We start from the raw sequence: 57,671 nt of genomic DNA, 5'->3' as shown, positions 1-57,671 counted from the left end.
CGATGCCACGGTGGCAGGCGAACTCGAACTGGCGGCCGCCACCGCGAAGATCCATGCCAGCGAGACGTTTTTCCACTGCGCCGCCGAGTCGATTCAATTGCACGGCGGCGTCGGCTTCACCTGGGAATACGATCCACACCTGTACTTCAAACGTGCCCGCGCCGGCGAGCAACTGCTGGGCAGCCCGGCGTTGCACCGTGAGCGCCTGGCCGCGCAACTATTGGGAGAGCAAGCATGAAAATCGGTTTCAGTCGTGCCGACGAAGCATTCCGCGATGAAGTCGCCCAGTGGATGGCCGAGCACCTGAGCGGCGAATTTGCCCCCCTGCGCTTTCGCGGCGGGCCGGGGGATGAACACAGTTTTCCAGAGGAACGCAAGGCCTGGGAGCGCGAACTGGCCGCCGGTGGCTGGATCGGCGTCGGCTGGGCCAGGGAACAGGGCGGCCGGGGACTGTCCATCAGCCAGCAGGTGATCTTCCACGAAGAATATGCCCGTGCAGGTGGGCCAGGACGCATGGGGCATATTGGCGAAGGCCTGGTCGGCCCCACCCTCGCCGCTTTCGGCACGCGCGAGCAACAGCAGCGCCTGTTGCCCGGCATCCTCGACGGCAGCCAGTTCTGGTGCCAGGGCTACTCGGAACCGGGCGCGGGTTCGGACCTGGCCAACGTACAGACGCGGGCGAAACTCGATGCCTCGGGCGAAAACTGGCTGATCAGCGGGCAGAAAGTCTGGACCTCCCTGGCCCATGAAGCGGACTGGTGTTTCGTGCTGGCACGCACCGAACCCGGCAGCCAGGGGCATCAGGGCCTATCGTTTTTGCTGGTGCCGATGGACCAGGCCAGCATTGGCGTGCAACCGATCCAGCAACTGACCGGCACCAGCGAATTCAACGAGGTGTTCTTCGACGAGGCCGTCACTGGCGTCGACAACCTGATCGGCCAACCGGGCGACGGCTGGAAGATCGCCATGGCCCTGCTGGGCTTTGAACGCGGCGTGTCCACCCTGGGCCAGCAGATGCAGTTCCACAACGAACTCGACGAAATCATCCGCATCGCCCGCGCCAACGGCGCCGCGCGCGACCCGCTGCTGCGCCAGCGCATCGCCCAGGCCTGGGCCGGGCTCAAAGTGCTGCGCTACAACTCCCTGCGCATGCTCTCGGGCCCGCAGGACGGCAACCTCGGTCGTGAAGCGATGATCTACAAGCTTGCATGGTCGAACTGGCACCGCGACCTGGGAAAACTGGCCATGGACGTGCTGGGCGATGCCGCGGAAATCCTCGATGCCGAGCCCTACCAGCTCAACCGCCTGCAGTCGTTGTTCCTGTTCACCCGCTCCGACACCATTTATGGCGGCAGCAACGAGATCCAGCGCAACGTGATTGCCGAACGAGCGCTGGGCATGCCACGCGAACCTCGGATCACCAATTAGAACGACACCCCGCCCTGTAGGAGCCAGGCTTGCCGGCGAAGAACGATGACGCGGTGTGACAGATACATTGTGGTGTCTGGTTCGCGGGCAAGCCTCGCTCCTACGGGCGAACAACGATAACGCGGTATGACAGATACATTGTGGCGTCTGGTTCGCGGGCGAGCCTCGCTCCTACGGGCGAAGAACGATGGCGCGGTGCAACAGATACACCGCAGCGCCCGGTTCGCCCGTAGGAGCCAGGCTCGCCGGCGAAGAACGATTACGCGGTGCGGCAGATACACCGCAGCGCCTGGTTCGCGGGCAAGCCTCGCTCCTACGGGCGAACAACGATAACGCGGTGCAACAGATACACCGCGGCGCCTGGTTCGCCTGTAGGAGCCAGGCTCGCCGGCGAAGAACGATGACGCGGTATGACAGATACATTGTGGCGTCTGGTTCGCGGGCAAGCCTCGCTCCTACGGGCGAACAACGATAACGCGGTGCAACAGATACACCTCGGTGCCTGGTTCGCCTGTAGGAGCCAGGCTCGCCGGCGAAGAACGATGGCGCGGTGCGGCAGATACACCGCAGCGCCTGGTTCGCGGGCAAGCCTCGCTCCTACAGAAAATCCCCCGGTGTTATCGAAACCTCAACGCACCCGAATCTTCGGATCGCCCGCCCCGCGACGCAGGTGGGTGAGAAAGCCTTCCAGCGGTGCGGGTTCGGCGATGTGCGGCAAGGCGTCCTTGTCCGGGCGTTGGGCCCAGAACGCATCCCAGGACGGAAACAGCTCGTGGAAAGTGCCGGCATAAGGCTCGCGCCCCGGCCAACGCATTTTCAAGCCGCCAATCGGTGGCTTGTTCAGGTCGGTCGCGTACCAGTAGCACGGCAGGCGGCGGCGGAAACACCAACGCCCATCGATCCGCTCGTAGTCGTCCCAGTAGAGCATCTGCATGATCACCCACTCCGGGCCCGTTTCATGCTCGTTCTTCGAATAGACCACGCCGGTGGCGTGGTCGGCATCGCTGAACTCGATGATGTGCTGCCCCAGGTGATGAGAGGTGCCGTGGAACTGTTTGCGCATGGTTTCGTCCAGCCAGGCCTTGAGATGCGCACGCCCCGTCTTGTCGCGACCGACACGCACGTCCGGGGCGAAGCAGTTGGCCATGGCATCCATGTCGCGCATGTCCAGCGCCAGGGCGTATTTGCCGGCCAGTTGGCGGATCGCATCCAGCGACTCCAGGCGGTCGATGCGCGCCAGCAATGCATTTGTGTCCTGGTTCATCAGTCGAGCACCGTGTACAGGTCCGAACCGCGCCCGCCATCCACCGCCAGGCTGGCACCGGTAACGTACGAGGCCTCATCGCTGGCCAGGAACACGATGGCGTTGGCCAGCTCCACCGGCAGGCCGACCCGTTTCATCGGGATCACTTTTTCGGTGTTGCTGCGGGTCTTGGCGTCAGCCAGCATGCCCGCCGTGGCCGGGGTGTCGACCACGCCCGGAATGATCACGTTGCAGCGGATGTTATGCGGTGCGCCCTCGCTGGCCGCCGCCCGGCTGAAGTTGATCACCGCCGCCTTCGCCGCCGAGTAGCCGGCCATCCATGCGGTGCCGAACAGACCGCAGATGGACGCGATGTTGACGATCGATCCGCCACCCTGCGCTTTCATCAATTGCATCGCGGTGCGGGTGCCCCAGAAGGTGCCGTCCACGGTGGTGGCGAAGTTGGCGTGCCAGTCAGCCGTGGTCATCGTGTCGATGCCACCCCAGGTGTAGGCCATGGCGTTGTTGACCAGGATGTCCAGGCGCCCGTGCCGCTGCGCGGTGGCTTGCAGCGCATCGACATAAGCCTGCTCGTCGCTGACATCGGCCACGGCGATGTCGGCCTGTCCGCCCTGGGCACGGATTTTTTCCTGTACGCCTTGCAGAGGTTCGATGCGGCGGCCGCACAGCACCACCGTGGCGCCCTCTTCGGCGAATCGCAGTGCGGTGGCTTCGCCAATGCCGGACCCGGCGCCGGTAACGAAGGCGATTTTTCCTTGTAGACGTTTGCTCATGGGTGACTCCCTGATCAGATAAAGGCCATGCCGCCGTTGACGGCGATGTTCTGCCCGGTCATGAAGCTGGCGTCTTCACTGGCCAGGAACACGGCGACTCGGGCGATCTCGTCGGTCTCGCACATGCGGCCCAGGGGCACGTTTTTCAGCAGCGTTTGCATGTAGTCGTCGGGAATGCCGGCCATCATCGGCGTGTTGGTCGGCCCCGGCACCAGGGTGTTGACGCGTATGCCGCTGGCCGCCAGTTCGCGGGCGATCGAACGGGTCAGACCCATCACCGCGGCTTTCGAGGCGCAGTAGTGGCTCGGGCCGTCGCCCGTCAGCGCAGCGGTGCTGGAAAGGTTGATGATCGCGCCCTTGCGACCGCCCTTGACCATCAGTTTGGCGCCCTCGCGACAACACAGGAACGTGCCGCCCAGGTTCACGCCGATCACCCGCGCCCAGCTCTCGTCAGGGGTTTCGAGGAAGCTGTCCAGCGCACCGACGCCCGCGTTGTTGACCAGGATGTCGAGACCGCCGAAATGCTGTTCGGCCTGGCCCATGGCATCGGCCACGGAGGCTCCGTCAGCGACGTTGCAGGCCAGGGCCAGCACCTTGTCGCCCAAGTCGGACAGGCTCTGCGCCAATGCCGCCTGATTCAGGTCGACAGCGACCACGTTGGCGCCTTCGGCGACAAAACCACGCACGATAGCCTGGCCCATGCCCTGCCCGGCGCCGGTCACAAAGGCCACCTTATTGAGTAACTTCATAGCGATCTCCGAGTGTGCAAATACGCTGCGACCCCGCTGCCCGTGCAACGGGACCGTCCCCGAATGATTAGCGGCAAGTGCCATGGCGGACATCGTCCGAGGGGACTAGGGGGCGTTCTCAATTGGTTTCCCCGCCGCGTTGTCGCCTTGAAGCGCGCCAGGCATGGCGCAGGTCGCTGGGAATGGTTGCTCCCTTTCCAAGGCCTGCAACGCAGCCAGGCCCGCTTGAAGGCACAACCCGAAGGGCCGCGTGGTCTGAACGGACGATGTGAACAGCCCCGCCAGAGCCCCAGCATGCGCAGGGTGCGTATCCCGCCAGGTGCAGCGTTCCCCTTCGACTTGCAGCAGCGCCTGGCGCGGGTGCGCTTGATGATTTCGCAGACAATGGAGAACCCCATGAACCAATCCGTAGACCTGCCTCTGCCCGTCGGCCATTACGCGACCCTGCCCAACGGCCTGCGCCTGCACTACCTGGATGAGGGCACGGGCCCCGTGGTGCTGTGGCTGCACGGCAGCGGCCCGGGCGCCAGCGGCTTCAGTAACTTCAAGGGCAACTACCCGCAGTTTGTCGCCGCCGGCTATCGCAACATCCTGCTCGACTTGCCGGGTTTCGGCCGCTCGGACAAACCCGAAGACGTGCAGTACCACCTGGATTTCTTCGTCGATTGTGTGGCGGCATTTCTGGAAGCCATCGGTGTGCAGCGTTGCACGCTGCTGGGTAACTCGCTGGGGGGCGCGATTGCCCTGGGCCTGGCCCTGCGCCTGCCGCAGCTGCCCCAGAGCCTGATCCTGCTGGCACCCGGCGGTGTCGAAGAGCGCGAGACCTACTTCAAGATGCAAGGCATCGTGCGCATGGTCACCCTGTTCAACGCAGGCCCCATCGGCATGGAGGAAATGCGCGCCATGATGCGCCTGCAGCTGTTCGATGATTCGATCCTGCCGGAAAGCCTGTTGCAAGAGCGCGTGGCGGTGGCCGTGACCCAGCCGAAAAACCTGTTCAGCACAATGATGGTGCCGAACATGGAAGCGCGCCTGGGCGAAATCCAGTGCCCGATCTTCGGCTTCTGGGGCAGCGACGATCACTTCAATCCGGTCAGCGGCGCCCAGCGCATCATCGACGGCGCGCCGAACGCCCGCTTCATTGTGCTCAACCGTTGCGGGCACTGGGTCCAGGTGGAACACCGCGAACTGTTCAACCGCAGCTGCATCGACTTCCTGCAACACGGCTGATCTGTAGGCGGTGCAACGGATACACCGCGGTGTCTGCTTCGCCTGTAGGAGCCAGGCTTGCCGGCGAAGAACGATAACGCGGTGCAGCAGATACACCGCAGCGTCTGGTTCGCCTGTAGGAGCCAGGCTTGCCGGCGAAGAACGATAACGCGGTGCGACAGATACACCGCGGCGTCCGGTTCGCGGGCTAGCCTCGCTCCTACAGGCGAACAACGATGACGCGGTGCAGCAGATACACCGTAGCGTCTGGTTCGCCTGTAGGAGCCAGGCTTGCCGGCGAAGAACGATGACGCGGTAGGACAGATACATCGCGGTGTCTGGTTCGCGGGCTAGCCTCGCTCCTACAGGCGAAGAACGATAACGCGGTGCAACAGGTACATCGCGGCGTCCGGTTCGCGGGCAAGCCTCGCTCCTACAGGCGAAAAACGATAACGCGGTGCGACAGATACACCGCAGCGCCTGATTCGCGGGCGAGCCTCGCTCCTACAGGCAGCGAACGATAACGCGGTGCAGCAGGTACACCGCGGTGTGAGTTGATTTAGCGCCCCGCCGCCGGCTGGCGGTTCAACTCGGCGTCGCCCGGTTGACCCAATACACAGGAGGTGCCGCCAGGGGTGTACATCATGGCCACGCAGCGGTTGCAGGCAGTGCAGATCGAATCGCGGCTGGCACCGCTGGCGAGTTTGTTGACGTAGTCCTGTTCCGCCAGCAACACCCGTCCCATGGCCACCAGGTCGAAGCCCTCGGCCATGACTTGCTCGATGCTCGCCAGACTCTTTGCCCCGCCAAGGTACGCCAGCGGCATCTTCACCGCAGCGCGCACCTTGCGTGCATGCTCCAGCAGATACAGTTCGCGAAACTCCACCGCCGGCTGGGTGCGGCGCTGGATCGCCATGGCCAGTGCGATCACCGGGTTCTTCTGCTGCACGCGGTTTTCCTTGGGGAAGGACGAGCCGAACATGGTGGTGATCGACTCGGCGTTCATCCCGGCGCTGAGCACCAGCAGGTGCGCGCCCTCCTCCTCCAGCATGCGGGCGATCTTCGCCCCGTCCTCGGCGCTGTTACCGGCGCGCACGCCTTCGGTGATGCTGTACTTGCAGATCACCGCCATCTCCTGGCCCACCGCATCCAGCACCGCGCGCAGCACCCGGCGCGGGAAGCGCAGGCGATTCTCCAGGCTGCCGCCGTACTGATCGCGGCGCTTGTTGTACATCGGCGAAATGAACTGGCTGAGCAAGTAGCCATGGCCCATGTGGATTTCCACGGCATCGAAACCCGCCTGGCGCGCCAGGCGCGCACCCTGCGCGAAATCGCGCACCACTTGCTGCATGTCGGCTTCGTTCATCGCCTGCTTGAAGAACATGCCGCTCATCATGCCGATCTTGTTGAAACCGCCGCTGGCCGACAGAGGACGTTTGGTCGAGCGCTCGCGGATGAAGGTAAAGCAACCGCCATAGGTAATCTGCGCGCTGGCCAGGCCACCGCTCTGGTGCACGGCATCCGTCAGGGCCTTGAAGTGCGGCAGGCTGGAGGGGGCGAGGATCAACTGGTTGGGCAAGGTGCGGCCATCGCTGCTGACTGCGCAATAAGCCACCGTAGTCAGGGCCGTGCCGCCTGCGGTAATGGCCGAATGCAGCTTGACCAATTGCCTGGAGGGCACGCCCTGGGCACTCATGCCTTCGTTGGTGGCCGCCTTGATAAAACGGTTTTTCAGGGTCAGCGGGCCAATCGAGACAGGGCTGAACGGTGATGGTGTGGGACGTTGGTTCATGACAGGTCTCTCTTTATTGTTATCAGGCTAAAAATGAAGGCTGCGTCGCCGGATCGCGAGGCAGCCATGATCATCAGAAGGTGTACTTGGCGTTGAACGACAGGTAATCGCGGTCAGCCAGCAGACGGCCCTGGGCGACATCCGGCGAACTCAGGTAGGCCACATAGGTCATGCCGACCTGCAGGTTGCCCAGGTACTTGAAGTCGCCCCCCACCGTCAGGCGCTTCTCGTCTCGACCCAGGCCCTGGTAGGCGCTGCCATCGACGTTCTGCGTCCATACCACGCGGGTGCTCAGGTCCAGGCCGTTGGCCACGGACGGGTAATCCATATAGGCGCCGACGCCCAGCAGGGTCGAACCACGGGTCTGGGTCGCCGACTCGAACTTGTCGAACGTGCCGTCCACCCCCGGTCCGCCACCGGTGATCGTCAGGCTGTCGACCCCGTCGATGTGCTGGTGCACGACCTCGCCCATGAAGGTGGTCTGCTGCGCCAAAAAGCTCGGTCCGAGGATGTAGGAGGCGTTGAGGTTGCCTTGCCAGATCTGCCCGGTGGTTGGCGCGCCGTTGTTCAGGTACACCGAGGCGCCATCGCGGTAACTCAGGTCGCCGGCGTATTGCACCGAATCTCCGACCTTGGAACTGAAACTGATCCCCGTCAGCTTGACGTCTTCGAAGTAACCCATGCGATACGTCGGCCCGTCGCCGCTATGGCCGATGCTCCTGAGCGAGGAGTATTGGGTGGTGCCGGTGAAGTCGAAGAACAAGGAACCGACGCGCTCGTTGTAGCGGTAATGGAACAACCCGATCTCAGTGTTTTCGGTGATCCGGTAGCGCACGCCCAGCCCCCATTGACCGCCGTCGCTGGCGTCCCTTTCGCCGGCGTAACCGACCGCCACACCATTGGGCAGGCGACCCACCACACCGCTGCCCAGACGAAAGAACTGGGCACCGGGGCCGAAGGTATCGCTGCCGAAGTAATCGCCCACCGGGTTGAGCTGGGTCTTTTCCCACTCGTACTGGTAGAAACCCACCAGCGCCAGGTTTTCATTGAGCGACCAGGAGCCGGACACCTGCCCGACCGGCAGGTAGGAGTCCTTGGCCTCGGTGCCCGGTACGTTGAATTTGGTGGCATCCACCGGGGCCTGGCCCTGGCTGATGTTGGGCCAGAACAGACTCTCGCCCCAGGCCACCAGGTGCCGGCCGGCCTTGAGCGACAGGTACTGCGTTTCACCGACGTCGAAGTTGCCGTACACATAGGCATCGAGCAGGCGTACCGTGCTGCCGCTGAGCTGGCGGGTCTTGTCGCTGAAACTGTCATTGGCCCCGAGTTTGTTGACGGTCTGCGGTGAGTCGTTGGCGTTGTCCCGCTTGTAGACATCGTCATAGAAGTCGCTGCCACGCAGCACCGCCCCGAGGTTGTCGTGCTTGAGTTGCAGTTCGCCGAACAGGCTCAGGCGATTGTTGATCAACGAACCGCGCTTGAAGTTGCGCGTTCCGTCGTCATTGTTCGGATCATTGAGGTACTGATGCGCCTGTTTGGCGGTACGCATGGAGGCGGTGTAGTTGACCGTCAGCGACGAATCCAGGGTGGTGTTTTCCCCCAGTTCGAGGGTTGGTGCCGCGCTGATCGTGGTGCTTGCAACCGTGAGGGCGGTCGCCAGCAGGCCCCGCCCCCCGATCAGGTGTCCCGGACGGCGCGCAGTGGTGTATCGCGTAAACATGCTCCTCTCCTTTTTTGTTGTTTTTCCTGCCTCGCCCCAGCATGAAAAAAGCCTGCACTGCGCACATCGTCCGTTTGGTGAAATGAGTGCCCGTCATGCCCGGGCGCTGTTGGCCACCGTCTCGCGCAGCTCGTTTTTGGCGACCTTGCTCGAAGGGTTCAATGGCAAGGCACTGAAGAAGCGCACCTGGCGCGGCACCTTGTAATTGGCCATGTGTTCGCGGCTCCAGGTGATCAGTTGAGCCTCGTCGAGCGCCTGGCCTTCGCGCAACACCACGCAGGCACAGCCGACCTCACCCATGCGCTCGTCGGCGATGCCGATCACGGCCACCTGGGCAATCGCCGGGTGCTTGATCAGTGCCGCCTCGATCTCCGCCGGGTAGCAGTTGAAACCGCCGACGATGAACATGTCCTTCAGGCGGTCGGTGATGATCAGGTTGCCCGCCTCATCCAGCCGCCCCACATCGCCGGTATGCAGCCAGCCTTCGGCGTCGATGGCTTCGCGGGTCGCTTCGGGGTTCTGGAAATAGCCCTGCATGATGTGAAAACCCCGCAGGCAGATTTCGCCGGTTTGCCCTGCGACAAGCGCCTGGTTGTGCGGGTCGCGGATGCTCACCTCGGTGCCGGCAATCGGTCGTCCGCTGGTGGTGGCGATCACCTGCGCCGAATCCTGCGGATCGCAAATGGTGGCCAGGCCGCCACACTCGGTCAGGCCGTAGGCGGTGGTGACCACGGCAAAACCGAGTTCGTTGCGCATGCGTTCGATCAGGCTTGGCGGGATGCTCGCCGAGCCTGTGACTGCGATGCGCAGGCTCGACAGATCCGTCTGTTTGAGCCGCGGGTGGGCCAGCAGCGACAGGTACAGGGTCGGCGCGCCGGGCAACACGCTGATGCGCTCGCGGGCGATGCGCTGGAACACCTCCTCTGCGTCGAACACCGCATGGGGCAGGATGGTCGCCCCGCCGATCAGGCACGTCAGCCAGCCGGCCTTGTAGCCAAAGGCATGGAAGAACGGGTTGACGATCAAGTAGCGGTCGCCCGGCACCAGGCCGATGACCTTGACGTATTCGCTGAAGGCCCGCAGGTTCTGGCCATGGCCGCTCATCACGCCCTTGGGTTTGCCGGTAGTACCGGAGGTGAACAACAGGTCGCACATCGCCTCGGGTTCGACCGTCAACGCACGGAGAACGGCGCTGTCGGCCTCGATGGTCGCCGCGCCGCGCAGGAATTGTTCAAGCGTCAGGTCCGATGCCAATCCGGGCGTTTCGCCATCAAGTATCACCAGATGTTCAAGAGTGGCCGGACGATGGGGAGCGAGCAGCGCCGGGTAGTCGACACCGAGAAAACGTTGCGGGACAAACAACAACCGGCAGCCGCTGCGCTCCAGCACGTCGGCGGCTTCCGCCCCTTTCATGCGCGTGTTGATCGGCACCAGCACTGCACCGGCGCACTGAATGCCCAGCGCCGCGAGAATCCAGTCGGCGCTGTTCGGCGCCCAGATACCGACCCGGTCGCCGGCCTGGATGCCCAGCGCCATCAGGCCGCGAGTAAAGCCCATGACGCGCTCGGGCAAGCTTGCGTAATCGATACAGTGGCCGTTTTCTTCGATGGCCGTGCGCCCGGCAAAGCGTTCGGCGCTGCTGAAGACCAATTGGGCCAGGGTGGTGGGGACCGCACTCGGGAGCTCGGCAAGGTTAAGGCTCTGATTCATCGTAGGCTCGGACTGGGCTTCGTTCGGAGGCATCATTCGGGAAAACGGATGCGCAATTGCGCGCTGGTGGGCACCGCCTGACAGGCCAGAATCCAGCCTTCGGCCAGGTCGCTCGCATCCAGTGCATCGTTGTGCAGCAACTCGATATCGCCACTTTCCAGCGTGCACATGCACGAGGCGCAACCGCCGACTCGACAGGCGCTGGGCGGTTTGAGGCCGGCACGCTCCATGGCCGCCAGCACAGTTTCGCCGCTGTCACAGGCCAGGTGGTGATCCTCGCCATCCAGGCGCACCGCCAACTGCGCGGCCACGGCGGCCTCGCTGCTGGCCACCGGGGCAAGTTCGCCTTCACCGGGCAGCGAGACGAAGCGCTCGACATGCACTCGCTTGTCCGGCATGCCCAGGCCCTTGAGTGCGCTGACCGCTGCATCCATGAAGGGCGTCGGACCGCAGATGAACGCCTGGGCATCGATAAACGGCCGCGCCAGCTCGGCCAGTTGCCCGACGCTTGGGATACCCTGCACCGAGTCGAGCCAATGAACGACTTGCAGACGCTGCGGATGAGCGCTGGCCAGGGCCTTGAGTTCATCCTTGAAAATCACCGAGGCCTCGTCGCGATTGGCGTAGATCAGCAACACACGGCCAGTCCCGGCGAGCAACGCCGAGCGCAGGATCGACAGCACCGGCGTGACACCACTGCCGCCCCCGAACAACAGCAAGTCGCCGTCCAGGCTGCGAGGCACGAACACCCCGGCCGGTGGCAGCACCTCCAGGGTCTGGCCGGCCTGCAACTCACCGCACAGCCAGTTCGAGGCGCGCCCTTGCTGCACGCGCTTGACCGTGACCCGCAACGGCTCATCCAGCAACGGTGTGCTGGACAACGAATAGCAACGGGGCAGCCAACCGTCCTCGAAGGGCACGCGCAAGGTCAGGAACTGGCCGGGTTGATAGCGAAAACGTTCGCCCAGATGCTCCGGCACGTCAAAAACCAGGGAACGCGCATCGGCGGTTTCCTCGATGACGTGCGCCACGCGCAGGGCAAGATAGTTGTTCATAGCTCAGGTACTCATGACCACCTGCCCCCGTATCGCGGGCAGGTGTAACCCCAGGGATGCCGGAACCGGCGTGACGACCTCAGACGTACGGGTCAGGGTTGGGCAGGCCCATCAGTACCGCACCGTAGCTGCGTCCATACGCCATGTAGTTGTTGGCGATATGCCCGCGAGCCTGGTGCAGGTCACGGAACAGGCGCGCCACCGGGTTGGTGTTGTACAGGCCCGAGGCGGCCATGCTGCGCAACAGGTCATTGACCCGCTCGGCGCAGATATTGGTCACGTAGGCGGACTGGTAGCGATACAGCAGGCGGGTTTCGGTGTCCGGGTACTGGCCGGCGCGGGCCAGGCTCATCAGGTGCTCGTAGTTGCGGTCCAGCACCAGGCGCAGGCTGTCGACGGTGATCATCGCTTCGGCAACGGCCGTTTGCGCCACCGGATCCTGAGCGGTATGAGCGCCGTGCTTGCCGATGTGGCTGGCGGCATTGGCGCTGAACTCGTTGATCGCGCCTTGCAAGGCACCGATGGCCGAGGTGGAAACGGCGCGGGAGAACACCTGGGCAAACGGGATGGCATAGATCGGGTTGGTGTTGACCAGGCGTCCCGGTGTCGCTTCCAGCGTCCAGTTGTTGGTGCGCTGTACGCGATGGGCCGGAACGAACACATCCTCGACCACAATGTCATGACTGCCGGTGCCACGCAGGCCCAGCACCTCCCAATTGTGTTCGATCCGATAGTCACTGCGCGGCAGCAGGAAGGTGCCGTGCTCGGCGGCCAGCTCCGCCTCGGCAGGCAGGATGCCGCCCAGGAACACCCATTGGCAGTGCTCGCTGCCACTGGAGAACCCCCAGCGCCCGCTGATCCGGTAACCGCCCTCGACCACCGTGACTTTGGCGGCCGGCATGTAAGTCGAGCAGATCAATGCATTGTGATCATCAGCCCAGACCTCGCGCTGCGCTTCGACCGGGTAGCGCGCCAGTTGCCAGGGGTGAACGCCCATCACACCGTAGATCCAGGCCGTCGACATGCAACCCTCGGCGAGGATGGTCTGGATTTCGAAGAAGGTGCGCGGGTCCACTTCATAACCGCCGAACGCCCGTGGCTGCAGGGCCCGCAACAAACCGGCGGCCTGCAGCTCGGCGACGCTTTCCTCTGGAACCCTCATGTCCTTGTCGGCCTGCGCCGTGCGTGCCTTGAGTGCCGGCACCAGGCTCCGCGCACGTTCCAGCAAGTCACGTTCGTCCTGGGTCTTTTCTCGCATGCTGTGCATCACTCAATTCTCCCGATCTTATGCGCCACTGCGCCAGTTGAGAGGGATCATCGGATTGAGCGGGCAAACGTTCATCGTCAAAGCGGACTAGAGCGAGGCGGCATCACAACGCCGGGTACTCTGTAGGAGCCAGGCTTGCCGGCGAACGACGATCACGCGATTTCGACTGATGCACCGAGGTGTCCTGATTCGCCTGTAGGAGCCAGGCTTGCCGGCGAACGACGATCACGCGATTCCGACAGATGCACCGAGGTGTCCTGGTTCGCCTGTAGGAGCCAGGCTTGCCGGCGAACGGCGATCACGCGATTCCGACAGATGCGCCGAGGTGTCCTGGTTCGCCTGTAGGAGCCAGGCTTGCCGGCGAACGACGATCACGCGATTCCGACAGATGCACCGAGGTGTCCTGATTCGCCTGTAGGAGCCAGGCTTGCCGGCGAAGAACGATAACGCGGTGCAACCGAAACACCGCGGCGGACCGTTCGCCGGCAAGCCTGGCTCCTACAGTGGACCGAGTCCGTCCGCAAAAATACTGATCGGTTATCTGGCCGCCATCGCTGGCAAGCCAGCTCCCACATTGGACATCTGTCGTTCACAAGATCTGCTTCGCCGGAGTTCAAATGGTGAGAGCGAGCCTGCTCGCGATTAACGATAACGCGGTTCAGCAGTTACCCCTGCGGATCAAGATTATCCAGCGCCCGGTTCACCGCCAGTTCACCCAGCATGATGATCTGCGCGATACCCAAAAGCGCATTGCGCTGGGGCCCCTCCACGAACCCGGCCAGATCGCTGGCCATCACACTGGCCGACGCCAATGATTCGCAGGCGTGCGCCAGCAGCGTTTCGGTGTTGATGTCGGGGACGATGGTGAACATCGTGCTGGGTTGGTGGACGGGTTCTTTTGCAGGGTTGAGATGGTAGTCCAGCGCCCGGTCGGCGGCTTCGTGGAGTGTTTTTGAATGGGGTGAATCGTAGGGGGAAACGTCGTCGGATTGCGGGGGATTGGGAGTGGGTTTGAACATGGGGAAGCTCCTATGAAAACTTGAACCACCATGACCTATCGCTAAACAAGTAAAGGTGGCAGCTGTACGCAGGTTAGCGATCCGGGCCACAGGAAGCCCGGGTAGACCCGAAGGTCTCCCACGCACAGCCGCCATAACGCAGATTGCAGACAAAGATGACTGCACTGAATTCGGGAGGCTGAGGCACCTATAGTTCGGTTCGGATCGCTAAACCCGGTCGCTGAATTGGCAGCGACCCGGAAACGATAAGGACCAGGGACAAGGCGCACAAGCCGGCGGATTCTGGCGTAGTTGTAGGCAGCTACGCAAGGCGATGTAGCTTGAAGGAAGAAACGTTAAACGCCTTTAAACAACAACCCCAAGCCACCACAGATGCCCTTGTGGGAGCGAGCCTGCTCGCGATGACAGTTGTGCATTCAACATTGAGGTTGGCTGACACTACGCCATCGCGAGCAGGCTCGCTCCCACATTTGGATGAGGTACATCCGCGAGATCAGGTTGGTTGCCAGGCCGCCATCGCAGGCAAGCCAGCTCCCACAGTGGACCGAGTTCATCCGCAAAATCAGGTCGGCTGTCCGGCCGCCATCGCTGGCAAGCCAGCTCCCACAGAAAAGCAGGGCGGCGTGCCAACTTCGCTAGTCCGTTGAGACGATGCCCGCCCAGCTCACGACGGCGATAGTGGCCCCATCGACAGCCGCCCCACGGAGCCAGGGCCCATGAGTATTTTGCAGCGATTCCAGATGCACGACAGCGTCGCCATCGTCACCGGCAGCGGCCGCGGCATTGGCCGGGCGATTGCCCTGGCGTATGCCGAAGCCGGCGCTGACGTGGTGTGTTCGGCGCGTTCGCTGGACGAGGTGGAGGCCGTGGCCGAAGAGGTCCGTGGCCTGGGCCGGCGCGCCCTGGCCGTCGCCTGTGACGTCAACGATGACGAGCAACGCCAGGCGCTGGTGCGCCGCAGTGTCGAACACATGGGCCGTCTCACTCATCTGGTGAACAACGTCGGCGGTGGCGGGCCCAACGATCCGCTGGCGATGACAGCCGAACAGTTCGCCCAGGTGCTGAACTTCAACGTCGCCACCAGCTACGCCTTTTGCCAATTGTGCGTGCCGCTGATGCGCGAGGCCGGTGGCGGCAACATCATCAATATCAGCTCGGTGGCGGCGCGCTATGCCCAGCGCCACTTCAGCGCCTATGGCACGGCCAAGGCCGCCCTCAGTCACCTGACCCGCCTGCTGGCCCAGGATTTCGCACCGCAGATCCGGGTCAACGCCGTCGCCCCCGGCCCCACGCTGACCGAGGCGCTGAACGGTGTGATGCCCACCGCCATGCGCCAAGTCATGGAGAACAACACCCCGCTCAAATGCCTGGGCACCCCGCAGGACATCGCCGCCGCCGCGCTGTACCTGGCCAGCCCGGCGTCGGCCTGGGTAACCGGCAAGATCATCGACGTCGACGGCGGTGCCGACTCCTCGGTCTGGCCCGGCTGACCGACTCCTTTGGGCCCGCCCCTGACGATGTTGGGGCGGGCTTTTTTCTTCCCACCCATCCGGAGCCCTCGCCATGGACGCTCATTTGATCAACGCGCTCGGCGACGAGCTGTTCAATGCCCTGCGCAGTCGCCAGACCCTGGCCCCCCTGACCCGCCGCTACCCGCACATCACGCTGGAGCAGGCCTACCGGGTTTCCCTGCATTTCCTGCAACGCCGCGAAGCCCTCGGCGAGCGGGTGATCGGCAAGAAAATCGGGGTCACCAGCCGCGCCGTGCAGGAAATGCTCGATGTCCACCAACCGGACTTCGGCTTCCTCACCAACGCCATGCAGGTCGAGGATGGCAGCGACGTCAGCCTGGCCCGCTACAACCTGATCCAGCCACGGGCCGAAGGCGAAATCGCCTTTATCCTCGGTGAAGATCTGCAAGGCCCCGGTATCACGGCCCAGGACGTGCTGGCCGCGACCCAATGGGTGGCACCGTGCTTCGAAATCGTCGACTCACGGATCGACGACTGGCAAATCCGCATCCAGGACACCGTGGCCGACAACGCCTCCTGCGGGGTTTTCGCCCTCGGCACCGAACGTCACGATCCACGCTCGCTGGACCTGGCCGCCGTGCAGATGCACCTGCTGAAAAATGGCCAGCCGGCAGGCTCGGGCCTGGGCTCGGCGGTACAAGGCCATCCCTGCGCGGCGGTGGCCTGGCTGGCCAATACCCTGGGTGAACTGGGCATTCCTTTCCGCCGTGGCGAAATCATTCTGTCCGGCGCCCTGGCGCCGCTGGTGCCCGTGGTCGCCGGCGACCGCATCAGCCTGTCCATGAGCGGCCTGGGCAAAGCCAGCCTGCGGTTTGTTCCCTGATGCCCTTTTACACCCCTCCTCTCTCCCTTCCCAGGAGCCAAAGACCATGAGCAAAAAGATCAAATGCGCGCTGATCGGGCCGGGCAACATCGGCACCGATCTGCTGTACAAACTCAAGCGCAGCGAGGTGCTGGAACCGGTGTGGATGGTCGGCATCGACGCCACCTCCGAGGGCCTGGCGCGGGCCCGCGAGCTGGGCCTGAAAACCACCGCCGACGGCGTCGACGGGTTGCTGCCCCATGTCCTCGAAGATGAAATCCAGATCGCCTTCGACGCCACCTCGGCCTACGTGCACGCGCAGAACTCGCAAAAACTCAATGCCCTGGGCGTGTTGATGATCGACCTGACGCCGGCGGCCATCGGCCCCTACTGCGTGCCGCCGGTGAACCTCAAGGCGCAATTGGGCCAGGGCGTGATGAACGTCAACATGGTCACTTGCGGCGGCCAGGCCACCATCCCGCTGGTGGCTGCGGTGTCCAGTGTGCAACCCGTGGAGTACGCGGAAATCATCGCCACCGCCGCCTCGAAATCGGTCGGCCCCGGCACGCGCAAGAACATTGACGAGTTCACTCGCACCACGGCCAGCGCGATAGAAAAAGTCGGCGGCGCGAAAAAAGGCAAGGCGATCATCGTCATTAACCCTGCGGAACCGCCGCTGATCATGCGCGACACCGTGCACTGCCTGACCGCCGGCGAGCCCGACCAGCCGGCCATCACTGCCGCCATCGAGGCCATGATCCGCCAGGTGCAGCGCTATGTGCCCGGCTACAAGCTGGTCAACGGCCCGGTGTTCGAAGACAACCGGGTTTCAGTGTTCATGGAGGTCGAAGGCCTGGGAGATTACCTGCCCAAGTACGCCGGCAACCTCGACATCATGACCGCCGCCGCTGCACGCACTGCCGAGATGTTCGCCGAGGAGATCCTCAAGGGTGAGCTGACGCTGACCGCTACCGCGCAAACCGCACACGCATAAGGAGCCGACCATGGACCTGCAGGGTAAAAGCATCACCGTTCACGACATGTGCCTGCGCGACGGCATGCACCCCAAGCGTCACCAGATCAGCCTGCAACAGATGAAAGACATCGCCTGCGGCCTCGACGCGGCCGGCGTGCCGCTGATCGAAGTCACCCACGGTGATGGCCTGGGCGGCAGTTCGGTGAACTACGGTTTCCCGGCCCACACCGACGAAGAATATTTGTCGGCGGTGATCCCGCTGATGAAAAAGGCCAAGGTATCGGCCTTGCTGCTGCCGGGCATCGGCACCGTCGATCACCTGAAAATGGCCCATGAACTGGGGGTCAATACCATTCGTGTGGCCACCCACTGCACCGAGGCCGATGTCAGCGAGCAGCACATCTCCCACGCTCGCAACCTGGGCATGGACACCGTCGGTTTCCTGATGATGGCCCACATGAACAGCCCAGAAGGCCTGGTCAAGCAAGGCTTGCTGATGGAGAGCTATGGCGCCAACTGCATTTACCTGACCGATTCGGCGGGCTACCTGCTCCCCCACGACGTCAGCGCCCGCGTGGCGGCCATGCGCGCAGCGCTCAAGCCGCAGACCGAAATCGGCTTCCACGGCCACCACAACCTGTCGATGGGCGTGTCCAACTCCATTGCCGCGATTGCCGCCGGCGCCAACCGGATCGACGCCGCCTGCGCAGGCCTCGGCGCCGGCGCCGGCAACACGCCGATGGAAGTGCTGGTGGCGGTCTGTGATCGCATGGGCATCGACACCGGTGTCAGCGTGTTCGGCATCCAGGACGTGGCCGAAGACCTGGTGGTGCCGATCATGGACTTCCCGATCCGCAGCGACCGCGATGCCCTGACCATGGGCTATGCCGGGGTCTATGGCTCGTTTCTGCTGTTCGCCAAGCGTGCCGAGAAGAAATACGGTGTGTCGGCGCGGGAAATCCTGGTCGAGATGGGCCGGCGTGGCATGGTCGGCGGCCAGGAAGACATGATCGAAGACACCGCCATGACCCTCGCCCGCCAGCGCCGGCAGGGTTAAAGGCAAAAGATCGCTCCTGAGGTCCGGGAGCGATCATTTGCGTCATCGTCCCCCCCCGTAGGAGCGAGGCTTGCCCGCGAACCTAGACACCGCGGTGTACCTGTCGGAACCGCGTCATCGTTCTTCGCCGGCAAGCCTGGCTCCTACAGGTGATCGGGTTAACGGGAATGAATCAGCGCCAGTCGGCGACTATCCCGTGCTCCAGCGCAAACGGCTGGGCGGCGATGGTGCGACGCTGGAACTGTGGTGCCTGTTCGGCGGTGGCCAGCCATAACATCACGGCTGCCGGTACCTGGGGCGGCGCACTGCCGGCACGCAGGGCGATCAGGCCTTTGTCGCCGATGGTGGCCCTGAGGGCTTCGGTGGTGACGACGCCCGGATTCAAGGTGTAGGCACGTACGCCCACCTCGCCCAGTTCCGTGGTCAATACCCCGGACAGTCGCGACACCGCCGCCTTGCCCGCGCCATAGGCATACCCCCAGCCACCCTTGCCTGCCGCCACCGGCGGATCGCTTTCGCCGGCGCCGGAGGTGACGTTGATCACCACCCCGCCACCGCGCGCCACCATGTGCTCGGCCACCGCCCGTGTCAGCAGGAACGGCGTGAGGATATACCCCAGAAACATCCGCTCCAGGGTCCTAGCCTGCAGATCCATGAACCCGGCGTTGAGGTCGCTGCCCTGGTAGATCGCATTGTTGATCAGCACGTCGATGCGCCCGTACTCGGCCAGTACCGCCTCACAGGCAGCCAGGGCCGAGTCGCTGTCGAGCAGGTCCATCGGCACGACCAACACCCGACAGCCGAGATCGCGCAATGCTTGGGCAGTGCCGTTGAGGCTGCCGGCCAACGGCGCCCCATCGGCATCGCGCAGGGCATGCTCATGCTGTTCGCCCTCATTGAGGGTGCGGGCGCTGATGGCCAGGTCGAAACCGGCGCGGGCGAATGCCAGCGCCGCCTCACGGCCGATACCCCGGCTGGCGCCCGTGATGAATGCCACTTTGTTCATAGCGGTTCCTGTCAGAAGCGTGGGGCGCGGACCATGGCGTCCATGCCGCCATCGACGAAGATCACGCTGCCATGGATGAACGAGGCTTGTGGCGATTGCAGAAAAGCCACCACCGAGGCAATTTCCGCAGGCTCCCCGGCGCGCCCCAGTGGTGCGACGAATTCGCGGGTCGACTTGCCAAAGCGCGCATCGTCCAGCGAAGCCTGGTGCAGCGGAGTCTGTACCGCGCCCGGCGCCACCACGTTCAAGCGCAGGCCGCGCTGGCCCCAGCTCACGGCCAGGCTTCGGGCATGGCGGCTGATGGCGTACTTGGAGGCGGCATAGGCGACATGGGGCTGGCCCAGGGCATTGGCCGCTTCCAGCGCACGGGCCTCATCACCGGCAATCATCAGTTCGATCATCGGCTGGCCGTCGGGCCCGGAATGCGTGGCCGCCACCGAGCCGATCACCAGCGCCGCCGGGTGTTGGCCCTTGGCGAGCGCCCCGTGCAGGCCGTCCAGCAACTGGCTGACGCCAAAGTAGTTGACCGCCAGGATCAGGCCGCAGCTGGGCGCGGTGACGCCGACGCCGGCGCAGCAGATCAGGCCGTCGAGAACGCCGCCGCTGAGTTCGAGCACTTGGGTGATCGCCGCGTCACGGCCCTGGGGCGTGGACAGGTCGGCGATCACTTCGGCGTTGCTGCGATCGATACCGATAACCTGGTGCCCGGCGGCACGCATGGCGGTGGAGACAGCGGCCCCGATTCCCGAGGCACTTCCGGTGATGGCTGTAACAGGCATGATGGTTCTCCGTGATAGGTCCGCCCAGTATCGGCAGGGCGATCGCGGGACGGCATCGTCTGTGCGGACTAAAAAACGCTTTGCAGGAGCGAGTGGTGTGGCGGTCCTGCGAACCAGGCGCCGCGGTGCAACTGTGGCACCGCGTTTTCGTTCTTCGCCCTGTAGGAGCGAGGCTCGCCCGCGAACCAGACGCCGCGGTTTGCCTGTCGGAACCGCGTTATCGTTCTTCGCCTGTAGGAGCGAGGCTTACCCGCGAACCAGGCACCGAGGTGTGTCTGTCGCACTGCGTCATCGTTCTTCGCCGGCAAGCCTGGCTCCTACAGGCGAACCGGACGCCGCGGTGCATCTGTCACACCGCGTTATCGTTCTTCGCCTGTAGGAGCGAGGCTTGCCCGCGAACCAGGCACCGAGGTGTGTCTGTCGCACTGCGTCATCGTTCTTCGCCGGCAAGCCTGGCTCCTACAGGCGAACCAGGCGTCGCGGTGCATCTGTCGCACCGCGTTATCGTTCTTCGCCGGCAAGCCTGGCTCCTACAGGCGAACCGGACGCCGCGGTGTGTCTGTCGCACCGCGTTATCGTTTTTCGCCCGTAGGAGCGAGGCTTGCCCGCGAACGGAACGCTGCGGTGTATCTGCTGCACCGCGTTATCGTTCTTCGCCGGCAAGCCTGGCTCCTACAGGCGAAGCGGAGCGCTGCGGTGTATCTGCTGCACCGCGTTACCGTTCTTCGCCGGCGAGCCTGGCTCCTACAGGCGAACCGGGCACCGCGGTGTAACTGTCGAACCGGACTCAGGCCTGGCGATACATCGGCTCGGCCAGTTGCGGCGGTGGTACCTTGATTTTTTCGGCCATTTTCAAGGACAGCCTGGGTTTGCCCAGGGCCACCACGCTGTTGAGCAGGATGCGCACCAGCTCGGTCTGGCGCCGTACACCGGTCTTGGAGAAGATCGAACGCAAGTGCGCCCGCGCGGTGTTGCGCCGGATGTTCAAGACCTCGGCAGCTTCCTCCAGTGACAAACCGTTGGCCAGCTCCATGGCCAGGGCGGTTTCGGCCTTGGTCAGGTTGAACAATTGCTTGGTCACCACTTCGCTGGCCAGGGATTTGCTCGCCGCATCGCGGATGTACACCAGCGCCGCCGGCTGGTTTTTCTCCTCGGCCCAGTCCAGCGATGGAATCGATTCCACCACCACGCCCAGATTGACCAATCCCGAGGGGCGGGTCACCGACATGGCTTCGGCACTTTTCGGGGCATCGGGGGAGAATGCGCCGCGAATCAGCCGTTGCAGCTCGCGGTTGTCGCTGGGGTAGGTCGCTTCCAGCCGTCCGCCCACAAGCTTCAGGCCATCGGAACGGGCGAGGATCTCCTGGGCCACCGGGTTGACGCGCAATACGCTGCCACTCTCGTCGAGCACCAGGGTGGCCACCGACAGGCGGCTGATGGCCTGGGAATACAACTCGCTGAGCGATTCGCTGCGATCGAGCAGGTTGTGCATCTGCAACGCCCGGCGCAGGTGCGGTATGAACATGGCACACAGCGCCCGCTCGTTGGCGCAGAAATTAGGCAGGCGTTTGGGCCGGGTGATGCGAAAACGCAACTTGCCGCCGTCCGGGGTGGAAATGTCGGTGCCCATCACGTGGTAGACGTCGTTGGGTCCGCAGAATGCCTTGAAGTAGGCGCTGTGTTCCCACTCAGTGGACGTCATCACGTCGTCGACGGTGAACACTGTATCCAGCGGCTGGTTGGTGAACGGCGTGTTGGTCTGCGGGTAGGTCATGTAGGCGACATCACCGGCGCCTTCGATATCGCCGGCGATGATCATCACGCCCATGTCGGGCTGGTCCGGCACCCGCAGGATCAGGGTGACGTAATTGGCATCGTAGAGTTTGAGGAAGCTCTTGAGGGCGTTGGCCATCAATTTCGGATCCAGGGCGCCTTCGTAGACTTCGCCCACCAACTGGCTGAAGCGCGTAAGGTCCAGGCCAAGACTCGCCAGCGCTTCAGTGGTCAAGACAACATCTTGCATAGTCTTCTCCTCGCTCGGGTAAGGACGGTGCCCTTCCCTTGTTATTTTTATAATTTCGGCTGGGGGGAATCGGGATTCCCCCTCTGGATTGCAATTTGCCTGCATGCCCTGCGATGGGGCCGCGCCTCAGTGTCCCTATCGCTTGCCGACTCCACAATAGGCACGGCAGGTTTATTTTCCGCTATTGGCGATCACGGGCCGCCGGGCTGCTTTTGAGCCGGAACTGGCCTTGTGGTGCCGCCGGCTGGCGCAGCCGTTCGGTGACCAGCGGTCGCCCGCGATTGAACCAGGCCGCCAGGGCCGGCAGGAGGAAAATCGCCCCCAGCACGTTGACCAGGAACATGAACGACAACAGCACGCCCATGTCGGCCTGGAACTTCAGCGGCGCGAAGGCCCAGGTGCACACGCCAATGGACATGGTCACGGCCGTGAACACCGCCGCCGTGCCGCGTTGGCACATGGCCTGGTAGAACGCCTCGCGCAGGTTGGCGCCACGCAGCATTTCGTGCTGGATGCGCTCGTACAGGTAGATGCCGTAGTCCACGCCCACACCCACCCCGAGCGCCATCACCGGCAAGGTGGCGACCTTCAGGCCGATCCCGAGCAGCGTCATCAGTGCATTGCACAGGATCGCCACAATCGCCAGTGGCACCAGAATGCACAGTACCGCGCGGATCGACAGGAAGGTCAGCCAGCAAAACAGCGCCACCGAACCGAACAGCGCTCCCAGCATGATGATTTCGGCACGCTTGACGGCCTCGTTGGAGGCCGCCATCACGCCACCGTTGCCACCGGCCAGGAGGAATTCGACTTGCGGCGAGCCGACCTCGGCAATGATCCGCTTGGCTTCACCGATGACATGGCTGAGGGTGCTGCCCTCGTGATCGGCCAGGAACACCAGGATCTGCATCTGCTGGCAGCCGTCGGTCACCAGTCCGTCATCGGGCATGTAGGCGCGCGCGCCCTGGCTCAGCCCACGGGACGAACCTGGAATCGCCGCCCAGCGCGGGTTGCCTTCGTTATTGCCGGCGATCACCCGCTTGCCCATGTCCGCCACGCTCTGGATCGATTGCACGCCCGATACCGTGCGCATGCGGAAATCGAACGCTTCCACGGCTCGCATCACGGCAGGCGACAGGCAGCCTTCTTCCACCCCCTTGACCTGCACGAACACCGACAGCACATCGAGCCCGATGGAATAGCTGCCGATGATCTTGCCGTTGTCCAGGTTGTAGCGCGAATCGGCCCGTAACTCCGGCGCGCCGGCGCCGATATCGCCCACCGCCAGGTCGCGCGCCTTGTACGCCCCGGCCAGCAGCAACAACAGGCTGAAGGCAAACACCGCCAGCGCCGGTCCCGGCTCGGCCAGCGCCGACAGGCGCCACCACAGGCGATGCTTGCCCGCCGGCCGCGATTGCGCCCGGCGCAACAACGCAGGTTCCAGGCGCAGGTAGGAAATGATGATCGGCAGCATCAGTTTGTTGGTGATGATCATCAGCATCACGCCGATGCAGGCCGTCACCCCCAGTTCGTGGACGATGGGAATGTCGATCAGCATGATCACCGCGAACCCCAGGGCGTTCATCAGCAAGGCCAGGGAGCCGGGAATGAAGATCTTGCAGAACGCCGAGCGTGCCGCTTGCCTGGAGGTGCTGCCGGCCAGCACGTCCTGCTTCCAGGCGTTGGTCATCTGCACCGCATGGGACACGCCGATGGAGAAAATCAGGAACGGCACCAGGATCGACATCGGATCGATGCCCAGCCCCAGCAGCGGCAACAGCCCCAGCAGCCACACCACCGGCAGCAACGCCACCAGCAACGCCACGACCGTCAGGCGCAGCGAACGGGAGTACAGCCACAGCAACAACCCGGTGATCACGAAAGCCACGACGAAGAAACCGATCACCGTGTTCAGGCCTTCGACCACATCGCCCACCAGTTTGGCGAAGCCGACGATGTTGATCTCGATGTCGGGGCTGTTGTACTTGGCGCGGATTTCTTCCAGATGCTTGGCGATGTCGACGTAAGACACCGGCTGGCCGGTCTTGGGGTCCGTGTCTTGCAGGTCGGCGCGGACCATGGCCGACTTCAGGTCGTTGGCCACCAGGCGACCGACCTGCCCGGAGGCGGCCGTGTTGCTGCGCACCTGCGCCAGGTCCTCGGGCGTACCGCTGAAGCGTGGTGGCACCACCACGTCGCCAAAGAATCCTTCTTCGGTGATTTCGATGTAGCGCACGTTGGCGGTGAACAGCGATGTCACGCTGGGGCGGCTGACCCCGGAGATGAAAAACACGTCATCAGTGACCTTGCGCAGGGTATCGAGGTACTCGGCGTTATAGATGTCACCCTCGCCTTTCCAGCGCACGCTCACCAGGAAGCGGTTGGCACCGGTGAAGTAACGACTGAACTTGAGAAAATTCACCATGTATTCATGGCGCACCGGGATCTGTTTGTTGAACCCCGGGTCCAGTTGCGTGTGGGTGGCGCTGTAGCCCAGGCCCAGCGTCACCAGGACAAACAGCGCCAGCAGTCCCTTGCGCCAGGCCATCAGCTGGTCCGCACATGTATCGACGCAGCGCGTCACCCAGTGTTTACCTTGATTCATTGCCCGCCTCTCATTTACCGGGTGGCCGGGTTGGCCACTAGGGCAGCGACGCTGCCACCTGATCCCTGCAATACCCCGCGCTCGCCACCGACCAACAGGCGTGAGCCGACCATCACTGCCGAGGTCAAGGTTCCGAGCCCGGTCAGGCGCCCGACACCGACCAGCGCACCCTGTGCATCCAGGCGCACCACCGAGCTGCCGGCACCGACGATCAGCAGTCCGGTGTGATCGGACAACAACACGTGGCCATACAGGGGCAATTGGTTACCCACGTTGACCTGGGTCCAGCTGTCACCGAAATCGTGGCTGACGAACACATGCCCGCGCATGCCGTAGGTCACCCAGTTGTCCGCGCTCAGGCGCACGATGCCGAACAGCGAGCCGCTGTAGAACGCCGGCAGTGTCTGCCAGTGCTGGCCGCCATCGCGGGTGCGCAGCACCAGGCCCTGCTCGCCCACCAACATGCGCCGGCCATCGTTGCCGCCGGCCATGCTGTTGAGATGCGCGTTGTCGATGTCCAGGGCCTGCGGGGTCCAGGTCTGCCCGGCATCCTGCGATTGGTAGAACTTGCCAAAGCTGCCGAACGCCATGACGCTGTCGCCGCCAGCGCTCCAGACGCCCAGCAGCGGTTCGCCCAGGTCGGCGTCGTAGCGCATTTCCTGCCAGTGGCTGCCGGCGTCCAGGGAGCGCAGGATCCAGCCGTCGTGCCCGACGGCCAGCAAACGCTTGTCGTCCAGTGCGACCACGGCCGTCAGGGTGGCATTGCGTTGCGTAGCGAGTTGGGCGGGCTGCCAGCTCACACCCTGATCGTCACTGAGCAGGATGCTGCCGCGCTCGCCCACCGCGACCACGCGTGAGCCCGGACTGACCAGGCCATTGATCTGCACCCGGTCCGGGCGCGTGGCCAACAATTCTTCCTGCGCAGGTTTTTTGGGGGAAAAGGTGTAGCCAATGGTCAGGGCGACCACCAGACAGACCAGGTAACCGATCACAGAGCGCATGGAAAACGCTCCTGTGCGGGGCACGCGTGCATGGGGCGAGTCATAGGGCCAATCCTCTTGTTCTTGTCAGGCGCCGAGGCAGGCGAGGCCATCGAAACCGGCGTTGCCTCTGGGGGGATAGTCGGCGCAAGGCCTGAGCGACACATCGTCCAAATGGCTTATGCGTGGGTGCGGATGAGGTGGGATGTGTAGGAGCGAGGCTTGCCCGCGAACCGGGCAGCGCGGTGTAACTGTCAGAACCGTGTGATCGTTCTTCGCCGGCAAGCCTGGCTCCTACAGGCGAACCAGACGACGCGGTGCAGCTGTCGGACCGCGTTATCGTTCTTCGCCGGCAAGCCTGGCTCCTACAGGCGAATCGGACACCGTGGTGTATCGGTCGCACCGCGTTATCGGCGTTCGCCGGCAAGCCTGGCTCCTACGGGCGAATCGGTCGTCGCGGTGTATCAGTCAGAACCGCGTCATCGGTGTTCGCCCACAGGATTTGCAGCAATCAGGCGATGTACAGGATCACCAGGTCGTTGATCACCGACGGACGGTCCTGGCCGACGACGTGAATGGTGAGTTCCAGGGTCAACTGGGTGCCGCGCGCCGAAAGCTCGACGTTTTTCACCCGCGCCCGCGAATGGATGCGCGAGCCGGCCGGTACCGGTGCCGGGAAGCGCAGGCGGTCGGAGCCGTAGTTGATCTGGGTGGTGAAACCACTGATCTCGAACCCCAGCGCCAGTTTCATGCGCGACTGCAGCACCTGGACCAGTGCACCGTGGGCGATGGTGCCGCCGAACGGACTTTGCAAACGCGCCCGTTCCGGATCGGTATGAATCCAGTAGTCGTCACCCGACAACCGGGCGAAGTCGTCGATCAGCGCCTGATCGACCACCACCACGTTGCTCCAGTCGCTGAACTCCTCGCTGACCAGAGCCTGCAAGGCCGGTCCATCGTTGAGATCGATCTGCCGCACAGGCACAGTCTGCGAGGCCACCGCCACGGGTTCGTTGTCCTGCGCAGGCAACCGCCCAAGGCTCACCGCATCCTTGTCCATACCGGTAAAGCGCAGCAGGTGGTTACCCTTGGCGTCGACTTCGGCGAACACCGGTTGCAAGGGCATGCCGATGCGAATCTCGTCTTCATCGAGGCCGACCAGGTTGGTGTTGATACGCACCCCCTGGGCCAACTCGACCACCGCCAGCTTCTGCGGCATTTCGTCGATAAAGTCGGGCAAGGTGGCGATGCGCGTCACGGTGTAGCTGTAGAGCGTCGCGGTGCCATCGACTTCGCGCCAGGCCAGGTCATGCTCCAGGCACACCGGGCAGTGCCGGCGCGGGTAGAAGTTCCAGTGCTCGCAGGCGTTGCATTGCTGGATCAACAGGCGCCGGGCCTTGAGGCCTTCCCAGAACGGAGCGGAAATCTGCGTCGCGACCGGCATCGGTTTGTTATTGGACATGTGCTTATGCTCCCTGAAGTATCAATGCGCCCTGCTCACTCATCACGCCGCCGGTACCGGAGACGTAGACGCTGTCGCAACGCTCGAGCTGGCGTTCGCCGGCCGTGCCGGCGATCTGCGTCACCGCCTCGATCACCTGGCTCATGCCACCGGCCGAAGCCGATTGCCCGAAACTGAGTTGCCCGCCATGGGTGTTCATCGGGAAATCGCCGCGCCAGGTCAGGTCGTGTTCGCGCACGAACGCCATGCCCTCGCCCTTGCCGCAGAAACCGGCATCCTCCAGGGTCAGCAACGTGGTGATGGTGTAGCAGTCGTAAATCTGCGCGGCATCGACGTCCTTGGGTTTGAGCCCGGCCATGGCGAAGGCGCGACTGGACGCAGGGCCGATCGGCGTGTGCAGCATGTCCTGGGCATAGGACGGTGATTTGAACGCCAGATGCTCGCCGAAACCGGTGATGAACGCCGGACGTTTGCGGGTGCGCGCCGCCACTTCCTTGTTGGTGATGATCAGCGCGGCGCCACCGGCCACCGGCATGACGATTTCCAGGACGTGCAAGGGATCGGCGACCTTTTTGCTGGCCAGCACCTGCTCGATGGTCAACGGCTGGCCGTAAAACATCGCTTGCGGGTTGGCCAGGGCATTGGTGCGCTGGTCGACGGCGATCTTGGCCATGGCCCGCGGGTCATAGTCGTACTGCGCGGCATAGCGCTGGGCGATCATCGCGTAGCCGGTGTTCTGCCCCATGTGCCCGTACGGCAAGTCGAACTCGGCTTCCGGCGCACCAAACGCCGTGCTGTGGCCACCGAAGCGCATGGCGCGGGCCATCCAGCTCGGGTCTTCGTCAGGTCCCAGCGGTGCCATCCGTGCGGGGATCACGCACAACACGGCCTGGCACAGGCCCAGTTCGATGGCAGCGGCTGCACGCCAGACCATGCCCACCGAGGTGCAGCCACCGAGGTCCACCACCTCGGCGAAATTCAGGCGCAGGCCCAGATATTCGGCGGCCATCGCCGGGACGAACACCGAGGCTTCATGAAATTGCGGACCGTTGATCACCAACCCGTCGAGGTCGCTGGCTTTGAGCCCGGCATCACGCAGAGCCTGGGCCGCCAGGTCGGCGACTTGCTCAAGGTGAAACATCTTGGGCGCGGTCGAATATTTTTCCGGTTTGTATTGTGCGCTGCCAACAATGGCCGCATGCCCTTTGAGTCCCATGGTGCCTCCCTGCCGAGGCGTTACGCCGCGGTCATTTTCAGTAGAAAAGTCCGGGCACGACGACGCGGCCCGGATCCCGAGTGGTCGATCAGAAGGTGTATTTCATCGAGAACGTGGCGTAGTCACGATCGGCGAACGGGCGCTTGATCGGGTCCGCTTCACCCAGGTAGCCGATGTACGTCAGGCCCATCTCCAGGTTGCCCAGGTACTTGAAGGTGGTACCCACGCTCAGGCGTCGGTCGCCCTGGATCCCGGAGATGCTGCCGGCCATGGGTGTCGAGCCGCTGAACACGTTGGAGAATCGCACCGGCACTTCCAGATCCCAGCCCTGGAAAACTCCCGGATAACTGAACGATGCCCCCAGGGTGTAGGCGCTGGAAGATTTGGTGCGGATGCCGCCGCTGTTGTTGTAGGTGTAGTCATCGGAAGGCGCCACTAAAGCCGCCACGGAGGGCAGCAGGTTCAGACCCTGCAGGTTCGGCGCCGCCGACGTGGACTCGACGCTGTCGACCTGCACACGGATGATTTCGGCAGTCAGGCTGGTCTGGCTGGCCCAGGGGCGGTCGCCCAGGATCCGGATCGCCGACAACTGCATTTGCTGGCCCTTGCCCCTGGCCGGCACCGCGCCAAGACCGGTATTGACCATCACCGGCGCACCGTCGCGGTACGACCATTCGGCCCCGATCTGCGTATCGCCAATCTTGGTCGAGGCGCTGACGCCGGTCAGCTTGATGTCTTCGAAGTACTTGATCCGGTAGCCGTTGATGGCCAGGGCGTTCAGGCCACCGCCCACCGGCAGCGGGTCGTAGCCGACCAGGGCGGTGGCCGGGTTCTTGTCGTGGTAGTTGACGTGGAACAGTGACAACTCGACGGCCTGCACCGGGCGATAACGCACCTGCACGCCCCACTGGCCGCCATCGCGCGGTTCGTCGGTGCCCAGGTAGTTTACCTTGCGGCCGTTGGCGTAGAGGAACTCGCGACCCGGTCCCACCACGTCGGTGCTGGACAGGTAGCTGCCCACCGGCGGCAGCTCGGTGCCCTTCCATTCGTACTGAACGTACGCGCCGAAGGTCACTTGGGGGTTCAGGCGAAACGAGCCGGAGAACTGGCCGACCGGCAGCAAAATTTCCTTGACCTCGACACCCGGCTGGGACGCCTTTACCGCGTCGGAGGGGTTCTGCACGCCGTTCACACCGGGGTAGTACAGGCTCTCGCCCCAGGATTCGATATGGCGCCCGGCCTTGACGTCGAGCATGGTGTCGTTGTCAAAGCGCCAGCCGCTGAACACATAGGCATCGAGCAGACGGGTGCGACCGCCGCTGTAGTAGCGGGTATCGCTGGTGAACTCGTCATTGCGCCCGCTCTTGTTCACCGTTGCAGGCGAATCGTTGTCGTTTTCCCGATGGTAAACGTCATCGTAGAAGGTACTGGCGCGCGCCACGGCGCCGTAGTTGTCCTTGCGCAGGATCATTTCACCAAGCGCACCCACACGGTTGGTGGTCAGGCTGCCGCTATCGAAGTTGCGGTTGGCATCGTCGGCGTTGATCGTCAGCAACCGATCGCTCTGCTTGCCGGTGCGAACGCCGATGCCGTAGCTGGTGGTCACCGACCAGTCCATGGTCGCGCCGTTGTCGAATTCGATGGTATCGCCGGCCCATACCGGTGTGGACACCAGTGCAATGGCCGCCGCCAGGCTGGTGACCTGAAAGACGCCCGAAGCCATGACCGTCGCATTATTGTTGTTTTTGTTGATCACACTGACTCTCCTCTAGGGCAACCGGTTGGCTGCCTGGAATGTTCAACACTGCTGCCGCGCCATCCGCTCAAAACACGCAGAGCGGTATCGCTGTGCACGCTCCCCTTACAGCACGCCGGTAGCGATAACGCCCCCGGTCTTGCTCCCGCTCCAGCAATCCCTCGGCGACCAGGTAGTTGGCATGGGCCAACGTTTCGCCGAGCGCCATCAGTTCGTCGAAACGACCCGACAGCCTGGGAAACAACACAGCCATCAGTTCGAGCACGGTGCGTGGCTCGTCACAGTCGGCCAGCATCTGCGCCAGGTGCCCGCGGTGATGGGCCTCCAGCTGATCCAGGCGCTGATGCAAATTGAAAAACGGCCGTTCGTGCGCCGGCAGCACCAGCACACTGTCGGGCAGGCTGCGCAAACGCTCGATGGAGTCGAGCCAGTCGCGCAGGGGATTGGCCAACGGCTCGGTGGCGTGCACGCCGACGGTCGAGGTGATGCGCGGCAGCACCTGGTCGCCGGAAATCAGCAAGCCGCCCTCGGCGTCATACAGACAGGCATGCTCCGGCGAGTGGCCGCGGCCGATCAGCACCTGCCAGGTGCGACCGCCGATATGCAGGCGACTGCCCTCGCGCAAACGGCGGAAATGGTTCAGCGGCGCCGGCAGGAAATGGGCGTTGCTCATCACCGCGAACAGCTCGGCACTCTGCTCGTCGCCGACGCCGGCCTTGCGATAGAAATCGAGGAAATCCCAACCCGGTGGCTGATCGGCGGGAAACCTGACGTGCAACGACTGGAACTCGCTGACGGTCATGTACACCGGGCAGTGGAATCGCTCCGACAGCCACGCGGCCACCCCGGCATGATCGGAATGGAAGTGGGTACAAACCACCGCCAGAAGCGGCAGGCCGCCACAGACTTCGCTCAGCACCCGATCCCAGACCTCGCGGGTCTGGTCGGTGTTCATGCCGGTGTCCACCACCACCCAGCCATCGGTGTGACGCAGCAGGTAGAGGTTGATGTGGTCCAGGCGAAACGGCAGCGGCATGCGCAGCCACCACACGCCCGGCGCCACTTCGCGCACCTGGCCGGAATCGGGCGCCTGCAGCCAGGGGTAACGCAGGCCGTCGCGCAGCTCATGTCCGTTGTCGTCGAGCTCAGCCATGACGGGCCACCGCGAAGGGGGTCAGGCCGGCCCGCGCCAGGGCCTCCAGTGACCAGGGCACGTAGGTGCGGGCCTGTTCGTCGCGGATGAACAGCGGATCTGCGCACAGGTCCGGGCAATAGCCCTGGCGCTGCAGGTCGACCTTGCGCAACTTGAAACTGGCCGTCAGGTCTGCCGATGGGGTGACCCGCACGAATACGGGTGCGGCATAGCGCGGCAGGCGTGCCTCGGTCAGGGCGTACAGGGCGTGCGGATCGAAAGTCCGGTCGGCTTGCATCAGCACCGCCGCCATGCCGGCGCGTCCTTCATGGCCCGGCACCTGGACGCCGTAGATATTGATCAGTTCCAGACCCGACAAATCGCCCAGGGCGTCGGCCACTTCCTGGGTCGAGACGTTTTCGCTTTTCCAGCGATAGGTATCGCCGATGCGGTCGACGAAGTAGCAGTAGCCATCGGCGTCCTCGCGCAGCAAGTCGCCGGAACTCCAATAGGCATCGCCCTCGCGCAGCACGTTGCGACGAATCTTGCTCTCGGTGGCTTCGTGGCTGGTGTAGCCCTCGAAGCGTCCGCCACCGATCTGCGGGTGGTCGACGATAAAGCCCATGGCCTCGCCGATTTCACCCACTTTGCACACTTGATAGAAACCGTTTTCGTCCCGTGGGTGGCAGTCGTTTTCAATGTCGTAGCGCACCAGCCGCAGGTTGGTCTTGTTCCAGTCCGGCACGCGCCCGCAGGAGCCGAAATAGTTGTCGACGTTGATCAGCGCGGCGTTGGCCTCCGTGGCGCCCCAGCCCTCGAACACCTGGATCGGACCGAAGCGCTCCAGCCAGCGCTGCCAGGAGTCCGGCGACAGGCCGGCGCCGAGCATGCAGCGCAAGCTGTGCTCGCGCTCATTGGCTTGCACCGGTTGATTGAGCAGGTAGCGGCAGATCTCGCCGATGTACTGAAAGATGCTGATCCGGTGCCGCGCCACATCGCTCCAGAACTCGCGCACGCTGAACTTGCGGCGCACGACAATGGCCGCGCCGGCACGCAGCGCCGTGGACGTCACCGACGTGGCGGCGGCACCGTGGTACAGCGGCAGGCAGCAATAGAACACATCCCCGGACGTGGCCTGGAGCGTGGTCTCCATTACATCGCCGGAGGACATCCAGCGCATGTGGCTATAGCGCGCCGCCTTGGGCAGGCCAGTGGTGCCCGAGGTAAAGATCAGCAAGGTCGGGGTCTGCGCCTCGATGTGCGCGCGAATGTCACGAGGGAATGCGCTGCGCGGGGCCTTTTCCAGCCGTGCATCGAAATGCCCGTCGATGCCTTTGGGCAGCGCTGCGTTCCAGGGGTTTTCCGGATCACGGATCAACCAGCACGGCAGGTCCGGGAAGCCTTCGGTGGCCTGCACATTGGCCAGGCATTCTTCGCCGATCACCAGTGCCTTCGCCTCGGTGGTCTGCAACGCATGCAGCAGCGGGCGACCACTGACCTGGGTGTTGATGAAGGCCACCACGACCCCAAGCTTGACCAGGCCGAACCAGGTGCAGAAGAACGCCGGACGGTTTTCCATGGCCAGGGCGCAGACATCGCCGGCGCGCAGGCCATTGGCGTAAAAGGTGTGGGCCATCTGGTTGGCTCGCGCATCGACCTCGGCGTAGCTCAGGGTCTGTTCGCCGTAGATCAGGAACGTGCGCTCACCCTGTTCGCGCGCCTGTTGTTCCAGGCGGTCGGCCAGGGTGTAGAGGTCGCCCGGCTTGATCTGTCCGGCAGCGGCTGAACGCTGGTCGAGAAGCGCCTGGGTCTGCTCCCGAGGCACCGGACGGGTCGGCAGTACGCCGTTCAGGTCATTCAGGTTCATTGCGCCAACTCCTGGGCATCTGCTTGATAGGCGGGGTAATCCGAGTAGCCGGCCTTGCCCGGCGTATAGAGCGTCTTGCGGTCGAAGCCACTGAGCGGCAGGCCGCGCCGCAAGCGCTCGACCAGATCCGGGTTGGCAATAAAATGACGGCCAAACGACACGGCGGCCCCCTCGCCCGACGCGAGAGCGGCACTGGCCGAAGGGCCGTCGAAACCATCGTTGAGAATCAACGCATGAGGGCTATGCGAGCGCGCCAGGGCAAAGGCATCGAGGTTGGCCAGGGGTGAACGCATGATGTGCAGGTAAGCCAGGTCCAGCGGCGCCACGGCTTCACACAGGGCGGCCGCGGTGGCAGCCGGATCGAGGTCGTCGATGTCGTTGTAGGGGTTGCCGGGGCACAGCCGAAAACCGACACGCCCGGCACCGATCGCACTGGCCATGGCCTCGATCACTTCTTTGGCGAAACGCACCCTTGCTGTCGCATCACCGCCATAGGCATCGCTGCGCTGGTTGCTGCCCGAGGCCATGAATTGCATGGGCAGGTAACCGCTGGTGCAGTGCAGCTCGACACCGTCGAAGCCCGCCTGACGCGCATTCAGGGCGGCCTGGCGATAGTCTTCGATGACTTCGCCGATGCCTTGCAGGGTCAGCGCCTGAGGCTCGTCGGTGTCGACAAGACCGGCGGCGTCACTGAACACCTGGGTGCGCGCACGCAGTGCCGACGGTGCCACCGTGACGGCGCCCGCCGGCTTGTTGTGCTGGCTGGCGGCGCGACCGACATGCATCAGTTGCAGAACGATACGCCCACCCTCGGCATGCACCGCATCGGTGACTTTCTGCCAGCCGGCGATCTGCTCGCGACTGTAGATGGCCGGGGTGCGGCAATAGCCCAGTCCGCTGGCGGAAGGCGCGGTGCCCTCGGCCACGATCAACCCGGCACCGGCGCGCTGACGGTAGTACTCGACCATATCGCTACCGGGCACCGCGTCGACAAGGGCGCGGCTGCGAGTCATGGGCGCCATGACAATGCGGTTGGCCAATTGCAGCTCGCCCAGGGCGACCGGCTCGAACAAGACGCTCATTTCAACTCCTCAGCTTCTTATTGTTTCCAGGCTGTCGCAGGGCTTGCCAAGGCTGGACAAGCGCTGACACAGCAGCGGATATGGGCTGAATGATTGACGCTGAGCGCGAGCGAAACATCGTCCGACAAGACTAGGTTCGGGGCGTAGGGTCGAGGGCAGGAAAAATGGTCTGAACGGACGATGAAAAATATCGGGGACCGACCCAGCATCCCATCAACTAGAACAAAACCGGGAGTACCCGCAGTGAACCCATCCACCCCCGTGACATGGCGAACGCACTACGCTCTGTTCGTGCTCGCCAGCATCTACGTGTTCAACTACATCGACCGCCAGTTGATGGCGATTCTGATCGAGCCGGTTAAGCTCGAATTCGGCATTTCCGACACGGACATCGGCCTGCTGTCCGGGGTGACCTTCGCAGTGTTCTACACAGTATTCGGGTTCCCGCTGGGACGTCTGTCGGACCGCATCGGGCGCAAGCCGGTGATCGCCTTCAGCTGCATGGCCTGGAGCCTGATGACCATGCTCTGCGGCATGGCCGGCAACTTCTTGACCCTGGTCCTGGCGCGCATTGGCGTAGCGGTGGGCGAAGCCGGCGGGACGGCGCCCTCGGTGGCCATGGTGTCGGATTTGTACCCGGCCAACCGCCGTTCCACCGCCCTGTCGATATTGATGCTCGGTTCAAGCCTGGGGGCGATTGTCGGGCTCGGCCTGGGCGGCTGGATCGCCCAGCATCACGGTTGGCGCTACGCCTTCTGGCTGATCGGTTCGCCGGGCATCTTCCTCGGTCTGCTGTTGCTGTTGACGGTGCGTACGCCCAGGCGCGTCGCGCCACAGATCAACGTCACGGCACCACAGGATGGCTGGTTGAAAACCCTGCTTGAGCTGTTCCGCATGCCCTCCTTCCCGTGGCTGGTGCTCACCGGTGGCGCGGCGGCGATTGCCGGCTATGCCATCGGCACCTGGAGCCCGAGCTTCCTGATCCGCTCCCACGGCCTCAACCTGCAAGAAGCCGGGTTCCTGGTGGGCGTAGTGGGCGGTAGCGGTTCGACCCTCGGCACACTGGTCTGCGGCCTGCTCACCGACCGCATGGCGCGGCGCGATGTCGGTTGGCAAATCGGCGTGCCGCTGCTGGGTACGTTGATCAGTATCCCGTTCGCCCTGGCGTACTTCCTCTGGCCCCAGGGCACGGCTTTCCACATCGGCAGTATCGCCGTGCCGCAGGCGTTCCTGTTCTACAGCGCTTTCGGTTTCTTTGGCGTGTGGTGGGTCACACCGTGCCTGAGCGCCATCACTCATCTGTTCCCGGCTACACGACTGGCCCAGGCCACGGCGATTTTCGTCATGTCCATGACCCTGTTGGGTGTCGGTGGCGGGCCATTGGTGGTGGGCATGCTCAGCGATTTCTTCGTGCCGACGCTGGGCGGTGAATCCCTGCGCTATGCCCTCGCCTCCTCGGTGTCGATGCTGGTGCTGGCGGCGCTGTTCCTGTCCCTGGCGTTGCCCCGTTATCGCCGGCAAATGAACAACCCGACCCCGCACCTCGTACCGGTCCGGGCCGTTACCGCCTGAGCCTTTCGTTCACCATCAAGCCGCTGAATCCCTGCCGGGCTCCAGCGGCTTTTTCATGGGAGTTGCCATGAGCCTCAGCGTCGTACAGATCAGCAATCTGCTCTACCGTTACGCCGAATACCTGGACAGCGGGAAAATGGTCGAGGCTGCCGAGCTGTTTTGCCATGCCCGCATCAGGATTCACAATCAGAGCTTGATTGATCACACAGCCCTGCTGCGCATCTGGCAGCAACGAATCAAGATCTACCCCTGCGGCACACCCCGCACCAGGCACATCATCAGCAATCCCATCATCGACATCGATGAAACCGCAGGCACCGCTACAGTTCGCTCCTGCTACACCGTGCTGCAGGCCACCGCCACCCTGCCCCTGCAACCCATTGCCAGCGGGCGCTACCTGGATGAGTTCGAACGGATCGATGGGGTCTGGCGATTCAGCTTTCGCGATTATTCGCACCTGGAGCTGATCGGGAACATGGCAGAGCATTTGTTGATGTAAATGTCGCGCGCCCCTGTAGGAGCCAGGCTTGCCGGCGAAGAACGATGACACGGTGCGTCATATACACTGCGGTGTCTGGTTCGCCGGCAAGCCTGGCTCCTACAGAACGAAACACGATGACGTGGTCTATAGCCACACGGCATCCCATAACGGGTAATCGCCGATTTTTTTCACCAACCCTGCCCTCAACGGATTGGCGACTATGTAGCGGGCCACCGCCTGCAAGTCTTCCTCCCTGCGGATAGCCCGGTCATGAAAGCCATGCTGCCAGAGCGCCCCTTCACGCCCGATCGAGCGATTCAAGGCAACCGCAATACGCGATTTTGTCCTCGCCATCACGCAGGTCAGCGTGCTGTCTTTCAGCTCGAACAACCAATGAAAATGATCCGGCATCACAACCCAGGCGAGCGAAAGGACCAGATCCTCTTGTTGAGCTTTCCTGAATGCATCGACCACGATGCGACCCTGCTCGAAACTTGCAAATACGGGTTCCCGTTTCTGAACGACGGTTGTGATCAGATAGACCTGACCCGCTGCGGAATAGCGACCGGTGCGCAGTCGATGTGCGTGGCGAAGGGTTGGCATGGGTGATCCTCCTTGATCTTGGCCTTGTCGATTCAGGCTAGTGGCCGGGAGGAAGATGGGTGGTGGATTGTTGTTCGCGATGTGTCGGTAGAGATCGGTTGGTCCACTGCGGTGTGCGAAAAACGATGACGCGGTGTGACAGATGCACCACAGCGTCCGGTTCGCTGTAGGAGCCAGGCTCGCCGGCGAAGAACGATAACGCGGTATGACAGGTACACCGCGGCGCCTGGTTCGCCGTAGGAGCCAGGCTTGCCGGCGAAGAACGATGACGCGGTTCCGACAGTTCCACCGCGGTGTCTGGTTCGCCGTAGGAGCCAGGCTTGCCGGCGAAGAACGGTAACGCGGTATGACAGATTCATCGCGGCGCCTGGTTCGCCGTAGGAGCCAGGCTTGCCGGCGAAGAACGGTAACGCGGTATGACAGATTCATCGCGGCGCCTGGTTCGCTGTAGGAGCCAGGCTTGCCGGCGAAGAACGATGACGTGGTGTGACAGATTCATCGCGGCGCCTGGTTCGCTGTAGGAGCCAGGCTTGCCGGCGAAGAACGATGACGCGGTGTGACAGATTCATCGCGGCGCCTGGTTCGCCGGCAAGCCTGGCTCCTACAAGGCGAAGAACGATGACGCGGTTCCGACAGTTCCACCGCGGTGTCTGGTTCGCGGGCAAGCCTCGCTCCTACAAGGGGAAGAACGATGACGCGGTGGGACAGGTACATCGCAGCGCCTGGTTCGCCGGCAAGCCTGGCTCCCACAAGGGCGAAGAACGGTGATGCGGTGTGACAGGAACGAAAAAGCCCCACCGGATACCGGTGGGGCTGTGGTTATTGCAACTACGTTGGCCTTACCGACCGATAGCCCGCGCCGCATCCGCGGTGTATTGATCCGGGGTGAATTTGCCCTCGTTGAGGATCGGGCCTTTCTTCGATTCGTTGGACATGCCGTAACCGGTGTACTGACCGGAGTTCAAGTCCATGAAGAACTGCGAACCGGCCTGCCAGCCGCTCATGTCCGGGTGGTAGTAGTAGTTGATCATGGCGTGTTTCCACAGCTGCCCACGGGCATCGTAGTTGTCGGCCATGACCGCGTTCCAGGTGTCTTCGTCAATGAACAGCACGCGTTTGCCATAGACATGGCGATAGCCTTCCTTCAGGTCCGCCTCCAGCACCCACACGCGACGCAACTCATAGCGCATGAAGTCCGGGTTGGGATGGTTGGGGGTCAGGATATCGGCGTACTTGACGCTGGCGGTGTTGGGTTTGAACGCGTTGGCCGGGCTGTAGATTTCACGCTTGCCGACCAGCTTCCAGGTGAAGCGCTCCGGTGAACCGTTGAACAGGCGGTCTTCGTCGACCGTCATGGTCCCGTTGGTGCCGATCATCGGCTGATCGTAACCATAACCCGGCAACTGCCGCACGCGCCGGGTCGAGGGGCTGTAGGACCAGGCCTGACGTGCATCGACAGCAAAGTTGTAGGGTTCGTGGGAAATGCTCAACGTACCGTTGTCGCGGGCAGGCTTGAGGGTCATGTTGTTGCTCATCGCCTGAATCCTGCCATCGGTGCTGGGCTCGACCGTCGGCGAGTTGGCTTGCGACAGGTTTCGTGCATAGGCACGTCCCCAGCCGATGCTGCCGTTGGGCAACACCGAAGCCAGATCGGTGGTTTTTTCCTCGGTGTAGGCCCGTGCCGGCAGTTGATGGTTCCACAGCAATTCCATGCCGTTCTTGGGGATCGGGAACGGCACCTGGCCGAGCCCGGTGAACCCTGCCCCGTCATTGACCAGCTTGGCATGCAGCGCATTGTCCATCACGCGACGGCAAACGTAGTCGGGATAACGGAAGTCGCGGTGGCCCGGGTAAATGTTCATCTTGTAGGTGGTCGGGTACTTCTTGAGCAAGGCCTTCTGACCTTCGGTCAGGTGCGCCTCGTATTGACCCATGTTCTGCGCAGTGATCACCAGGATCGGCTTTTCCGCCGCATAGGGATCGATCGGTTGGTCGCCGGAAAATTTCACATGATTCCAGCCCGGTACTTCACCCAGGTATTTGCCGGTGTACGGCGGAATGGTGCCCTCGGCGTTACCCGCCTGCTCGGCGCCGACGCAGGTCAGCTCCTTGCCCAGCCTGGCGGCTTCCTGAGGTGACACCTCGGCGAACGCATGATTCATCAGCCCGCCATTGACTGTGACTGCGACCGCAAGCATGAGACCTGTTCTTGTTATTTTCATGTGTTGCCTCCTCCGCTGATAAGGCTTTGTGGTGTGGACCCATTGTTCGTGTTCTGCCGGCCACAACATCGTCCGGAAAGACTAAGCAGGCGTCAGGCGCCCAACATTTCCCGCAGTTGCGCCTTGAGCACCTTGCCGGTGGCATTGCGCGGCAGCGGTTCAAGCACCCGATACACCTGCGCCGGCACTTTGTAGGCGGCCAGACGCCCGGCGACGAATGCACGGATTTGCGCCTCCTGGGGCAGCGCCCCTGCCTGGCCGTGCACGGCCAGGCCCACCGTCTCGCCCAGCAGCGGATCAGCGACGGCAAAGGCGGCCGCTTCCAGGACACCGGGCATATCGAGGATGCAGGTCTCGATTTCAGCGGCGGAAATCTTCTCGCCACCCCGGTTGATCAACTCCTTGACCCGGCCGGTGATGCTGAGGAACCCCTCGTCATCGAGGTAGCCGATATCGCCGGTGTCGAGCCACCCGTCACGCAGGGTTTGCGCGGTGGCCTGGGGCAGATTCCAGTAGGCGTTCATCAAGGTCGGCGAACGCAACCAGATCACCCCTCGCGTACCGGCCGGTTGCGGCTGGTGCGGGTCGTCACCGATGCGAATGTCGACAATCGGCAACGCCCAGCCCGCCGTCGCCGGCTTGTACACGAACGGGTCACCGCCGATGGCCGCGCCGATGCCGTTGCTTTCAGTCAGGCCGTAGCCGCCACCGCCGATCGCGTCGGGCTTGAGCCTGAGCATGTCGTCCAGCAAGCCTGCCGATGAGGCACCGCCCCCCAGCCCCAGGCCGAACAGGCTGGCAGTGTCTTCGCCGCCAAAGCGTGGGGACGCGAGCAGTTGCTGCATCATCACCGGTGCCCCGTTGAACTGCGTGCAACGCTCGTCGCGGATCAGGTCCAGGGCCTGCTCGACGTCCCACTTGTACATCAACAGCAAGCGCCGTCCGGCACGCAGGGCCGAGAGAAACTGCGCATGCAGGCCACTGACGTGAAACAGCGGCACCGCCATCAGGGTGGTCGGTGGATAACCGCTGTTGATCACCACGCCGATGCGCTCGGGCGAACTCATGGCGCAAAACGCGCCCTGGAAATCCAGGGCAAAGAGTGCCTGGCAGATTGCCCGGTGACTGGATACGGCCCCCTTGGCGCGACTGGTGGTGCCCGAGGTGTAGAGAATCAGTGCCGGTGCATCGGGATCGATGTCCAGCACGGGTACCGGCAAGGCCGGCGCGTCGATCAGGTCCTCATAGCGCAGGCAGTACTCGGGCAATGTCGCTGGCTGCGCCCCGACGACAATCGTGGCCCGCTGCTCGCGGGCCAGGTCTGCGTGCAGCGTATGGAGGCGTGCCTCGTCACACAGCAACAGGCGCGAACCGCTGTCCTGTAACGCGTGTTGCAACTCATCGCGCAGCCCCCAGCTGTTGAGCGGCACACAGACCGCACCACAGCGTGCAATGGCGGCGAAGGCCACCAGCCACGCCGGTTGGTTGCGCATGGCAATCGCCACTCGCTCACCCGGTTGCAGGCCGAAACGGGCAATCATCTGCCCGGCCAGGCGATCGACCTGATCGAAATACCGGTTGAACGTCAGGCGCTGCGCCTGCCACACCAGGAATTCTTTATCACCGTGGGCACGACCGGCGTCGATCACCTGCAACAGGTTGTGCGCGGCGTGACGGAAAAAACGAGGAGCGCCGTCATCGGGCGTCACCACTTCAAATGGCGCACCGGGAGCGATCAACTGTCGCCACGCGGTTTGCCAATGTTCAATGCTCATCTGTGTGTTCTCCAGAACAGCGGTTTGGGTAAGAGAATGCGTTGAGCCTGGTGCACCCCATTGCCCCGTTCGCCGGCAAGCCTGGCTCCTACAGCGCCGACGTCCGCGCAGCACATCGCTCGTTGGCGCCTACGCGTGGGTCCAATAGCGTTCGCAATGGAAGTCCCGGTCGCCCAGGCAGCTCTGCACGACACGGGCGTGCTTGAGGTACAGGCCGACATCCAGCTCGTCGGTGACACCGATGCCGCCATGCATCTGCACCGCTTCGTTGGCCACCTTGATCGCGGTGTCGCCGGCCTTCCATTTCGCCAGGCTGACCAGTCGAGCGCGTTCACGGACATCCACAGCGGTGTCATCCAGGCTCGACAATGCCGCCATCAGGGCACTGCGGCTCAGCGCCAGGTCGATGTACATCTGCGCGGCACGATGCTGCAGGACCTGGAAGGTGCCGATCAGGGTGTCGAACTGCACTCGGGTCTTGAGGTAGTCGAGGGTGGTTTCGAACAGTTGCTCGGCCATCCCCAACAGCTCTGCGGCAAGACAGGTTCGACCACGGTCAAGGGCGGTTTCCAGGGCGCTCCAGCCCTCACCCAACGTTCCCAACAGCGACTCGCCGCCCAATAGCACCTGGTCCAGCTGCAGCCGCGCGCAGTTGCGCGAATCGATCAGCGGCAAGGCGCTGACGGTCAGGCCCGGCGTACCGGCCGGCACGAGGAACAGGCTGATACCCCGGGTGTCGCCCGACTGCCCGGACGTGCGCGCCGCCACCACATAGGCATCGGCGCCCAGGCCATCGACCACCCAGTACTTGTCGCCATGCAAGCGGTAGCCCTGCCCCTCGGCCTTTGCCTCAAGGGCAATCCGGCTCGGGTCATGGCGCGAGCGTTCGTCCACGGCCAGGGCCAGGCGTCGTTCGCCGCTGATCAGCGCTTGCAGCCAGTGCGCCTGCTGCGCCGCACTGCCCGCCAGGTGCAACAGGGAACCTGCGAGTACCACGCTGGACAGCAAGGGTGTAGCGGACAGGTTGCGACCCATGGATTCGAAGATCGGCCCCAGGCCCTTGCAGCCGAAATCCAGGCCGCCGAGGTCTTCGGGAAAGGCAATCGCGCTCCAGCCCAACGCCACGGCGTCCTGCCACAGTTGCGGCTCGAAACCCAATGCCACCGCCTCGTCACGCAGTCGACGCTGGGCGCTCACCGGACTGCGGTCGGCGAGAAAATCCCGGGCACTGTCGGCCAGCAGACGCTGTTCATCGCTATAACGCAGGCTCATGGCTGTTCTCCTGATTTCACGGCCGGTTTCTTCACTTCAGGCAAACCAAGCACGCGCTTGGCGATGACATTGAGCTGGATCTCCGAGGCTCCGCCGGAGATGGTCAACGCGTAGCTGTTCAACCAGGCGCGGGTAATCGCCAGTTGCTGCTCGCTGAACGCCTTGCTTTGCCAGCCAAAGGCCTGTCCGGCCATGGCGTCGAGCAGCACTTCGAACTTGTCGCGCTCCTGCTCGGTGTGCACCAGTTTCATGATCGACATGAGGCCACCGATGTCATCGCCGGCCCGTGCCTCTTCACCCATGCGCTGTACGGTCAGGTTGTAGGCGTGTTCATTCATCGCACAAGCCGTGGCACGTGCCTGCAAGGCGTGTTCGCTCATGGTCTGCGCTGCCGGTACGTACTCACGCATCAGGGCCAGCAGGTCGAAGTGCGACGGCAAGCTGAATTCGCCGAACTTCGACATGGCCTTGCGCTCGTGCTGCAACAGGTACTTGGCCAGGTTCCAGCCACCGTTCAGCGGACCGATCAACTGGCTCTTGGGCACCTTCACACCGTCGAAGAACACCTGGCAGAACGCCGACTTCCCGCTGATCAGATCAATCGGTTGCGGCTTGACCCCGGGGCTGCGCATGTCCAGCACGATCAGGCTGATGCCCTCGTGCTTCGGCGCATCGAAGTCGGTGCGCACCAGGGCATACATCCAGTCGGATTTGTCGCCGTAGGAGGTCCAGATCTTGCTGCCGTCCACCACGAAGTGATCGCCGGCATCGCGCGCGGCCATTTTCAGGCTGGCAAGGTCCGAGCCTGCGTTCGGCTCGGAGAACCCCTGGCACCAGCGCACCTCTCCCCGGGCAATCGACGGCAGCAGATCGCGTTTTTGTTGCTCGCTGCCGAAAGCCAGCAACACCGGCCCGAGCATCCAGATGCCGAGGTTGATCTGCGGCGGCCGGCACTTGATACGGCGCATTTCGCTTTCCAGCACCGCCAGTTGCTCGTCGCTCAAGCCTGCGCCGCCATATTCCTCGGGCCACTCCGGGCAGAACCAGCGCTTGTCGCGCATGCGCTCGAACCACAGGCGTGCATCTTCAGAGGGAAACTGCGGATTCTGGCTGCCCCACACCACATCGCCTTCGGCCATGGCGGTGCGCATCGACAGCGGGCAGTTGGCCTCCAGCCAGGCACGGGTGTCGTGGCGGAATTGTTCGATAGTGCTCATGAAAGCCCCCTTCGCCCCGCATCGAATGCGGGACGAGTACGTTTTTGTTTTTGATGGACCCGTCTCAGCGTTGGGCGCGCGGCATGCCCAGGCCGAACTGGGCGATCAACTCGCGCTGGATTTCATTGGTGCCACCGCCAAAGGTCAGGGTCACCGAACTGCGCAACTCGTATTCCAGTTCGCCTTGCAACAGGGTCGCTGCCGAGCCGCTGCGCATCGAGCCGTTGGCACCGAGGATCGCCGCCAGTTTGCGCAGGATCTCGATGGCCGACTCCGAGCCGAACACCTTGGTGGTCGAACTCAGCGCCACGTCCATGCGTTCGTGCTCAAGGTCAGCGGCGATGCGCATGTTGATCAGGCGCATGGCTTCCAGACGCGCATAACACTCGGCCAGCGAGCTGCGCACCCAGGCCTTGTCCATCGCCCGATGGCCCTGCTCGTCGCGGGCCCGCGCCCACAGATAGACACGGCGGAACAACGCCACCACCTTGTCCGACCAGGTGCCCAGGCCCAGGCGCTCGTGGTTCAGTTGCGAGGTGATCAGCTTCCAGCCACCGTGCAACTCGCCCACCAGCATGTCTGCCGGCACCCGTACGTTGTCGTAGTAGGTGGCTGTGGTGGGAATGCTGGTGGTCGGGATCAAGGTGTGGGAGAAGCCGGGTGTCGTGGTGTCGACGATCAGCAGCGAGATGCCTTTGTGCCGCGCCTGGGTCGGGTCGGTACGGGCGGCCAGCCAGACGAAGTCGGCCGACTCGGCACCCGAGGTCCACAGCTTGTTGCCATTGACCACGAAGCCCTGCTCGTCCTGACGGGCGCTGGTTTTGAGCACCGCCAGATCGCTGCCGGCTCCCGGTTCCGAGTAGCCGATGGCGAAGAGGATTTCGCCGGCGGCAATGCCCGGCAGGAAGCGCTCTTTCTGCAGCTCGCTGCCATGGGCCATCAACGCCGGTCCCACGGTACTGATGGTCACGAAGGGCAGCGGCGCCCCGGCAATGTTGGCTTCTTCGAAGAAGATCAACTGCTCAGTGGCGGCATAGCCCTGGCCGCCATGGGCCTTGGGCCAGCCAACCGCGAGCCAGCCGTCGCGCCCCATCTGGCGGATGGTCTGGCGAAACAGCTCGCCACCTTCCTTGCCGCGCAACTGGTCGCGCATGTCCGGGGTCATCAGGGCCTGGAAGTAGTCCCGCACCTTGTGGCGCAGGGCATGTTGTTCGGGTGTGAGGTCGACGAACATCTGCTGCTCCTTAGGCTGCGCCGAGAATCAGGCCGCTGGTGGGGACGCCGGTGCCGGCGGTGACCAGCACGTTCTGGACATCCGCCACCTGATTGACCGCCGTGCCACGTACCTGGCGCACCGCTTCGGCGATGCCGTTCATGCCGTGGATATAGGCTTCGCCCAGTTGCCCGCCGTGGGTGTTGATCGGCAGCTTGCCGCCACGGGCGTGATGCCCGGCGCGGATGAATTCCTTGGCTTCACCGCGCTTGGCAAAGCCGAACTCTTCCAGCTGCGGCAGCACGAACGGGGTGAAGTGGTCGTAGATCACCGCCGTCTGGAACGCTTCCGGCCCCAGGCCCGACTGGCGATACAGTTCGCGGGCGACCACGCCCATTTCCGGCAGCCCGGTGATGTCGTCGCGGTAGAACGAGGTCATGCTCTGCTGACCGTGGCTGATGCCCTGGGAGCCGGCCTTGATGGTCACCGGCTTCTGCCGCAGGTCACGGGCGCGCTCGGCCGAGGTGATGACCATCGCCACCGCGCCATCGGATTCCTGGCAGCAATCGAGCAAGTGCAGCGGTTCGCAGATCCAGCGCGAAGCCTGGTGTTCTTCCAGGGTGATCGGCTTGCCATGGAAAAACGCCTGGGGGTTGGTGGCCGCGAAATCCCGCGCCGCCACCGCGACCCGGCCGAAGTCTTCGGAGGTGGCGCCATAGGTGTGCATGTAGCGCTGGGCGAACATGCCGACCCAGGCGGCCGGCGTGTGGAAGCCGTGGGGCATGTACCAGCCGTAGTTGACGTTATCGAAGGTCGGTGTCGAGGCGAAACCGTAGCTGCCGGTGCCGAAGCGATACCAGGAACGCTCGTTCATGGCCCGGTACACCACCACCACTTTCGCCACGCCGGTGGCCACCGCCATCGCCGCGTGCATCACCGGCGCACAGGCCGCGCCGCCGCCATGGGGCACCTGGGAGAAGAACTTGACGTCCTTGCAGCCCAGCAGCCGGGCGATTTCATATTCCGGGACCTTGTCTACCGAATAGGAGCTGAAACCCTCGACCTCGCTCGGGTCGATACCGGCGTCCTTGAGCGCGCTCAAGGTCGCCTCCAGGGCCAGGCGCAATTCGGTGCGTCCGGAGTTCTTGGAAAATTCGGTCGCGCCCAGGCCAACGATCGCGGCGCGTCCGGAAATCGATGAATCGGTCATCTGTGTCTCTCCGGCTGTCAGGGCAAGACCAGCGCGACCGTGCCGGTCACGTGGTTGCCCATGGAATTCTTGCCGCTCAAGGTGATTTCCACCGAACGGGTGTGCGCATCAACGCTGCTAACACTGCCGCTGAACGTCATGCAGTCACCGGGATAGTTCGGCGCCCCGAGCTTGATTTTCAGCGCGGTGAATTGCGCCAGCGGTCCGGCCCATTGCTCGACGAATCGCTGCACCAGCCCGTTGGTGGTGAGGATGTTCATGAACACGTTGGGCGAGCCCAGGGTCCGGGCTGCTTCCGCGTCGTGGTGACCGGGGAAGTAATCGCGGGTGGCAATCGCGCCGCCATTGATCAGGGTCACCGTGATCGGCACGGCAAGCTCCGGCAGTGCTTCGCCGGGGCGCACGTCTTCAAAGCGCTTGGTGTTCTTCGAGGTCATATTTCCATCCCAGCTTGTCGTTATCGTTGAGCCAGTCACCCAGGCGTTCCAGGTTGGCCGCCGAGCCACCCAGGGCCAGGGCCAGGCCACGGCTCCAGTAGAGAAAACGGTGAATCGGGTACGTCAGGTCGACGCCGATGCCGCCATGCACGTGCTGCGCGATATGGCCGATGCGGTGCCCCGCTTCACAGGCCAGCCAGGCCGTGGCCAGGGCTTCGGAAGGTGCGGGCAACCCGGCATCGATGCGGTAGGCCAATTGCCACAACGCCGTGCGCAAGGCTTCGACGGCGATATGGGTGTCGGCCATGCTCATCTGCACAGCCTGGAAACTGCCGATGCTGCGTTCGAACTGTTGACGCTCGCTGACATAGGCCACGGTGCGGCGGATCTGCTCTTCACTGACGCCCAGTTGCAAGGCTGCCAGGGCCGCCACGCTGCGAAGCTCCAGCCAGGCAACGGCCTCGGCCGGCAACAGTGCCGCAGCGTTCACGGTCAGGTGCTGGATATGCAGGTCGGTGACGGCTTCGCCGTGGGTCAGCACCGCTGACACCCGCTGTATTTGCGGCGCCGACAGGTCGAGCAGCAACAACCGCGGCTGATCCGCGACCTGCACCGGCACCAGTGCGGCCTGGGCCTGATCGCCCAGCGACAAGGCTGCAACGCGGCCGTTGACCGACCACCCGCCATCAATGGCCTGCCCCTGCAGCTCAATGCCCAGGGCACTGTTCAAGCCATCCATGGACAGACTCAACAGCACCTCGCCGGACGCCGCTTTGGCCACCCACTGCGCACAATCGTCAGTGCCGAAGCGCGCCAGGGTCGCGGCCGCCAATTGATGGCGCCACAGGGGCACCTGGGCCAGCGCCTTGCCCTGGGCTTGCAGCACCAGCATCAATTCGGTCATGCCCAGGCCACTGCCGCCATGCGTTTCGGGAATGGCCAGGGCATGCAGCCCGGTCTCGATGCACAATGCCCACAGGGACGTCATCATCGGTTCGCCGACGGTGTCCCACTGACGCATGAAATCGTCATGGCAATGGTCGACAAACAGGCCGTCTGCCATCTGCGCAATCGCGCGCTGGTCTTCGCTCAATTCGAAATCCATGGGGGCTCCTATGCCTCTACCGGCCGGAACAACGGCAGGGTCAACTGCTCATCGAAGGTCTGGAACTCGACCTGCAAGCGCTGGCCGATCCGCAATTGCTCACGCTCGATACCGACCAGGCCGGCGATCAGGCGCACACCCTCGGCAAGCTCGATCAGGCCGATCGGGTTGGGGTAGTCGAACGGCGGTACTTCGGGGTAGTGCATCACCACGAAGGAATACAGACTGGCCTGGCCGCTGGCTTGAACAGTGTCCCAGTCGAAGCTGTGGCATTCGATACACACCGGTGCCGGCGGATGGCGCAGGGTCTGGCAGGCAGTGCAGCGCTGGATCAGCAACTGCCCCTTCTCGCAGCCCTCCCAGAAGAACCGCGTGTCATCGCTGATGCCCGGCAGCGGACGCTTGGGCTTGGCCGGTGCCGATTCGACTTTGGCTGGTGCCTGGGCATTGGCCGGGCGGAACTTGAAGACACGAAACAGCAGCTCGCCCACCGGCTCGTCGCCGCCCGCCTTTTCAACGAAGTGACTCATGATCAGGGTGACGAAGAAACCGGTGCCCAGGGCGGTGGTTTTTTCATCGCCGACCGAATCCAGGCGCGTGGTGTAGTAGAGCTTTTCGCCAAGGCGCACCGGACGCGTGAACGTCAGTTCGGAGTTCACCGCCACGGTGGAGGCGTAGCCGTAGGCTTCCATTTCCTTGAGCACCTCGTAAGGGTTCTCATCGGTGGAGCCTGGTGGATAGTTGTTGGCGTGCAGGCCTTCCATGGTCCACACCTGCAGCATGGCAGGCGGGGCAATCAAACCCTCGTGCCGGGTGCCCAGTGCGAAGTCCGCATCGGTGTAGAGCGGATTGTCCACGCCCATGACCTCGCACCACTGGCGAATCATCGGTGCGTTGACCTCGTCCCAGGCGTACACGCGGCCGTACTGGCGCCCCACCAGGGCGCGCACATTGGATAGCAATTGTGGATCAGCCAAAGTCGTCTCCTTCACATTGAAGGCGGCCACCGAACCCGGTCGCCGCATTAGGTCGATCAGGTGGGCAGAACCTGTGCGGCACCGAGAAATGCCGGACGTTCACCACCGCCGTGCAGCAGCAGGTTGCAACCGCTGGCGTAACTGGCCAGCGGCGATGCGATGTACAGACAGGCATTGGCGATGTCTTCGGCCACCGCCATCCGCGCGGCCGGAATGCCGGCGGCGACGGCGGCGATGCCGGCCTCGTTGCCGTAATGCAGATGGGCTTGCTCGGTCAGCACCAGGCCCGGACTGACCGTGACCACCCGTACCTTGGGCCCCCACTCCACCGCCAGTGATTGCACGAGCGCCAGCACGCCTGCCTTGGCGGCGCCGTAGGCGGCGGTGCCTGGCGAAGAACGCAGCGCGCTGATGCTGCCGATGAAGACGATGCAGCCGCCCTGCGCCTGGGCCTGCATCAACCGGTTGGCGTGCTGGGCGACGTTGAGGGGGGCGATCAGGTTCAGGCCGATGATGCTTTCGTGAAACCTGGGCGAGGCCGTCGCCGCATCGGTGGCGGGGCTGCCGCCGGCGTTGTTGATCACCACGTCAAGGCGCCCGAAGTCGCGCTCGATGGTACCGAACAGTCGTTGCAGGGAATCGTGGTCGCGCACATCGGCGGCGATGAAGGTCGCACGCTTGCCGCCCAGCGCCGGCACCTGTTCAGGTTCGCGGCGGGCACAGATGATCACCCGCGCGTTCGCCGCCAGAAACCCCAGCGCGATGCCGGCGCCGATGCCCTTGGTGCCACCCGTGACCAGCACCACCTTGCCGCTGTAATCAAGACCCGAATGCAGCTCCATCATGTGCTCCTTTTCTACTGACAAGGGTCACTCTAGGGACGAAGCCTTGGCCAAACTACGTCTGAACGGACGATGAAAATTCAACCGCGTGAACAGGACACTGGCCGCCATTCACACTTTGTCTGGCCCTTGAGGATGCCCATGTCCGACTTGTCCACTGCACCGGTTCTGCTCGAACATCCAATGCCGGGCGTCGCCCTGCTGCGGCTCAACCGCCCCCAGGCAACCAATGCCTTGAGCCTGGAGTTGCAGGCGCTGCTGTCACATCATTTCAGTGAGCTGGGGGCCGATCCCGAGGTGCGCTGCATTGTGTTGACCGGCGGTGACAAGGTGTTCGCGGCCGGCGGCGACATCACCAGCATGGCCGGGGTCGGCGCCATCGATATCTACAAGCGCCACACCGAGCGGGTCTGGGGGCCGATCCAGCACTGCCCCAAACCTGTGATCGCGGCGGTCTGCGGTTACGCCTACGGTGGTGGTTGCGAGCTGGCGATGCACGCCGACCTGATCGTGGCCGGGCGCGGTGCACGCTTCTGCCAGCCGGAAATCCGCATCGGCATCATGCCCGGCATCGGTGGCACCCAGCGGCTGGTGCGCGCCGTGGGCAAGGTCAAGGCGATGCGCATGGCACTCACTGGCCAGCCCATCAGCGCCGAAGAAGCCTGGGTGGCCGGGCTGGTCAGCGATCTGGTGGATGACGACCGGGTACAGGCCCACGCCCTGGAACTGGCACGCACCATTGCGGCGATGCCGGCGCTGGCCGCCGAGCAGATCAAGGAAGTGATCCTGGCCGGCATGGATGCACCGCTGGAGGCCGGACTGGCCCTGGAGCGCAAGGCCAATGCCCTGCTGTTCGCCTCACGGGATCAAAAGGAAGGCATGCAGGCATTCATCGACAAACGCCCGGCACGGTTTGAAGGGTGTTGAGCGCACTGGAAACTGTCGGAACCGCGTTGTCGTTCTTCGCCGTGTAGGAGCGAGGCTTGCCCGCGAACGGGTCGACGCGGTGTATCTGTCGAAACCGCGTTATCGCTCTTCGCCTGTAGGAGCGAGGCTCGCCCGCGAACCAGGCGCTGCGTTGTATCTGTGGCACCGCATCATCGTTCTTCGCCGGCAAGCCTGGCTCCTACAGGTGAACGGGCCGCTGCGGTGTATCTGTCGAAACCGCGTTATCGTTCTTCGCCTGTAGGAGCGAGGCTCGCCCGCGAACGGGTCGACGCGGTGTATCTGTGGCACCGCGTCATCGTTCTTCGCCGGCAAGCCTGGCTCCTACAGGTGAACGGGCCGCTGCGGTGTATCTGTCGAAACCGCGTTATCGTTCTTCGCCCGTAGGAGCGAGGCTCGCCCGCGAACGGGTCGACGCGGTGTATCTGTGGCACCGCGTCATCGTTCTTCGCCGGCAAGCCTGGCTCCTACCCCGCGAACCGGGCGCCGCGGGGTATCTGTCAGAAACGGCACGACTCAGATGCTCATCACCATCTGCCCGCCATCGATGCGCAACTCGACGCCGTTGATGGCGCGGGCCTCGTCGCTGGCCAGGAACAGCACGCTGGCCGCCACGTCTTCGGGGCGGCACATGCGGTTCATCGGGTCGCTGTCGATGGTCAGGCGGTTCGGGTCGACGCCTTCGGGGAAACCACCGCGGGTCATGTCGGTGAGCACGCCATCAGGGTGCAGGGTGTTGCAGCGGATGCGGTATTTGCGTCGCCTGCACAGCACAGCCACCGAACGCGACAAGGCCGCCACCGCGCCTTTGGAAGCGCTGTAGGCCAGGTAATCGTCACGTCCGGCCAGGGCCGCGATGGATGACAGGTTGATGATCGAACCACCGGTTTCCTTCATCAGCGCGATGCCTTCGCGACAGCCCAGAAACACGCTGTCGGCATTGACCCGAAGCACCTTGTGCCAGTCCTCCAGGCTGGTTTGCTCAATGGAACCGCAGATCAGAATGCCGGCATTGTTGACCAGAACATCCAGCCGACCGTAATGCTCGCGCACATGGTCGATGACCCGGCGCCACTCGTCTTCGCGACTGACATCGTGCTGGATGAAGGCGGCCGTCGGACCCAACTCGGCAGCCAGGGCCTGGCCGGCCTCGACGTCCAGGTCGCTGATCAATACCCGCGCGCCTTCAGCCGCCAGCAGCCGCACGCTGGCAGCGCCAATGCCCCTGGCGCCGCCGGTCACCAGCGCAACCTTGCCGTGAACCCGTCCGTTCTTGTTGATGTGATCAAGGGTCATCATGTCATCTCGTGTGCGTGAGTCGATCGGGATGGCTGGTCGTGCAAACCGGCAACGGCGGCGCCGGCACGTCGACCGGAGAACACGCAGTCGGCCAGAGACAGGCCACTGATATACAGGTGCGACGGGATCCCCAGGGCCGTGCGCCCGGCGGCATAGAGGCCACCGATGGCCTGGCCCTGTGCGTCCAGTACCGCGCCGCTGCGTTCATCCACGCGCAAGCCGCCCAGGGTCAGGGCGCCGAGGGGGAATACCGGGTTGGTCACGGAAATGTCGCAGGCGTAGTACGGCCCCTGTTCAAGCACCTGGCGCCCGCCCTCGGACTTGCCGAACGGCTCCGGTGCCTCGCCACGGGCAGCGGCGTTGGCGGCCAGCACCGAGGCGCGCAGCACGGCAGGGTTCATGCCGGTGGCACCGGCCAAATCGCCGAGGCTCTTGCCCTTGCGGACCTTGAGCAGCATCAGCGCCAGGGCCGGCAGGCTCTGGAACCACCAATAGCCGCCGAACAGCGCCTCGCCGATCGCCTTCTTGCGCAACGGCGCATCCAGCACCAGCCATGCCTTGCCGCCGTGCTCTTCCATCAAGGGTTGCCCCAGCGTGGCGCCATACACCTCTTCGTTGCAAAAACGCCGGCCCTCGCGATTGACCACAATGCCCTTGTGCCAACTATAGGGCGGGTTGATGAAGCGCCAGGCCGAAACCCGTTCCAGCCCGCTGCCCTGGCCGCCGACACTGGCGCCCAGGCGCAGGCCGCTGCCATCGCAACCGGTGGCACCGACCTTGAAGTTGCGGCGGAATTTCGGCGCGTGTTGCTCGATCATCTGGCGATTGAAGATGAAACCACCGGTGCTCAGGATCACGCCGTTGCGCGCACGCACCAGGCGCGGCTGCGCAAAATCACGTTCGAGCTGGCAGACCTTCCGGCGCAGTGCCTTGCAATAGGCCGGCGAGAAGTTCTGCAAGCGTTCGGCACGGGCAGCCAGGCGCGCATGCCGTCGAGCCTGTTTGCTGCCTTCGGGCAGGCACCACAACTCCACACCCAACACCTGGCCCTGATAATCGACCACCAGCCGCCGCGCCGCCACTTGCAACAGTGGCCGCGCCCCGGCTTTCAGGCAGGCAGCCTTGAGGTGGGCATAGAGCACCGCGCCGCACTGCCCCTTGCCGACGGTGCGATGACCTCGCGGTGCCGGCGGCAAGGGACCGCCGTGGTCCGGCACCAGTTCGTTACCCGAGTAATAGAGAAAGTAGCCATCGGGCGGATACGACGTCTTGCCCCCCGGCGGCATCTGATGCGCGTAGGGCGCACCATGGCTTTCCAGCCACTGGAGATTGCCCACGCTGTCGGCACAAAAACGTCGCAGGGTCTCGTCGCTGACCACACCACCGGTTTCATGCTTGAGGTAATCGAACATGGCTTCGGGGCTGTCATTGAAGCCCGCGGCCTGCTGGTGGCGAGTGCCGCCACCGGCATAGACCACCCCGCCGCTCTTGGCACTGGCACCGCCACCGGTAAAACGATCGGCGATCATCACGTCGGCACCGTGGGCACGGGCCTCGAGCGCGGCACAGGCCCCGGCCGCGCCCCAGCCGACGACCAGCACGTCGCAGTGTTCGTCCCAGACCAGGCTGTCGCCATCGACCACTCGCAACGGCGGCAGCACTTCAGTGCTGGGGATGTTATCGGACATTGACATACACCCTCCTAACGCTGGCTGGCCAGATGATTGGCGGCGACATAGCCGAAGGTCATCGCCGGGCCCAGGGTGCCACCGGCCCCCGGGTAGCTGGTGCCCATCACCGATGACGAGCAGTTGCCGATGGCGTACAGACCGGCGATGGTCGTGCCGTCCTCGCGTACCACTTGCGCATGCTCGTTGGTCAGCAGGCCGCCCTTGGTGCCGATGTCTCCGGCATCCAGGCGCATGGCGTAGAACGGTCCCTTGCGCAGCGGTGCCAGGCATGGGTTGGGCTTGATGTTGCAATCACCGTAATAGCGATCGAAGACATTGCCGCCTCGGGCGAAGTCAAGGTCCACCCCGGTGCGTGCGTAGTCGTTGACCTTGATCACCGTGGCTTCCAGGCCGGTACTGTCGACACCGATCTGCCGGGCCAGACCTGCCAGGGTGTCGGCTTTCCAGTACAGGTTGCCCAGCCACTCCTTGCGCAGGCGGCTGTCGGGCATGACCTGGCCGGGCATCAAGGGGCCCATGGCGTAGTTGAAGCGGAAATGCGCGTCGAAGATGACCCAGGCCGGCACCGATTTGCCGCCGCTTGCCTGGTTGTCCCGATGCATGGCATCGACGAACTCCAGGTACGGCGCCGCTTCGTTGACAAAACGCCGGCCCTGGCCGTTGACCACGATGGCACCGGGAAAGGCACGTTCGGCGAAGATGCCCCGGGGCTTGTCTTCTCCCGGTACGGCGATGGTCGGTGCCCACCAGGCCCAATCCATCAATGCGGTGGCTGCCCCCTGGGCGATACCGGCTTGCAGCGCCGCGCCCGTGTTATTGCCCGGCGGTGTCGCGCTCCAGGTCTTGCGGGTCGGCTTGGGCAGGTACTGATCGCGCAACTCCTGGTTTTGTTCGAAGCCACCCGACGCCAGGATCACCCCGTGGCGTGCCTGCAGTTGCAGCTCGGCGCCGTCACGGCGCACGGTCACGCCGCTGATCCGCCCGTTTTCGGTGAGCAGTCCGGAAAAATCGGTGTTGAGCCACAGCGGCACATGGCGGTCCATCAGCGAACGACGCAAGGAGGCCACCAGGGAGCTGCCCAGGGACGCCCGGCGGTCCATCTTGCTTTTACGGCGCCATTTGAAATCCAGCTTGTAGCGCAGCATCAGTTTCATGATCAGCAGGCGCCAGCCGAAGCTGCGGGCCATGGCCTTGTGCGCGTCTCGCGCAGTCCAGGCGATGCGCCCCATCAGCAATGTCGAAGGCGACGGCTTGCGCAGGTTCGCCAGTTCATCACCCAACAGGCTGGTGTCGAAGAACTCCGGGTCCAGCGTTCGCCCACCGGCCAGGGCGCCTGGCAGATGCGGGTAGTAATCGGGGTACTTGGCCGCCACGGCGTAGCGCACCCGGCTGATGCGGGTGAGCTTCTCGATCATTTTCGGTGCATTGTCCAGGTAAGCCTGCAGACGCGCCTCATCGACGTGCTCACCCGCTGCCGCCTTCAGGTAGGTCATGGCGGTGGCGTAACTGTCGTTACCGTTCATGCGAGCGAAATAGTGGTTGTTGGGAATCCAGATGCCACCGCCGGAGATCGCCGACGTGCCGCCGTACTGGTTGCTTTTCTCCACGACCAGCACGCTGAAACCCTGGTCGGCGAGGAACACCGCCGAAGTCATCGCACCTGCGCCCGAACCAACGACAATCACGTCGTAGAGGGTTTGAGACTGAACTTGAGCCGTCATTGTTGTTATGCCATTAGCTGAGGTCAGAAAAACCGCCGACCACGCAGGACGCGCTGGCGGAGTGCAACCCATGATCGGGGCTGCGGGGGGACGGGCTCATCGTCAAAGTGGACTAGGGGCTGGTAAGCGGCCTCGAACCAGATGCTGCGGTGTGTCTGTTGCACCGCGGCATCGTTCTTCACCTGTAGGAGCGAGGCTTGCCCGCGAACCAGGCGCTGCGGTGTATCTGTTGCACCGCGTGATCGTTCTTCGCCGGCAAGCCTGGCTCCTACACGCGAACAAGGCGCTGTGGTGTACCTGTTGCACCGCGTTATCGTTGTTCGCCGGCAGCCTGGCTCCTACAGGCGAACCAGACGCTGAGGGGTGCCTGTTGCATCGCGTGATCGTTGTTCGCCTGTAGGAGCGAGGCTTGCCCGCGAACCAGACGCTGTGGTGTACCTGATGCACCGCGTCATCATTCTTCGCCGGCAAGCCTGGCTCCTACAGGCGAACCAGACGCTGAGGGGTGCCTGTTGCATCGCGTTATCGTTGTTCGCCTGTAGGAGCCAGGCTTGCCCGCGAACCAGACGCCGCGGTGTATCTGTTGCACCGCGTTATCGTTGTTCGCCGGCAAGCCTGGCTCCTACAGGCGAACCAGACGCCGCGATGTATCTGTTGTACCGCGTTATCGTTCTTCGCCGGCAAGCCTGGCTCCTACAAGCGAACCAGACACCGTGGTGTGTCTGTTAAACCGCGTTATCGTTCTTCGCCGGCAAGCCTGGCTCCTACGGGTGAACCAGTCGCTGCGGTGAATCTGTTGCACCGCGTCATCGTTCTTCGATTCGCGGGAACGATCATCGGGCGGTTACAGGGATGCGCGTTTCGCAGCCCATGGATGAGCCTGTTCCAGTTGGCTGGCCAGGCGCAGCAGTGTGTCTTCCCCGCCCAAGCGAGCGGTGAACATCATGCCCACCGGCAGACCGTCGTCGCTCTGGCCCAGGGGCAGCGAGATGGCCGGTTGGCCACTGACATTGGCCAGTGCGGTGAAGCCCGCGCTGCCCATGGCCTGGTGGGCGTAGCTCTCCCAGGACTGATCCAGGGACAACAGGCCAAGTTTCGGGGTGAGACTGCCGGTGACCGGCGACAGAATCACGTCGTAGCGCTCAAAGGGCTGTTCCATGGTTGCGCCGATACGCTCGAACGATTGACGGGCGCGGTACAGATCCTCGCCACGGGTGCCCTTGTAGCGCTCCAGGTTGACCATCGTGATCTTCTCCAGATCCTGCGCCGTGACAGCCCGTCCGAGTACCTGCTCACGATCCTGTATCTGGGACCGCAACCCCGTGCCGATGACCATGCCGTGGGCACCGAACAACTCGCGCGGGTCGACCTGAAGCGTCAACTCGTCGATCTCGTGCCCCAATGCCAGCAATTGCTTGAGGGTCTGCTCCAGAGTCGCCGCAATCGCCGGCTCCAGCGGGGTACCGGTCAGCGATTGGCGCACCACGGCCACCCGCAGCTTGCCCGGCTCGCGTTGCAACTCCTGCACATAGGGCCGTACCAAGGGTGGGCACCAGTACGCACTGCCCGCTTCATGGCCTTGCCCGGCATCGAGGAACAGCGCTGTATCGCGAACCGTGCGCGAGACCACGTTGGCCACGCTGGCCCCAAACCAGCCTTCGAAATGCAGGGGGCCGCTGGGGGTGCGATAGCGGGTTGGCTTGAGCCCGACCAGGCCACAGTACGAGGCCGGAATACGGATCGAGCCGCCACCATCGGTGGCATGGGCAACAGGCACGATACCCGCCGCCACCGCCGCTGCCGCACCACCGGAGGAGCCGCCCGCGCTCATGGCCAGGTTCCAGGGGTTACGGGTCTGGCCCCAGGCCAGGGATTCGGTGGTGGTGGTCAGGCCGAATTCGGGGCACGCGGTTTTGCCGAACGGCACCGCACCCGCCTGCTCGTAGCGAGTGATCAGGGTGCTGGTACGCGTGGCGGGCGGGGCGTCCTTGAATAGCCTGCTGCCGTTACTGGTGATCGTGCCTTGCAGAGGAGTGTTGAGGTCCTTGAGCAACAGCGGCACGCCCGCCAGGCTGCCCTGGTTGTGAGTGCCGGCCACACGGCGCTGTGCCAGCAAGGCGCGGGCATAGGTTTCATGGAGCATGTTCACTGCGTTGACCCTGGGGTTGACCTCGTTGTAACGGGCCAGTGCCGCCGCCAACAGATCCTCCGGGCTCAGTTGGCCGTTGCGGATGGCCTGACTCATGGCCCAGGCATCCATGGCCTGATAGTCACCAGCCGAAAGCCCCTCGGCGCGTGCATCGGCAAAACGCCCCACAAGGCCCGCGCCGACTGCTACGGCACCGGCCTTGAGCACGCTGCGGCGGGGCCAGCCGGTTTCAGCAGCGATTGGAGTGTTTGGTGGTAAGTGTTCGTGGTTATCCATGGTCATGATTGCGCCTTGATTGATTGTTATTGGAGCTTCTTCACGGTCTCGTAGGAGCGAGGCTTGCCCGCGAACCAGACGCTGCGGTGTTTCTGTTGCACCGCGCTATCGTTGTTCGCCGGCAAGCCTGGCTCCTACAGGCGAACCAAACGCCACGGTGTACCTGTTGCACCGCGTTATCGTTCTTCGCCCGTAGGAGCGAGGCTTGCCCGCGAACCAGACGACGCGGTGTATCTGTTAGAACCGCGTCATCGTTTTTCGCCGGCAAGCCTGGCTCCTACAGGCAAACCAGACGCTACGGTGTTTCTGTTGCACCGCGTTATCGTTCTTCGCCCGTAGGAGCGAGGCTTGCCCGCGAACCAGACGACGCGGTGTATCTGTTAGAACCGCGTCATCGTTTTTC

General features: G+C 63.7%; 46 protein-coding genes (1 of these 46 only partly in view). 11 read left to right on the top strand and 35 right to left on the bottom strand.

From position 1 onward, the window contains the following. On the top strand, window positions 1-238 hold the end of the coding sequence (locus ACQKP2_RS04270) for an acyl-CoA dehydrogenase family protein (protein ID WP_427574614.1). The gene continues 935 nt to the left of window position 1, outside the view; 238 of the gene's 1,173 nt are visible here — the last part of the coding sequence; its start codon lies off the left edge, out of view; it ends in the stop codon at window positions 236-238. Further along, the gene (locus ACQKP2_RS04265; RefSeq protein WP_427574613.1) at window positions 235-1,428 is read left to right on the top strand and encodes an acyl-CoA dehydrogenase family protein; all 1,194 of its coding nucleotides are present in this window, start codon (window positions 235-237) and stop codon (window positions 1,426-1,428) included. The genes ACQKP2_RS04270 and ACQKP2_RS04265 overlap by 4 nt, the downstream gene beginning before the upstream one ends. 628 nt (window positions 1,429-2,056) lie before the next feature. On the opposite strand, the gene ACQKP2_RS04260 is transcribed toward ACQKP2_RS04265, so the two are convergent. The 3 genes from ACQKP2_RS04260 to ACQKP2_RS04250 are packed head-to-tail and all read right to left on the bottom strand — an operon-like array spanning window position 2,057 to window position 4,214. Beyond that, on the bottom strand, window positions 2,057-2,692 hold the full coding sequence (locus ACQKP2_RS04260; protein WP_427574611.1) for a nuclear transport factor 2 family protein: 636 nt from the start codon (window positions 2,690-2,692) through the stop codon (window positions 2,057-2,059). Further along, a complete protein-coding gene (locus ACQKP2_RS04255; RefSeq protein ID WP_427574610.1) occupies window positions 2,692-3,465 on the bottom strand; it encodes an SDR family NAD(P)-dependent oxidoreductase in 774 nt (257 codons plus the stop codon). Before ACQKP2_RS04255 ends, ACQKP2_RS04260 begins: the two co-directional genes overlap by 1 nt. 14 nt (window positions 3,466-3,479) lie before the next feature. After that, window positions 3,480-4,214, bottom strand: coding sequence for an SDR family NAD(P)-dependent oxidoreductase (locus ACQKP2_RS04250; protein WP_427574608.1), 735 nt, complete (start codon window positions 4,212-4,214; stop codon window positions 3,480-3,482). Between the two features lie 396 nt (window positions 4,215-4,610). Between ACQKP2_RS04250 and ACQKP2_RS04245 the strand changes: the two genes are divergently transcribed. After that, complete coding sequence (locus ACQKP2_RS04245) at window positions 4,611-5,444, top strand: alpha/beta fold hydrolase (protein ID WP_427574607.1); 834 nt, start codon at window positions 4,611-4,613, stop codon at window positions 5,442-5,444. Window positions 5,445-5,982: 538 nt separating this feature from the next. Here ACQKP2_RS04245 and ACQKP2_RS04240 read toward each other — a convergent pair. The 6 genes from ACQKP2_RS04240 to ACQKP2_RS04215 form a co-directional block, all read right to left on the bottom strand. Continuing rightward, a complete protein-coding gene (locus ACQKP2_RS04240; RefSeq protein WP_427574605.1) occupies window positions 5,983-7,215 on the bottom strand; it encodes an NADH:flavin oxidoreductase in 1,233 nt (410 codons plus the stop codon). A 73-nt stretch (window positions 7,216-7,288) separates the two neighbouring features. Continuing rightward, window positions 7,289-8,935: a DUF1302 domain-containing protein gene (locus ACQKP2_RS04235; protein WP_427574604.1), complete on the bottom strand. Its 1,647-nt coding sequence runs from the start codon at window positions 8,933-8,935 to the stop codon at window positions 7,289-7,291. Window positions 8,936-9,028: 93 nt separating this feature from the next. Continuing rightward, window positions 9,029-10,645, bottom strand: coding sequence for a FadD3 family acyl-CoA ligase (locus tag ACQKP2_RS04230; RefSeq protein WP_427574602.1), 1,617 nt, complete (start codon window positions 10,643-10,645; stop codon window positions 9,029-9,031). A gap of 32 nt (window positions 10,646-10,677) precedes the next feature. Continuing rightward, the gene (locus ACQKP2_RS04225) at window positions 10,678-11,700 is read right to left on the bottom strand and encodes a 2Fe-2S iron-sulfur cluster-binding protein (RefSeq protein ID WP_427574600.1); all 1,023 of its coding nucleotides are present in this window, start codon (window positions 11,698-11,700) and stop codon (window positions 10,678-10,680) included. A 79-nt stretch (window positions 11,701-11,779) separates the two neighbouring features. Further along, a complete protein-coding gene (locus tag ACQKP2_RS04220; protein WP_427574598.1) occupies window positions 11,780-12,967 on the bottom strand; it encodes an acyl-CoA dehydrogenase family protein in 1,188 nt (395 codons plus the stop codon). A 665-nt stretch (window positions 12,968-13,632) separates the two neighbouring features. After that, complete coding sequence (locus tag ACQKP2_RS04215) at window positions 13,633-13,986, bottom strand: DUF6124 family protein (RefSeq protein ID WP_427574597.1); 354 nt, start codon at window positions 13,984-13,986, stop codon at window positions 13,633-13,635. A 716-nt stretch (window positions 13,987-14,702) separates the two neighbouring features. Between ACQKP2_RS04215 and ACQKP2_RS04210 the strand changes: the two genes are divergently transcribed. The 4 genes from ACQKP2_RS04210 to dmpG all read left to right on the top strand — a co-directional run bounded on the left by ACQKP2_RS04210 (window position 14,703) and on the right by dmpG (window position 18,353). Next, entirely contained in the window at window positions 14,703-15,476 is a 774-nt protein-coding gene (locus ACQKP2_RS04210; protein WP_427574595.1) for a glucose 1-dehydrogenase, read from the top strand. 73 nt (window positions 15,477-15,549) lie between these two features. After that, entirely contained in the window at window positions 15,550-16,341 is a 792-nt protein-coding gene (locus ACQKP2_RS04205) for a fumarylacetoacetate hydrolase family protein (RefSeq protein ID WP_427574594.1), read from the top strand. Between the two features lie 46 nt (window positions 16,342-16,387). Beyond that, entirely contained in the window at window positions 16,388-17,314 is a 927-nt protein-coding gene (locus tag ACQKP2_RS04200) for an acetaldehyde dehydrogenase (acetylating) (protein WP_427574593.1), read from the top strand. A gap of 10 nt (window positions 17,315-17,324) precedes the next feature. Next, a complete protein-coding gene (gene dmpG, locus ACQKP2_RS04195; RefSeq protein ID WP_427574592.1) occupies window positions 17,325-18,353 on the top strand; it encodes a 4-hydroxy-2-oxovalerate aldolase in 1,029 nt (342 codons plus the stop codon). Window positions 18,354-18,525: 172 nt separating this feature from the next. Here the strand turns inward: dmpG and ACQKP2_RS04190 are convergent, their stop codons facing one another. From ACQKP2_RS04190 to ACQKP2_RS04140, 11 genes are all read right to left on the bottom strand, one after another. Further along, on the bottom strand, window positions 18,526-19,359 hold the full coding sequence (locus tag ACQKP2_RS04190; protein ID WP_427574591.1) for an SDR family NAD(P)-dependent oxidoreductase: 834 nt from the start codon (window positions 19,357-19,359) through the stop codon (window positions 18,526-18,528). Window positions 19,360-19,370: 11 nt separating this feature from the next. Next, entirely contained in the window at window positions 19,371-20,138 is a 768-nt protein-coding gene (locus ACQKP2_RS04185; protein WP_427574590.1) for an SDR family oxidoreductase, read from the bottom strand. A 787-nt stretch (window positions 20,139-20,925) separates the two neighbouring features. After that, window positions 20,926-22,161, bottom strand: a complete 1,236-nt coding sequence (locus ACQKP2_RS04180; protein WP_427574588.1) for a helix-turn-helix transcriptional regulator — start codon at window positions 22,159-22,161, stop codon at window positions 20,926-20,928. A 181-nt stretch (window positions 22,162-22,342) separates the two neighbouring features. After that, window positions 22,343-24,766 (bottom strand): efflux RND transporter permease subunit, encoded by a 2,424-nt coding sequence (locus tag ACQKP2_RS04175; RefSeq protein WP_427574586.1) that lies wholly within the window; start codon window positions 24,764-24,766, stop codon window positions 22,343-22,345. 14 nt (window positions 24,767-24,780) lie between these two features. After that, a complete protein-coding gene (locus ACQKP2_RS04170; RefSeq protein WP_427574585.1) occupies window positions 24,781-25,767 on the bottom strand; it encodes a WD40/YVTN/BNR-like repeat-containing protein in 987 nt (328 codons plus the stop codon). 490 nt (window positions 25,768-26,257) lie between these two features. Next, window positions 26,258-27,208 (bottom strand): OB-fold domain-containing protein, encoded by a 951-nt coding sequence (locus tag ACQKP2_RS04165; RefSeq protein WP_427574584.1) that lies wholly within the window; start codon window positions 27,206-27,208, stop codon window positions 26,258-26,260. A 4-nt stretch (window positions 27,209-27,212) separates the two neighbouring features. Continuing rightward, the gene (locus tag ACQKP2_RS04160) at window positions 27,213-28,424 is read right to left on the bottom strand and encodes a thiolase family protein (protein WP_427574583.1); all 1,212 of its coding nucleotides are present in this window, start codon (window positions 28,422-28,424) and stop codon (window positions 27,213-27,215) included. Between the two features lie 88 nt (window positions 28,425-28,512). Continuing rightward, window positions 28,513-30,180: a DUF1302 domain-containing protein gene (locus ACQKP2_RS04155; protein ID WP_427574582.1), complete on the bottom strand. Its 1,668-nt coding sequence runs from the start codon at window positions 30,178-30,180 to the stop codon at window positions 28,513-28,515. Window positions 30,181-30,247: 67 nt separating this feature from the next. Continuing rightward, window positions 30,248-31,333: an MBL fold metallo-hydrolase gene (locus ACQKP2_RS04150; RefSeq protein WP_427574580.1), complete on the bottom strand. Its 1,086-nt coding sequence runs from the start codon at window positions 31,331-31,333 to the stop codon at window positions 30,248-30,250. Continuing rightward, window positions 31,326-33,179, bottom strand: coding sequence for a long-chain-acyl-CoA synthetase (locus ACQKP2_RS04145; RefSeq protein WP_427574579.1), 1,854 nt, complete (start codon window positions 33,177-33,179; stop codon window positions 31,326-31,328). Before ACQKP2_RS04145 ends, ACQKP2_RS04150 begins: the two co-directional genes overlap by 8 nt. Further along, window positions 33,176-34,261 carry an alkene reductase gene (locus ACQKP2_RS04140; RefSeq protein WP_427574577.1) on the bottom strand — a complete coding sequence of 362 codons (1,086 nt, stop codon included), beginning with the start codon at window positions 34,259-34,261 and terminating at the stop codon, window positions 33,176-33,178. The genes ACQKP2_RS04145 and ACQKP2_RS04140 overlap by 4 nt, the downstream gene beginning before the upstream one ends. A 243-nt stretch (window positions 34,262-34,504) precedes the next feature. On the opposite strand from ACQKP2_RS04140, the gene ACQKP2_RS04135 reads away from it, so the two are divergent. Beyond that, window positions 34,505-35,833, top strand: coding sequence for a spinster family MFS transporter (locus ACQKP2_RS04135; RefSeq protein WP_427574576.1), 1,329 nt, complete (start codon window positions 34,505-34,507; stop codon window positions 35,831-35,833). A gap of 67 nt (window positions 35,834-35,900) precedes the next feature. After that, the gene (locus ACQKP2_RS04130; protein WP_427574575.1) at window positions 35,901-36,332 is read left to right on the top strand and encodes a nuclear transport factor 2 family protein; all 432 of its coding nucleotides are present in this window, start codon (window positions 35,901-35,903) and stop codon (window positions 36,330-36,332) included. A gap of 126 nt (window positions 36,333-36,458) precedes the next feature. Here the strand turns inward: ACQKP2_RS04130 and ACQKP2_RS04125 are convergent, their stop codons facing one another. Then, window positions 36,459-36,917 (bottom strand): REP-associated tyrosine transposase, encoded by a 459-nt coding sequence (locus ACQKP2_RS04125; protein WP_427574574.1) that lies wholly within the window; start codon window positions 36,915-36,917, stop codon window positions 36,459-36,461. A 618-nt stretch (window positions 36,918-37,535) separates the two neighbouring features. On the opposite strand from ACQKP2_RS04125, the gene ACQKP2_RS04120 reads away from it, so the two are divergent. Continuing rightward, window positions 37,536-37,685 carry a hypothetical protein gene (locus ACQKP2_RS04120; RefSeq protein WP_427574573.1) on the top strand — a complete coding sequence of 50 codons (150 nt, stop codon included), beginning with the start codon at window positions 37,536-37,538 and terminating at the stop codon, window positions 37,683-37,685. A gap of 71 nt (window positions 37,686-37,756) precedes the next feature. Here the strand turns inward: ACQKP2_RS04120 and ACQKP2_RS04115 are convergent, their stop codons facing one another. The 10 genes from ACQKP2_RS04115 to ACQKP2_RS04070 form a co-directional block, all read right to left on the bottom strand. Further along, the gene (locus tag ACQKP2_RS04115) at window positions 37,757-39,139 is read right to left on the bottom strand and encodes a DUF1329 domain-containing protein (protein ID WP_427574571.1); all 1,383 of its coding nucleotides are present in this window, start codon (window positions 39,137-39,139) and stop codon (window positions 37,757-37,759) included. Between the two features lie 92 nt (window positions 39,140-39,231). Then, on the bottom strand, window positions 39,232-40,914 hold the full coding sequence (locus ACQKP2_RS04110) for a class I adenylate-forming enzyme family protein (protein WP_427574569.1): 1,683 nt from the start codon (window positions 40,912-40,914) through the stop codon (window positions 39,232-39,234). 129 nt (window positions 40,915-41,043) lie between these two features. Further along, window positions 41,044-42,186 (bottom strand): acyl-CoA dehydrogenase family protein, encoded by a 1,143-nt coding sequence (locus ACQKP2_RS04105; RefSeq protein WP_427574567.1) that lies wholly within the window; start codon window positions 42,184-42,186, stop codon window positions 41,044-41,046. Beyond that, a complete protein-coding gene (locus ACQKP2_RS04100; protein ID WP_427574565.1) occupies window positions 42,183-43,403 on the bottom strand; it encodes an acyl-CoA dehydrogenase family protein in 1,221 nt (406 codons plus the stop codon). Before ACQKP2_RS04100 ends, ACQKP2_RS04105 begins: the two co-directional genes overlap by 4 nt. A gap of 64 nt (window positions 43,404-43,467) precedes the next feature. Next, window positions 43,468-44,637, bottom strand: a complete 1,170-nt coding sequence (locus tag ACQKP2_RS04095) for an acyl-CoA dehydrogenase family protein (RefSeq protein ID WP_427574563.1) — start codon at window positions 44,635-44,637, stop codon at window positions 43,468-43,470. A 10-nt stretch (window positions 44,638-44,647) separates the two neighbouring features. Then, window positions 44,648-45,826: a lipid-transfer protein gene (locus tag ACQKP2_RS04090; protein WP_427574561.1), complete on the bottom strand. Its 1,179-nt coding sequence runs from the start codon at window positions 45,824-45,826 to the stop codon at window positions 44,648-44,650. 17 nt (window positions 45,827-45,843) lie between these two features. Beyond that, entirely contained in the window at window positions 45,844-46,263 is a 420-nt protein-coding gene (locus ACQKP2_RS04085; RefSeq protein WP_427574559.1) for a MaoC family dehydratase, read from the bottom strand. After that, a complete protein-coding gene (locus ACQKP2_RS04080; protein ID WP_427574557.1) occupies window positions 46,235-47,368 on the bottom strand; it encodes an acyl-CoA dehydrogenase family protein in 1,134 nt (377 codons plus the stop codon). Before ACQKP2_RS04080 ends, ACQKP2_RS04085 begins: the two co-directional genes overlap by 29 nt. An 8-nt stretch (window positions 47,369-47,376) precedes the next feature. After that, complete coding sequence (locus ACQKP2_RS04075) at window positions 47,377-48,345, bottom strand: OB-fold domain-containing protein (protein ID WP_427574556.1); 969 nt, start codon at window positions 48,343-48,345, stop codon at window positions 47,377-47,379. A 56-nt stretch (window positions 48,346-48,401) separates the two neighbouring features. Further along, on the bottom strand, window positions 48,402-49,187 hold the full coding sequence (locus tag ACQKP2_RS04070; RefSeq protein ID WP_427574554.1) for an SDR family oxidoreductase: 786 nt from the start codon (window positions 49,185-49,187) through the stop codon (window positions 48,402-48,404). Window positions 49,188-49,328: 141 nt separating this feature from the next. On the opposite strand from ACQKP2_RS04070, the gene ACQKP2_RS04065 reads away from it, so the two are divergent. Continuing rightward, complete coding sequence (locus tag ACQKP2_RS04065) at window positions 49,329-50,114, top strand: enoyl-CoA hydratase (RefSeq protein ID WP_427574552.1); 786 nt, start codon at window positions 49,329-49,331, stop codon at window positions 50,112-50,114. Between the two features lie 534 nt (window positions 50,115-50,648). Here the strand turns inward: ACQKP2_RS04065 and ACQKP2_RS04060 are convergent. The 4 genes from ACQKP2_RS04060 to ACQKP2_RS04045 form a co-directional block, all read right to left on the bottom strand. Further along, window positions 50,649-51,431 carry an SDR family oxidoreductase gene (locus ACQKP2_RS04060; protein WP_427574551.1) on the bottom strand — a complete coding sequence of 261 codons (783 nt, stop codon included), beginning with the start codon at window positions 51,429-51,431 and terminating at the stop codon, window positions 50,649-50,651. Continuing rightward, a complete protein-coding gene (locus ACQKP2_RS04055) occupies window positions 51,428-53,125 on the bottom strand; it encodes an FAD-binding protein (protein ID WP_427574549.1) in 1,698 nt (565 codons plus the stop codon). Before ACQKP2_RS04055 ends, ACQKP2_RS04060 begins: the two co-directional genes overlap by 4 nt. Window positions 53,126-53,133: 8 nt before the next feature. Continuing rightward, the gene (locus ACQKP2_RS04050; protein WP_427574547.1) at window positions 53,134-54,843 is read right to left on the bottom strand and encodes an FAD-binding protein; all 1,710 of its coding nucleotides are present in this window, start codon (window positions 54,841-54,843) and stop codon (window positions 53,134-53,136) included. An 844-nt stretch (window positions 54,844-55,687) separates the two neighbouring features. Then, complete coding sequence (locus tag ACQKP2_RS04045; protein WP_427574742.1) at window positions 55,688-57,268, bottom strand: amidase; 1,581 nt, start codon at window positions 57,266-57,268, stop codon at window positions 55,688-55,690. Window positions 57,269-57,671 lie beyond the last annotated feature (403 nt).

The organism is Pseudomonas sp. NPDC089569, from assembly GCF_050280625.1.
Taxonomy (GTDB): Bacteria; Pseudomonadota; Gammaproteobacteria; order Pseudomonadales; family Pseudomonadaceae; genus Aquipseudomonas.
Note: the sequence above shows the minus strand (reverse complement) of the source record. Positions and strands in the feature narration are given on the sequence as shown.

Bases quoted from the DNA above. Each gene is read 5' to 3' on its own strand.
- ACQKP2_RS04200 (WP_427574593.1), top strand. From the start codon at position 16,388: ATGAGCAAAAAGATCAAATGCGCGCTGATCGGGCCGGGCAACATCGGC.
- ACQKP2_RS04145 (WP_427574579.1), bottom strand. From the start codon at position 33,179: ATGAACCTGAATGACCTGAACGGCGTACTGCCGACCCGTCCGGTGCCT.
- ACQKP2_RS04160 (WP_427574583.1), bottom strand. From the start codon at position 28,424: ATGGGACTCAAAGGGCATGCGGCCATTGTTGGCAGCGCACAATACAAA.
- ACQKP2_RS04185 (WP_427574590.1), bottom strand. From the start codon at position 20,138: ATGCCTGTTACAGCCATCACCGGAAGTGCCTCGGGAATCGGGGCCGCT.
- ACQKP2_RS04090 (WP_427574561.1), bottom strand. From the start codon at position 45,826: ATGACCGATTCATCGATTTCCGGACGCGCCGCGATCGTTGGCCTGGGC.
- ACQKP2_RS04045 (WP_427574742.1), bottom strand. From the start codon at position 57,268: ATGGATAACCACGAACACTTACCACCAAACACTCCAATCGCTGCTGAA.
- ACQKP2_RS04150 (WP_427574580.1), bottom strand. From the start codon at position 31,333: ATGGCTGAGCTCGACGACAACGGACATGAGCTGCGCGACGGCCTGCGT.
- ACQKP2_RS04260 (WP_427574611.1), bottom strand. From the start codon at position 2,692: ATGAACCAGGACACAAATGCATTGCTGGCGCGCATCGACCGCCTGGAG.
- ACQKP2_RS04060 (WP_427574551.1), bottom strand. From the start codon at position 51,431: ATGATGACCCTTGATCACATCAACAAGAACGGACGGGTTCACGGCAAG.
- ACQKP2_RS04205 (WP_427574594.1), top strand. From the start codon at position 15,550: ATGGACGCTCATTTGATCAACGCGCTCGGCGACGAGCTGTTCAATGCC.
- ACQKP2_RS04110 (WP_427574569.1), bottom strand. From the start codon at position 40,914: ATGAGCATTGAACATTGGCAAACCGCGTGGCGACAGTTGATCGCTCCC.
- ACQKP2_RS04180 (WP_427574588.1), bottom strand. From the start codon at position 22,161: ATGCAAGATGTTGTCTTGACCACTGAAGCGCTGGCGAGTCTTGGCCTG.
- ACQKP2_RS04055 (WP_427574549.1), bottom strand. From the start codon at position 53,125: ATGTCAATGTCCGATAACATCCCCAGCACTGAAGTGCTGCCGCCGTTG.
- ACQKP2_RS04070 (WP_427574554.1), bottom strand. From the start codon at position 49,187: ATGGAGCTGCATTCGGGTCTTGATTACAGCGGCAAGGTGGTGCTGGTC.
- ACQKP2_RS04100 (WP_427574565.1), bottom strand. From the start codon at position 43,403: ATGAGCACTATCGAACAATTCCGCCACGACACCCGTGCCTGGCTGGAG.
- ACQKP2_RS04050 (WP_427574547.1), bottom strand. From the start codon at position 54,843: ATGACGGCTCAAGTTCAGTCTCAAACCCTCTACGACGTGATTGTCGTT.
- ACQKP2_RS04170 (WP_427574585.1), bottom strand. From the start codon at position 25,767: ATGCGCTCTGTGATCGGTTACCTGGTCTGTCTGGTGGTCGCCCTGACC.
- ACQKP2_RS04125 (WP_427574574.1), bottom strand. From the start codon at position 36,917: ATGCCAACCCTTCGCCACGCACATCGACTGCGCACCGGTCGCTATTCC.
- ACQKP2_RS04175 (WP_427574586.1), bottom strand. From the start codon at position 24,766: ATGAATCAAGGTAAACACTGGGTGACGCGCTGCGTCGATACATGTGCG.
- ACQKP2_RS04220 (WP_427574598.1), bottom strand. From the start codon at position 12,967: ATGCACAGCATGCGAGAAAAGACCCAGGACGAACGTGACTTGCTGGAA.
- ACQKP2_RS04265 (WP_427574613.1), top strand. From the start codon at position 235: ATGAAAATCGGTTTCAGTCGTGCCGACGAAGCATTCCGCGATGAAGTC.
- ACQKP2_RS04235 (WP_427574604.1), bottom strand. From the start codon at position 8,935: ATGTTTACGCGATACACCACTGCGCGCCGTCCGGGACACCTGATCGGG.
- ACQKP2_RS04250 (WP_427574608.1), bottom strand. From the start codon at position 4,214: ATGAAGTTACTCAATAAGGTGGCCTTTGTGACCGGCGCCGGGCAGGGC.
- ACQKP2_RS04230 (WP_427574602.1), bottom strand. From the start codon at position 10,645: ATGAATCAGAGCCTTAACCTTGCCGAGCTCCCGAGTGCGGTCCCCACC.
- dmpG (WP_427574592.1), top strand. From the start codon at position 17,325: ATGGACCTGCAGGGTAAAAGCATCACCGTTCACGACATGTGCCTGCGC.
- ACQKP2_RS04255 (WP_427574610.1), bottom strand. From the start codon at position 3,465: ATGAGCAAACGTCTACAAGGAAAAATCGCCTTCGTTACCGGCGCCGGG.
- ACQKP2_RS04225 (WP_427574600.1), bottom strand. From the start codon at position 11,700: ATGAACAACTATCTTGCCCTGCGCGTGGCGCACGTCATCGAGGAAACC.
- ACQKP2_RS04065 (WP_427574552.1), top strand. From the start codon at position 49,329: ATGTCCGACTTGTCCACTGCACCGGTTCTGCTCGAACATCCAATGCCG.
- ACQKP2_RS04085 (WP_427574559.1), bottom strand. From the start codon at position 46,263: ATGACCTCGAAGAACACCAAGCGCTTTGAAGACGTGCGCCCCGGCGAA.
- ACQKP2_RS04240 (WP_427574605.1), bottom strand. From the start codon at position 7,215: ATGAACCAACGTCCCACACCATCACCGTTCAGCCCTGTCTCGATTGGC.
- ACQKP2_RS04095 (WP_427574563.1), bottom strand. From the start codon at position 44,637: ATGTTCGTCGACCTCACACCCGAACAACATGCCCTGCGCCACAAGGTG.
- ACQKP2_RS04115 (WP_427574571.1), bottom strand. From the start codon at position 39,139: ATGAAAATAACAAGAACAGGTCTCATGCTTGCGGTCGCAGTCACAGTC.
- ACQKP2_RS04105 (WP_427574567.1), bottom strand. From the start codon at position 42,186: ATGAGCCTGCGTTATAGCGATGAACAGCGTCTGCTGGCCGACAGTGCC.
- ACQKP2_RS04140 (WP_427574577.1), bottom strand. From the start codon at position 34,261: ATGAGCGTCTTGTTCGAGCCGGTCGCCCTGGGCGAGCTGCAATTGGCC.
- ACQKP2_RS04215 (WP_427574597.1), bottom strand. From the start codon at position 13,986: ATGTTCAAACCCACTCCCAATCCCCCGCAATCCGACGACGTTTCCCCC.
- ACQKP2_RS04245 (WP_427574607.1), top strand. From the start codon at position 4,611: ATGAACCAATCCGTAGACCTGCCTCTGCCCGTCGGCCATTACGCGACC.
- ACQKP2_RS04080 (WP_427574557.1), bottom strand. From the start codon at position 47,368: ATGGATTTCGAATTGAGCGAAGACCAGCGCGCGATTGCGCAGATGGCA.
- ACQKP2_RS04210 (WP_427574595.1), top strand. From the start codon at position 14,703: ATGAGTATTTTGCAGCGATTCCAGATGCACGACAGCGTCGCCATCGTC.
- ACQKP2_RS04120 (WP_427574573.1), top strand. From the start codon at position 37,536: ATGACGCGGTTCCGACAGTTCCACCGCGGTGTCTGGTTCGCGGGCAAG.
- ACQKP2_RS04130 (WP_427574575.1), top strand. From the start codon at position 35,901: ATGAGCCTCAGCGTCGTACAGATCAGCAATCTGCTCTACCGTTACGCC.
- ACQKP2_RS04190 (WP_427574591.1), bottom strand. From the start codon at position 19,359: ATGAACAAAGTGGCATTCATCACGGGCGCCAGCCGGGGTATCGGCCGT.
- ACQKP2_RS04165 (WP_427574584.1), bottom strand. From the start codon at position 27,208: ATGTCCAATAACAAACCGATGCCGGTCGCGACGCAGATTTCCGCTCCG.